Annotated in this window: 53 protein-coding genes and 2 tRNA genes (1 of these 55 running past the window's edge); 30 read left to right on the top strand and 25 right to left on the bottom strand. The window is 41.1% G+C overall.

Annotated elements, in window-relative coordinates:
* Window positions 1–7 precede the first annotated feature (7 nt).
* Genes CAP51_RS05920 through CAP51_RS05910 form a run of 3 tightly spaced genes read right to left on the bottom strand, consistent with a single transcriptional unit; the run spans window position 8 to window position 2,549 of the window.
* Window positions 8–652 carry a hypothetical protein gene (locus tag CAP51_RS05920; protein WP_087619785.1) on the bottom strand — a complete coding sequence of 215 codons (645 nt, stop codon included), beginning with the start codon at window positions 650–652 and terminating at the stop codon, window positions 8–10.
* Between the two features lie 31 nt (window positions 653–683).
* Entirely contained in the window at window positions 684–1,097 is a 414-nt protein-coding gene (locus CAP51_RS05915; RefSeq protein ID WP_087619784.1) for a DNA polymerase III subunit chi, read from the bottom strand.
* 9 nt (window positions 1,098–1,106) lie between these two features.
* Window positions 1,107–2,549: a leucyl aminopeptidase gene (locus CAP51_RS05910; protein WP_087619783.1), complete on the bottom strand. Its 1,443-nt coding sequence runs from the start codon at window positions 2,547–2,549 to the stop codon at window positions 1,107–1,109.
* 262 nt (window positions 2,550–2,811) lie between these two features.
* Between CAP51_RS05910 and lptF the strand changes: the two genes are divergently transcribed.
* The 4 genes from lptF (at window position 2,812) to CAP51_RS05890 (ending at window position 7,980) form a co-directional block, all read left to right on the top strand.
* On the top strand, window positions 2,812–3,921 hold the full coding sequence (gene lptF / locus CAP51_RS05905; RefSeq protein ID WP_087619782.1) for an LPS export ABC transporter permease LptF: 1,110 nt from the start codon (window positions 2,812–2,814) through the stop codon (window positions 3,919–3,921).
* A complete protein-coding gene (gene lptG / locus CAP51_RS05900; protein ID WP_087619781.1) occupies window positions 3,918–4,988 on the top strand; it encodes an LPS export ABC transporter permease LptG in 1,071 nt (356 codons plus the stop codon). Before lptF ends, lptG begins: the two co-directional genes overlap by 4 nt.
* Before the next feature lie 83 nt (window positions 4,989–5,071).
* Entirely contained in the window at window positions 5,072–6,625 is a 1,554-nt protein-coding gene (gpmI, locus tag CAP51_RS05895) for a 2,3-bisphosphoglycerate-independent phosphoglycerate mutase (protein WP_087619780.1), read from the top strand.
* Between the two features lie 8 nt (window positions 6,626–6,633).
* Complete coding sequence (locus CAP51_RS05890) at window positions 6,634–7,980, top strand: S41 family peptidase (protein WP_087619779.1); 1,347 nt, start codon at window positions 6,634–6,636, stop codon at window positions 7,978–7,980.
* 5 nt (window positions 7,981–7,985) lie between these two features.
* Here the strand turns inward: CAP51_RS05890 and CAP51_RS05885 are convergent, their stop codons facing one another.
* From CAP51_RS05885 to gacA, 3 genes are read right to left on the bottom strand one after another with little or no spacing between them, the layout of a single operon-like run.
* Window positions 7,986–9,443: a sigma-54-dependent transcriptional regulator gene (locus CAP51_RS05885; protein WP_087619778.1), complete on the bottom strand. Its 1,458-nt coding sequence runs from the start codon at window positions 9,441–9,443 to the stop codon at window positions 7,986–7,988.
* Between the two features lie 20 nt (window positions 9,444–9,463).
* The gene (locus tag CAP51_RS05880; RefSeq protein WP_087619777.1) at window positions 9,464–11,041 is read right to left on the bottom strand and encodes a sensor histidine kinase; all 1,578 of its coding nucleotides are present in this window, start codon (window positions 11,039–11,041) and stop codon (window positions 9,464–9,466) included.
* Between the two features lie 19 nt (window positions 11,042–11,060).
* A complete protein-coding gene (gene gacA / locus CAP51_RS05875) occupies window positions 11,061–11,696 on the bottom strand; it encodes a response regulator transcription factor GacA (protein WP_087619776.1) in 636 nt (211 codons plus the stop codon).
* Window positions 11,697–11,877: 181 nt separating this feature from the next.
* On the opposite strand from gacA, the gene CAP51_RS05870 reads away from it, so the two are divergent.
* A complete protein-coding gene (locus CAP51_RS05870; RefSeq protein WP_425426740.1) occupies window positions 11,878–12,954 on the top strand; it encodes a D-alanyl-D-alanine carboxypeptidase family protein in 1,077 nt (358 codons plus the stop codon).
* Window positions 12,955–13,119: 165 nt separating this feature from the next.
* On the opposite strand, the gene CAP51_RS05865 is transcribed toward CAP51_RS05870, so the two are convergent.
* On the bottom strand, window positions 13,120–13,977 hold the full coding sequence (locus CAP51_RS05865) for a LysR family transcriptional regulator (RefSeq protein WP_087619775.1): 858 nt from the start codon (window positions 13,975–13,977) through the stop codon (window positions 13,120–13,122).
* Window positions 13,978–14,105: 128 nt separating this feature from the next.
* Here CAP51_RS05865 and CAP51_RS05860 point away from each other — a divergent pair, with 128 nt between their 5' ends.
* The 3 genes from CAP51_RS05860 (at window position 14,106) to vapC (ending at window position 15,842) form a co-directional block, all read left to right on the top strand.
* Window positions 14,106–14,999 carry a DMT family transporter gene (locus CAP51_RS05860; RefSeq protein WP_087619774.1) on the top strand — a complete coding sequence of 298 codons (894 nt, stop codon included), beginning with the start codon at window positions 14,106–14,108 and terminating at the stop codon, window positions 14,997–14,999.
* Window positions 15,000–15,201: 202 nt separating this feature from the next.
* The gene (locus CAP51_RS05855) at window positions 15,202–15,435 is read left to right on the top strand and encodes an antitoxin (protein WP_087619773.1); all 234 of its coding nucleotides are present in this window, start codon (window positions 15,202–15,204) and stop codon (window positions 15,433–15,435) included.
* Window positions 15,435–15,842: a type II toxin-antitoxin system tRNA(fMet)-specific endonuclease VapC gene (gene vapC / locus CAP51_RS05850; RefSeq protein WP_087619772.1), complete on the top strand. Its 408-nt coding sequence runs from the start codon at window positions 15,435–15,437 to the stop codon at window positions 15,840–15,842. Before CAP51_RS05855 ends, vapC begins: the two co-directional genes overlap by 1 nt.
* Before the next feature lie 158 nt (window positions 15,843–16,000).
* On the opposite strand, the gene CAP51_RS05845 is transcribed toward vapC, so the two are convergent.
* A complete protein-coding gene (locus CAP51_RS05845) occupies window positions 16,001–17,716 on the bottom strand; it encodes an electron transfer flavoprotein-ubiquinone oxidoreductase (RefSeq protein ID WP_087619771.1) in 1,716 nt (571 codons plus the stop codon).
* Window positions 17,717–17,950: 234 nt separating this feature from the next.
* On the opposite strand from CAP51_RS05845, the gene CAP51_RS05840 reads away from it, so the two are divergent.
* From CAP51_RS05840 to CAP51_RS05820, 5 genes are all read left to right on the top strand, one after another.
* The gene (locus CAP51_RS05840) at window positions 17,951–18,526 is read left to right on the top strand and encodes a DUF1285 domain-containing protein (protein WP_087619770.1); all 576 of its coding nucleotides are present in this window, start codon (window positions 17,951–17,953) and stop codon (window positions 18,524–18,526) included.
* Window positions 18,527–18,581: 55 nt separating this feature from the next.
* Window positions 18,582–19,457 carry a glutamate racemase gene (murI, locus tag CAP51_RS05835; protein ID WP_087619769.1) on the top strand — a complete coding sequence of 292 codons (876 nt, stop codon included), beginning with the start codon at window positions 18,582–18,584 and terminating at the stop codon, window positions 19,455–19,457.
* A gap of 410 nt (window positions 19,458–19,867) precedes the next feature.
* On the top strand, window positions 19,868–20,878 hold the full coding sequence (locus CAP51_RS05830) for a DUF4062 domain-containing protein (RefSeq protein WP_087619768.1): 1,011 nt from the start codon (window positions 19,868–19,870) through the stop codon (window positions 20,876–20,878).
* 89 nt (window positions 20,879–20,967) lie between these two features.
* Window positions 20,968–21,975, top strand: coding sequence for a ferrochelatase (gene hemH, locus CAP51_RS05825; protein ID WP_087619767.1), 1,008 nt, complete (start codon window positions 20,968–20,970; stop codon window positions 21,973–21,975).
* A gap of 9 nt (window positions 21,976–21,984) precedes the next feature.
* The gene (locus CAP51_RS05820; protein WP_087619766.1) at window positions 21,985–22,629 is read left to right on the top strand and encodes an MBL fold metallo-hydrolase; all 645 of its coding nucleotides are present in this window, start codon (window positions 21,985–21,987) and stop codon (window positions 22,627–22,629) included.
* On the opposite strand, the gene CAP51_RS05815 is transcribed toward CAP51_RS05820, so the two are convergent.
* Together CAP51_RS05815 and CAP51_RS05810 are read right to left on the bottom strand one after the other, a co-directional pair.
* The gene (locus CAP51_RS05815; RefSeq protein ID WP_087619765.1) at window positions 22,626–23,090 is read right to left on the bottom strand and encodes a hypothetical protein; all 465 of its coding nucleotides are present in this window, start codon (window positions 23,088–23,090) and stop codon (window positions 22,626–22,628) included. The two genes, CAP51_RS05820 and CAP51_RS05815, sit on opposite strands and share 4 nt — an antisense overlap.
* Before the next feature lie 206 nt (window positions 23,091–23,296).
* Entirely contained in the window at window positions 23,297–23,491 is a 195-nt protein-coding gene (locus tag CAP51_RS05810; protein WP_087619764.1) for a DNA gyrase inhibitor YacG, read from the bottom strand.
* A gap of 89 nt (window positions 23,492–23,580) precedes the next feature.
* Here CAP51_RS05810 and CAP51_RS05805 point away from each other — a divergent pair, with 89 nt between their 5' ends.
* The 3 genes from CAP51_RS05805 (at window position 23,581) to CAP51_RS05795 (ending at window position 26,501) form a co-directional block, all read left to right on the top strand.
* Window positions 23,581–24,216 carry a DUF938 domain-containing protein gene (locus tag CAP51_RS05805; RefSeq protein WP_087619763.1) on the top strand — a complete coding sequence of 212 codons (636 nt, stop codon included), beginning with the start codon at window positions 23,581–23,583 and terminating at the stop codon, window positions 24,214–24,216.
* Window positions 24,213–25,415 carry a TIGR03862 family flavoprotein gene (locus CAP51_RS05800; RefSeq protein WP_087619762.1) on the top strand — a complete coding sequence of 401 codons (1,203 nt, stop codon included), beginning with the start codon at window positions 24,213–24,215 and terminating at the stop codon, window positions 25,413–25,415. The genes CAP51_RS05805 and CAP51_RS05800 overlap by 4 nt, the downstream gene beginning before the upstream one ends.
* A gap of 150 nt (window positions 25,416–25,565) precedes the next feature.
* Entirely contained in the window at window positions 25,566–26,501 is a 936-nt protein-coding gene (locus tag CAP51_RS05795) for an aldo/keto reductase (protein ID WP_087619761.1), read from the top strand.
* Between the two features lie 51 nt (window positions 26,502–26,552).
* Here the strand turns inward: CAP51_RS05795 and CAP51_RS05790 are convergent, their stop codons facing one another.
* Window positions 26,553–26,885, bottom strand: a complete 333-nt coding sequence (locus CAP51_RS05790; protein ID WP_087619760.1) for a HopJ type III effector protein — start codon at window positions 26,883–26,885, stop codon at window positions 26,553–26,555.
* A 160-nt stretch (window positions 26,886–27,045) separates the two neighbouring features.
* On the opposite strand from CAP51_RS05790, the gene CAP51_RS05785 reads away from it, so the two are divergent.
* Together CAP51_RS05785 and CAP51_RS05780 are read left to right on the top strand one after the other, a co-directional pair.
* Window positions 27,046–27,804, top strand: coding sequence for an SDR family NAD(P)-dependent oxidoreductase (locus CAP51_RS05785; RefSeq protein WP_171294731.1), 759 nt, complete (start codon window positions 27,046–27,048; stop codon window positions 27,802–27,804).
* A gap of 113 nt (window positions 27,805–27,917) precedes the next feature.
* Complete coding sequence (locus tag CAP51_RS05780) at window positions 27,918–29,384, top strand: tetratricopeptide repeat protein (RefSeq protein WP_087619758.1); 1,467 nt, start codon at window positions 27,918–27,920, stop codon at window positions 29,382–29,384.
* 145 nt (window positions 29,385–29,529) lie between these two features.
* On the opposite strand, the gene CAP51_RS05775 is transcribed toward CAP51_RS05780, so the two are convergent.
* The 3 genes from CAP51_RS05775 to CAP51_RS05765 all read right to left on the bottom strand — a co-directional run bounded on the left by CAP51_RS05775 (window position 29,530) and on the right by CAP51_RS05765 (window position 31,684).
* Complete coding sequence (locus CAP51_RS05775) at window positions 29,530–29,781, bottom strand: type B 50S ribosomal protein L31 (protein WP_087619757.1); 252 nt, start codon at window positions 29,779–29,781, stop codon at window positions 29,530–29,532.
* Window positions 29,782–30,138: 357 nt separating this feature from the next.
* Window positions 30,139–31,137, bottom strand: a complete 999-nt coding sequence (locus tag CAP51_RS05770; RefSeq protein WP_087619756.1) for a HEPN domain-containing protein — start codon at window positions 31,135–31,137, stop codon at window positions 30,139–30,141.
* Window positions 31,130–31,684: a hypothetical protein gene (locus tag CAP51_RS05765; protein ID WP_087619755.1), complete on the bottom strand. Its 555-nt coding sequence runs from the start codon at window positions 31,682–31,684 to the stop codon at window positions 31,130–31,132. Before CAP51_RS05765 ends, CAP51_RS05770 begins: the two co-directional genes overlap by 8 nt.
* A gap of 204 nt (window positions 31,685–31,888) precedes the next feature.
* On the opposite strand from CAP51_RS05765, the gene CAP51_RS05760 reads away from it, so the two are divergent.
* A complete protein-coding gene (locus tag CAP51_RS05760; RefSeq protein WP_087619754.1) occupies window positions 31,889–32,551 on the top strand; it encodes a hypothetical protein in 663 nt (220 codons plus the stop codon).
* A 49-nt stretch (window positions 32,552–32,600) separates the two neighbouring features.
* The gene (locus CAP51_RS05755; RefSeq protein ID WP_087619753.1) at window positions 32,601–33,416 is read left to right on the top strand and encodes a S1 family peptidase; all 816 of its coding nucleotides are present in this window, start codon (window positions 32,601–32,603) and stop codon (window positions 33,414–33,416) included.
* 85 nt (window positions 33,417–33,501) lie between these two features.
* On the opposite strand, the gene CAP51_RS05750 is transcribed toward CAP51_RS05755, so the two are convergent.
* The 3 genes from CAP51_RS05750 to CAP51_RS05740 all read right to left on the bottom strand — a co-directional run bounded on the left by CAP51_RS05750 (window position 33,502) and on the right by CAP51_RS05740 (window position 36,860).
* Window positions 33,502–34,797: an ABC1 kinase family protein gene (locus CAP51_RS05750; protein ID WP_087619752.1), complete on the bottom strand. Its 1,296-nt coding sequence runs from the start codon at window positions 34,795–34,797 to the stop codon at window positions 33,502–33,504.
* Between the two features lie 238 nt (window positions 34,798–35,035).
* Window positions 35,036–36,388, bottom strand: coding sequence for an MATE family efflux transporter (locus CAP51_RS05745; RefSeq protein ID WP_087619751.1), 1,353 nt, complete (start codon window positions 36,386–36,388; stop codon window positions 35,036–35,038).
* A gap of 16 nt (window positions 36,389–36,404) precedes the next feature.
* A complete protein-coding gene (locus CAP51_RS05740) occupies window positions 36,405–36,860 on the bottom strand; it encodes a DMT family transporter (RefSeq protein WP_087619750.1) in 456 nt (151 codons plus the stop codon).
* A 172-nt stretch (window positions 36,861–37,032) separates the two neighbouring features.
* On the opposite strand from CAP51_RS05740, the gene CAP51_RS05735 reads away from it, so the two are divergent.
* The 3 genes from CAP51_RS05735 to CAP51_RS05725 all read left to right on the top strand — a co-directional run bounded on the left by CAP51_RS05735 (window position 37,033) and on the right by CAP51_RS05725 (window position 41,373).
* Window positions 37,033–37,563 (top strand): RNA polymerase sigma factor, encoded by a 531-nt coding sequence (locus CAP51_RS05735; RefSeq protein WP_245809076.1) that lies wholly within the window; start codon window positions 37,033–37,035, stop codon window positions 37,561–37,563.
* A 42-nt stretch (window positions 37,564–37,605) separates the two neighbouring features.
* Complete coding sequence (locus CAP51_RS05730; protein ID WP_087619749.1) at window positions 37,606–38,628, top strand: FecR family protein; 1,023 nt, start codon at window positions 37,606–37,608, stop codon at window positions 38,626–38,628.
* Window positions 38,629–38,838: 210 nt separating this feature from the next.
* A complete protein-coding gene (locus tag CAP51_RS05725) occupies window positions 38,839–41,373 on the top strand; it encodes a TonB-dependent siderophore receptor (RefSeq protein ID WP_087619748.1) in 2,535 nt (844 codons plus the stop codon).
* Window positions 41,374–41,430: 57 nt separating this feature from the next.
* Here the strand turns inward: CAP51_RS05725 and CAP51_RS05720 are convergent, their stop codons facing one another.
* Entirely contained in the window at window positions 41,431–41,961 is a 531-nt protein-coding gene (locus CAP51_RS05720) for a Dps family protein (protein ID WP_087619747.1), read from the bottom strand.
* Window positions 41,962–42,338: 377 nt separating this feature from the next.
* Here CAP51_RS05720 and hemW point away from each other — a divergent pair, with 377 nt between their 5' ends.
* On the top strand, window positions 42,339–43,490 hold the full coding sequence (gene hemW / locus CAP51_RS05715; RefSeq protein ID WP_087619746.1) for a radical SAM family heme chaperone HemW: 1,152 nt from the start codon (window positions 42,339–42,341) through the stop codon (window positions 43,488–43,490).
* Window positions 43,491–43,557: 67 nt separating this feature from the next.
* On the opposite strand, the gene CAP51_RS05710 is transcribed toward hemW, so the two are convergent.
* The 4 genes from CAP51_RS05710 to CAP51_RS05695 all read right to left on the bottom strand — a co-directional run bounded on the left by CAP51_RS05710 (window position 43,558) and on the right by CAP51_RS05695 (window position 49,427).
* A tRNA-Lys gene (locus CAP51_RS05710) sits at window positions 43,558–43,633 on the bottom strand.
* A 20-nt stretch (window positions 43,634–43,653) separates the two neighbouring features.
* A tRNA-Lys gene (locus CAP51_RS05705) sits at window positions 43,654–43,729 on the bottom strand.
* Window positions 43,730–43,931: 202 nt separating this feature from the next.
* Window positions 43,932–45,773, bottom strand: a complete 1,842-nt coding sequence (locus CAP51_RS05700) for a long-chain-acyl-CoA synthetase (protein ID WP_087619745.1) — start codon at window positions 45,771–45,773, stop codon at window positions 43,932–43,934.
* A 186-nt stretch (window positions 45,774–45,959) separates the two neighbouring features.
* Window positions 45,960–49,427: an Rne/Rng family ribonuclease gene (locus tag CAP51_RS05695; RefSeq protein ID WP_087619744.1), complete on the bottom strand. Its 3,468-nt coding sequence runs from the start codon at window positions 49,425–49,427 to the stop codon at window positions 45,960–45,962.
* Window positions 49,428–50,117: 690 nt separating this feature from the next.
* On the opposite strand from CAP51_RS05695, the gene CAP51_RS05690 reads away from it, so the two are divergent.
* The 5 genes from CAP51_RS05690 (at window position 50,118) to CAP51_RS05670 (ending at window position 55,276) form a co-directional block, all read left to right on the top strand.
* On the top strand, window positions 50,118–51,068 hold the full coding sequence (locus tag CAP51_RS05690) for an RluA family pseudouridine synthase (protein ID WP_087619743.1): 951 nt from the start codon (window positions 50,118–50,120) through the stop codon (window positions 51,066–51,068).
* A 49-nt stretch (window positions 51,069–51,117) separates the two neighbouring features.
* Window positions 51,118–51,762, top strand: a complete 645-nt coding sequence (locus tag CAP51_RS05685; protein WP_087619900.1) for an HAD-IA family hydrolase — start codon at window positions 51,118–51,120, stop codon at window positions 51,760–51,762.
* Between the two features lie 170 nt (window positions 51,763–51,932).
* Complete coding sequence (locus CAP51_RS05680; protein ID WP_171294729.1) at window positions 51,933–53,111, top strand: benzoate/H(+) symporter BenE family transporter; 1,179 nt, start codon at window positions 51,933–51,935, stop codon at window positions 53,109–53,111.
* A 102-nt stretch (window positions 53,112–53,213) separates the two neighbouring features.
* The gene (locus tag CAP51_RS05675) at window positions 53,214–54,182 is read left to right on the top strand and encodes a cation diffusion facilitator family transporter (RefSeq protein ID WP_087619741.1); all 969 of its coding nucleotides are present in this window, start codon (window positions 53,214–53,216) and stop codon (window positions 54,180–54,182) included.
* Window positions 54,183–54,214: 32 nt separating this feature from the next.
* Window positions 54,215–55,276, top strand: a complete 1,062-nt coding sequence (locus CAP51_RS05670) for an MBL fold metallo-hydrolase (RefSeq protein WP_087619740.1) — start codon at window positions 54,215–54,217, stop codon at window positions 55,274–55,276.
* Window positions 55,277–55,326: 50 nt separating this feature from the next.
* Here the strand turns inward: CAP51_RS05670 and CAP51_RS05665 are convergent, their stop codons facing one another.
* The 3 genes from CAP51_RS05665 to CAP51_RS05655 are packed head-to-tail and all read right to left on the bottom strand — an operon-like array spanning window position 55,327 to window position 57,338.
* The gene (locus tag CAP51_RS05665) at window positions 55,327–55,707 is read right to left on the bottom strand and encodes a DUF4870 family protein (RefSeq protein ID WP_087619899.1); all 381 of its coding nucleotides are present in this window, start codon (window positions 55,705–55,707) and stop codon (window positions 55,327–55,329) included.
* 48 nt (window positions 55,708–55,755) lie between these two features.
* Window positions 55,756–56,385 carry a DUF1294 domain-containing protein gene (locus CAP51_RS05660; protein ID WP_087619739.1) on the bottom strand — a complete coding sequence of 210 codons (630 nt, stop codon included), beginning with the start codon at window positions 56,383–56,385 and terminating at the stop codon, window positions 55,756–55,758.
* Complete coding sequence (locus CAP51_RS05655; protein WP_087619738.1) at window positions 56,385–57,338, bottom strand: homoserine kinase; 954 nt, start codon at window positions 57,336–57,338, stop codon at window positions 56,385–56,387. The genes CAP51_RS05660 and CAP51_RS05655 overlap by 1 nt, the downstream gene beginning before the upstream one ends.
* Window positions 57,339–57,453: 115 nt before the next feature.
* On the opposite strand from CAP51_RS05655, the gene hisF reads away from it, so the two are divergent.
* Window positions 57,454–57,671, top strand: the start of a protein-coding gene (gene hisF / locus CAP51_RS05650; protein WP_087619737.1) for an imidazole glycerol phosphate synthase subunit HisF. Its footprint extends 541 nt past the window's final position; only the first 218 of its 759 coding nucleotides appear in the window; its start codon is at window positions 57,454–57,456; the stop codon falls past the right edge of the window.

Here is a 57,671-nt window from a genome sequence, read left to right as displayed (position 1 = left end):
ATAAAGATCAGTGCTGTTGTTGAAGAATGATTTCAATTTCTTCCTGTGCAGCGGCTTTGAGCTTTTCCCGCAATTGTTGCAAGGTCTGTTCGATATAATATTCGGCTTCAAGTTCCAGTCGGGTTTTTAAATCGTCCACTTGCGGGGAACTTGCAAGCTGCTCTACAGTGGCACTGCTATTTTGCTTATCCTGATTAAATTGCTTGACTTGTGTGACATCAAATTTAGCAATTTGTACGGTGGTTTGATGCGCGACCTGTTGCTGTAAATCTTTGGCAAATTGCTGCAAATATTCATTCTGCTGCTGTTCTTTGACACGATCCTGTGCCTCAATGGCCGCAATCTCTGCTTGTTGTTGCGCGCGCTTATCCGCCAAAGCCTGTTCTAGAGCGGCCTGACGTTGCCGTTTGCGTTCTTCAGCAAGACGGGCCTGTTCGGCCAGAATCTCCTGTTTAAGCTGGCTGTAGGCCTGATCAATCATATGACGATTGCGCTGTTGCAACAAAACTTCCTGATGTTGCCATTTGTTGATCTGTGTATCAGGTTCTAATAGCGCACAAATAAATTTTAATTCGTCGCAATACGTCTGGCGCACAGTTTCGGGCGTCGCTAACCAACGTTGTTTGAAGTTGTCCCCCACATTTAACGCCACGACTTTGCTCCTTTTCGCCTAAATGAAAAAATTAAATTTTATGTACGTTGGGTTCAATTCCAAGTTTGCGATAGAATTTAAACGCTTCCCGTGCAAGTTGTTTATCTTGCTCATTATTACCGACGATTTCAATCAAATGAAGCGCCGAATGTGGTAATTCGGTAATATTCATGGGCTGACCTGACAAATTGATACAGACCTCAAAAGTTGGATTGGGTGGTGTTAAAGACAGACAAATTTGTGCATCCTGTTGATCGATGCCATGACCAATAAAGCTGCTTTGATCGAATTGCCAGAGTTGCAAATCAAATTCTTCACATGCCTGTTGATCGGCAAAATACAGCCAGATGCGATGTTTTTTATAAATTTGCTGACACAAACGGCAAGCCAGATCGACTTGCCGCTGCGGTTTTTTCTCGATCAGATAAAAACTGATTTTATGCATAAAACCGGCTTATCCTTGTGCACGATTGGCGAGGAATTGCATTAACAAAGGGACAGGGCGACCAGTTGCACCTTTTTGTGCGCCAGACAGCCATGCAGTGCCGGCAATATCAAGATGTGCCCAGCGATAGTCTTTGGTATAGCGTTGCAGGAAACATGCCGCTGTAATAGCACCACCAGTTGGTCCACCAATATTGCCCATATCGGCAAAAGGCGAATCCAGAAGTTCCTGATAATCCTCCAGCACAGGCATACGCCATACCCGGTCAAAGCTTTGTTCACCAGCACTGATCAGTTCCTGCGCCAGTGCATTATCTGGGCTGAATAATCCGCTTAATACTTTGCCGAGTGCGACTACACAGGCTCCGGTCAGGGTTGCAATATCGATCACCAGCTCTGGGTCATAGCGTTTGATATAGGTTAAGGTATCGCACAGCACCAAACGACCTTCGGCATCAGTATTTAGGATTTCCACGGTTTGACCACTCAGCGTGGTGACAATATCCCCAGGACGTGTTGCATGTGCAGACGGCATATTTTCTGCACAGGCCAAAGCACCCACCACATGGATTGGTAAACGGCTTTCACATAGTGCACGAATCACCCCTAATACCGTGGCAGCACCACACATATCAAATTTCATTTCATCCATGGTTGCAGCAGGTTTAAGCGAAATACCACCTGTATCAAAGGTTACCCCTTTACCGACCAGTACCACAGGTTTTTCTTCACGCTGTGCCGCATATTCCAGTATTACAATGCGACCCGGGCGATCTGAACCCTTGCTGACTGCGAGGAATGCATTCATGCCCAGATCGGTCATGTCCTGTTCGGTAAGTACCGTCACTTTAAGCAGGTCTGGAAATTCATTGGCCAATTCAAGTGCCTGCTCGGCCAGATATTCGGGAAAACAGACATTGCCGGGTGTATTACCCAAATTACGGGTATAACTTTGTCCTGTGCTGATGGCTTCAATCAGCGCAAGTTTTTCGCTATTCAGGCTGCTAGCTGCCTGATAAAAACTGATTTGAGCGAGTTTATTATCAACTTTTTTGGATTTGAACTGGTCAAAACTATAATTGGCTTGCGCCAGTGCCAGTGCAAATGTTGCTTGGTAGTCCTCTGCCAGAGCAGACAGATCAATTACGATGCTTTCGGCTTTCTTTTGTACTGTCTTGATAATGGTCTGTGCCAGTTTTGTCACTTTGCTCGCACTGAGTTCTGCGGTATCGCCTAACCCTGCCAGATAAAGAACGGCATTACGTGGACTTTGTTGTAATGCGGGTTGTAAATCGTTGAATTTTGCCTGAAATTGGCTCGCTTCTAGCCATTTATCTAGTTGATTAAATTGATATTGCTCAAGTTGTTGTGGAATATTTTCTGGATGTAGCAGGGTGATAAGTAGAGGAGAGCTGCTTAAATCTGAGCTTTCTGTTAACAGTGAAAATTTCATATCAATCTCTATATTTCGATCGCAGGGAATTGCGTGTTTTAACATAAATATACCGCTTTATTGTGCTTCTGCAAAATAACAATAGTTCTATATTTTGTGCAATCAGGTAAACTAGGCAACATTTGCAAAATATGTTGCGTCCAAAATCATTCGCAACTTAACTGTTTTATCCGGATCTGTAAGCAATTCATCAGTATATAGCCGATGAACGATCGACAAGTTCCATTTTTTATATTTAGATCACTCTTGTGAGGACCACTCCTTGATCATCACACGTTATTTAGTCAAACAAGTTGTCATAACCTCATCCGTTGTGGTGGCACTGCTTACCCTAGTGATGATGGGAGGGCGTTTAATTAAATATTTTGGTGTGGCTGCACAAGGACGTCTAGATGTCAGTGTACTGTTTAGCATCATTGGATTTCGTCTACCCGAATTTTTAACCCTGATTGTGCCCTTGGGCTTTTTTGTGGGATTGATGTTGGTATTTGGGCGTTTATATGTCGATCATGAAATGGCTGTACTTAACAGTAGCGGCATCAGTCGTGGTCAGCTTGGGCGTAAGTTATTACCGCTGGCTGTGGTGATTCTGGTGATACAGATGTTGTTGATGATGGTCATTTCGCCATGGGGAAATCGCCAGTTTGATCAATTGACCATGACTCAGGCAGTACGTAGCGGTTTTGATCTGGTTCGTCCCAAAGAGTTTATTTCCAGTGGACCCTATACCATTTATGCCGGTGATTTGTCGGAAGATCGACGCAGTTTAAAAGATATTTTCTTCTATCAAAAAGCCAAAGAAGCAGGTAAGCCTGATGTGATTATCCTTGCCAAGGAAGCACAACGTGTGGTGTCCGATGTAGGGCATGCCAGCGTGGTCGATTTACATCAGGGACGACGTTATAGTTTTATCCCTGGGCAGGCTAAATATTTACAGGCTGAGTTTGAAACCTATCGTTTGCGACTCGAAGCAGAAGATGATCAAGAAATCGAGGCGCAACGTTTAGAGTCTATGACCATGTCACAGCTTTGGGATAAACGTCAGGGTAATCCGGTGATTATGAGTGAGCTTGGCTGGCGTGTGTTTGGTGGATTTGTCATCATTCTGGCATTAATGCTGGCTGTGCCTTTATCCGAAGTCAGTCCAAGGCAGGGGCGTTATTATCGTTTATTTCCTGCCATTATGATTTTTGCCAGTTTGATTGTTGCCATGATGGCGGTTAAAACTCGAATGACCAAAGGTGAGCTGGGAGTTTGGGCATATCCTGTAGTACTGCTTATTTATACCGCAGTGGCATGGTTTTTTGCGCGTAAACAGGAGCTTGCACCCAAGATTAAACAACGTCTGGCAAGAGGGAAAGGTTCAGTATGAGTTCTAATCGAATTTTATCCCGGCATGTGGTGAAAAACACTGGTCTTGCCATGCTTGGTGCAGTCAGTATCTTGTTATTACTGCAAATGCTGTTTGGTTATCTGGCCGAGCTGGGCGATTTAAATGAACATTATAATGCATGGAATGCCTTGCAATATGTGTTCTGGGATGCGCCAAGTAAGCTATTGGAGTTGTTACCAATTGCGGCCCTGATCGGTGCGGTGATAGGTCTGGGTAGCATGGCCTCCAATAGTGAACTGGTGGTGATGCGTTCGGTTGGGGTGAGTTTGTGGCGTATTGTCGGCTGGACCTTAAGACCGGCATTACTGCTGATCATCTTGTCCTTTGTGCTGAGTCAATGGGTTCTTCCTTATACCAATGAACATGCCAAACTGACAAAAAAAGAAAATTATGCCGCCTCTTTGGGTACGGTAAGGGGCTATTGGACCCGGGAAGATCAGCGGTTTATTTATATTGATTATGCCAATGCACAGGGTCATCTGAATAATATTCAGGTCATGGACTTTGATCAGAATTATCGGCTGGTTTCTACCATCAATGCCGAGCAGGGACAATTTGAACAAGGTCAGCAATGGCGTTTAAAAAATGTTAAACAGGTGGATATTTTTCCACAGGGCAATGCACAGCAGTCGATTCGTAGCGAAGAACCTCTACCTTTGGCATTACAACCGAAATATGTGCATATGGTGACGGTTGATCCAGAAGATCTGGCACCTAGTCACTTATTAAGTCTGATGAGCTATATGCATGAATATAGTCAGGTGCCGAAAAAATATGAACTGGCTTTTTGGAAAAAAGTTGCTTCCCCGCTGAGTTTGATTGCTTTGGTGGTGGTGGCATGTTCATTTATTTTTGGCCCCTTGCGTCAACAATCGATGGGATTTCGTCTGGTGATCGCACTGTTTACAGGGCTTGGATTTTATTACATACAGGATTTTCTGGGCTATGCCAGTCTAGTATATAGCCCTTCTGCGGCATGGTTTGTATTTGTGCCGATTGTATTTTTACTGGGTGTAGGGGCGTATTTGCTGCACCGGGTACGTTAGCGTGTTGAGAATTATTTAATGACTTTAACCCGTAAAATTGGGTAAAATTGCATAACTTTTAAACCGATGATGGACGATTAAGAATGACCGATGTAGCGATGCATAAAATTCCACATGTTTTGGTAATTATGGATGGTGTTGGACATCGTGAGGATGTAAAAGATAATGCTTTCCTTGCGGCAAAAACACCAAACCTGATAGCAATGCAAAGCAATCATCCGCATAGCTTAATCTCTGGTTCCGGTGAAGATGTCGGTTTACCTGATGGTCAGATGGGCAACTCGGAAGTTGGTCATATGAATTTGGGTGCTGGTCGAGTGCTGTATCAGGATTTTACCCGGATCACCAAAGATATTCGTGATGGTGCATTCTTTGAACATGAAGTGTTGATCGATGCGGTTGAAAAAGCGAAAAGTGCAGGTGGTGCAGTCCATATTATTGGTTTGTTGTCACATGGTGGTGTGCATTCGCATGAAGACCATATCGCAGCAATGTGTGAACTGGCATTAAAACGTGGTGCCAAAGTCTATTTGCATGCATTCCTTGATGGCCGCGATACACCACCAAAAAGTGCAGAACCGACCTTAAAACGGTTTGATGCCTTATTTGCACAATATCCAGGACAGGGACGTATTGCGACTTTAATTGGGCGTTATTTTGCCATGGATCGTGATAATCGCTGGGATCGTGTGGAACAGGCTTATCGCTTATTGACCGAAGGTGAAGCGGTGCGTGTGGTAGACAGCGCGCTAGAAGGTCTGCAACAGGCTTATACCGCAGAAGAAACGGATGAGTTTGTTAAAGCTACACGTATTGGTGATATTGCCAAAGTTCAAGATGGCGATAGCGTGGTGTTTATGAACTTCCGTGCCGATCGTGCGCGTGAGTTAACCCGTGCTTTTGTCGAAAAAGACTTTGACGGTTTTGCGCGTAAAGTCGTGCCACAGTTATCCAAATTTGTCATGCTAACGCGTTATCAGGCTACTATTGATGCGCCTGTTGCCTATATGCCGGAACCCTTGGTAAATTCTCTGGGAGAATATCTGTCAAATCTGGGTAAAACCCAATTACGTATTGCAGAAACAGAAAAATATGCGCATGTCACATTTTTCTTTAGTGGCGGACGAGAAGACGAATATCCGGGTGAAACTCGTATTCTGATTCCTTCCCCGAATGTTGCGACCTATGATCTAAAACCGGAAATGAGTGCTTATGAAGTCACTGATAAACTGGTGGAGGCTATTAATTCTGGTAAATATGACTTATTGGTTGTCAATTATGCCAATGGTGATATGGTTGGTCATACAGGTGTGTTCGATGCCGCGGTAAAAGCCGTTGAAGCTGTCGATACTAGTCTTGGACGGGTATATGATGCGGTGATGGCAAATCATGGTCATATGATTGTGACTGCCGATCATGGTAATGTCGAGCAGATGCAGGATTATGACAGTGGTCAAGTACATACTCAGCACACGACCGAGTTGGTACCTTTTATTTATGTAGGACCTACGACGGCGACCATTCTGGAAGGTGGTGTTTTGGCAGATGTTGCACCAACTTTATTGAATTTAATGAATATTCCTGCACCTGCGGAAATGCAAGGGCGTAATTTGATTCAATTGCCAAATCAATCATAGGAAAAATTATGTCGAACAAGCTGTATCTTAGTGGTGGTTTACTGGTTCTAAGCGTCAGCTTGTGTTTCGGCATCGTATATGCAGCACCGACCGTCATGCAAAAAAGAGCGGCGACTGAAACAAAGTCTACAGACATTGAGCAAATAGCAACTGGACAGACAGGATTAGGGCAAAACCTTGCGCAGCCCGCACCTAAGCAAATTGTATCTACAATATCCGAACAAGATGATGAATTAAGTCTGAATGAGGCGGAAACGGATCAGGAGGATATGGATCAGGTCGAAGATGTACCGATTGAGCAGATTCGAAACTTTATCGAAACATTCCAGATCATTAAAGACAATTATGTTGATCCATTAACCAACACCGAACTTTTTGAAAATGCCATGCATGGTTTGGCAGAACGTTTGGATCCTTATTCTCGTTATCTGGATGCCGAACATTATAAGCAATTACTGGATTTTACCGAGGGACAGATTGCCGAACCGCAATTGAGCTTGCAGTTCAATGCAGATCAACAAAACTGGCAATTGAACAAAATCGTCCGAAATTCTGATAATTATCGTCAAGGGCTTCGGGATGGTCAGATTGTTGAACGAATTAATGGGGTAAATATTCAGGCTTTGGATGGACGTAGTCTGAGAAGTATGTTGACAGGTACTTTCGGTAGCACTCTGAGTTTAAGAGTGAAAACCGATGAAAAAGTACAAACGGTTGAGGTGGTACGTGATCAGCAATTAAATTATGATGTCGAACCATTTTTGACAGATGATCGTATTCTGGTAATCCGCATTAAGGCATTTCAACAGGATACTACGGCACAGGTTCAGGAGATTATTAAGATCTATCAGCAACGTACTACGATTCGTGGCTTGTTGATTGACATTCGTGATAATCCGGGGGGTTTGCTCTCTGCTGCGGTTGATCTGGCAGATTTATTTCTGGAACAGGGTTTGATTGTTACCACCAAAGGCCGCATTGATCCACCACAAAAATTTCAGGCACTCCCCAGTCAGAATCCGATTAATTACCCAATTGCCATTTTACAAAACCGTTTCTCTGCTTCGGCTGCCGAAGTATTTTCAGCTGCATTAAAAGAACAAAATCGTGCCTTAGTACTGGGTGAGACCAGTTATGGCAAAGGGGCAATCCAGAAATTATTTCCCTTAAAACAGGGTGCATTGCAGTTAACGGTGGCGCTTTATTATACCCCGCAAGGACATTTGATTGAGGGTAAGGGTATTGAGCCAAATGAAACGCTTAATATCAGCCGATCCTTAACGGATCAGCAGATTTTAAATCAGGCGGTCATTTCTTTTGAGCGTAGTTTGGTGAACCGTAGCAGTAATCCTTAAAGGATTTATTCTTCGTCACTGTCGAGTTCAAACTTTTTTAGGCGATAACGCAGTGAACGAAAACTCATGCCCAGTTTTTTGGCTGCCAGTGTTCTATTCCAGTGAGTTGAATCCAGTGCCTGAATCAGTAAGCGTTTTTCGATATTGGCGAGATATTCTTCCAGACCTTCTTTAGGTAAGGCTGTTTTACTCGACTGTGCCAGAATATCCAGTTCATCATGTTGTGGTGCTTGCGGTATATTTTCTGCATGTGATGAAGCTGGCTGTGTTGGGCATGGTGCAGGATTTTGACAGCGTAAGCCTTGAATATGCTCGATTTGTATTGTATTCGATTCACACAAAGTGACTGCACGTTCCATGACATTGCGTAATTCACGCACATTACCGTCATAGTAGCCTTGCAATAAATATTCCTTGGCTTTGCTGGAAAGCTGCATGGTATCCAATTGCCAATCCTGACAAATTTGTTGCAGAAAATGCTCGGCCAGTAGAATGATGTCATCACCGCGTTCACGTAATGGCGGGATTTTTACATCAATTACATGAATGCGAAAGAACAGATCCTGACGGAACTTACCTTCTTGCACCATTTGTTCAATATCTTTATGGGTTGCGCTCAGGATACGAATATCAACACTTATTTCCTGATCACTGCCAATCGGACGAATTTTCTTTTCCTGTATTGCCCGTAACAGTTTGACTTGCATGGCCAAAGGTAGATCGGCAATTTCATCCAGAAATAATGTTCCGCCATTGGCTGCTTGAAACAAGCCGATTTTGTCCTGTTGCGCCCCGGTAAAGCTACCTTTTTTATGTCCGAAAAATTCACTTTCCATCAATTCTTGTGGAATCGCACCGCAGTTTACCGGAATAAACGGCCCTTCATTACGATTACTCAGTTGATGAATCAAACGCGCTACCACTTCTTTACCTGTGCCGGATTCACCAGAAATATAGACGGGTGCCTGCGAGCGGGAAAGTTTGTGCAAAGTGCGTTTAAGATTCTGAATAGTCTCAGAATTCCCTAGCAACATCTGATTTTCAATTTGCAGATCTAGATCGCTGATAGGGTTAATGCTGCTTTTTAGAGCCTGTTCCAGCAGATTTTTTAATTGTAACTGTTGAATAGGTTTACTGACAAAATCGAAGGCACCTGCTTTTAAGGCAGAAATTGCCACATCCATATTGCCATAGGCACTAATCACCGCGACCGGCAACTGACTATACTGTTGATTAATGTATTGTACCAACTCGATACCATTGCCATCTGGCAGGTTAAGATCGGTCAGACAAAGTTGAAACTGATGCTGTTTTAATTGTTGCTTGGCATCTTGTACATTTTCAGCAGTAACACAATCTACCCCTAAACGGCTTAAGGTCATTTGCATTAATAAACGTAAATCTTCTTCATCATCTACAATTAAGGCGAGTGGTCGACCATTAGGCTGATTTGTCTGTGTCATAAATTACAGTCCATAAAACACTAATTGTTGTTACTGGCTAGGCATTCTATACGAAAACATGCCCCTTGTGTTTGTGCAACATACTTCAAACGTGCATGATTTGCTTCACAAAATGTTTTGGATAGATATAAACCCAGACCTGTCCCATCCGTGGCAGTACTGTGAAAAGGTTCAAACAGATTATGTTGTTGCTGTGCCGGAACACCACTGCCTTGATCGATCACATTAATAAACACATTATCACCTGCATGATGTGCCTGAATCTGTATCTTACTGTCAGGTTGCTGCTCATGGCCATGTCGAATGGCGTTGCGAATTAAATTAATCAATACCAGACGTAATTGATGTGGATCGAAATAGACAGATAAATATTCTTCGATGTTGAGCTGTAAAAATTGCTGGATATCCGATAAATCTTCCTGAATAAAACTTTGTAGCCAACTTGATAATGCAATGTCTTCCGGCAAAGTATGATTCTGCCGTGACATATTGAGGGTATCTTCAATAATGCGGTTGATACGCAGGCATTGTTTATGAATCATATTGGTCAGTAATTTTTGTTGTTCTATCTGATCTTCAGCAATCAATTCATTGGCTTGTGAAATTGCTGCCAGCGGATTACGGATCTCATGGGCGATACTGGCAGAAAGTTGACCTAAGGACGCCAGTTTAAGCTGTTGCACATGCTGATTAATACGTTGCAGGCTCTCAAAAATCAGCAGAGTAAACTGTTGTTGCTGTGTGGCGATGGGACGATATTGTACCGAAATGCCTGCCGCATCGGGTTCGGAGAAATAATGAAAAATACCACGAATACTTTGCTGTGATTGCTGTTTCAGTTCCTGATAGAGTTTTTTTTGAATGTTGTTTAAATTTTTATGTTGTTGCAGGGATTGAATGGTTAGACCCAGTAACAGACGTGCAGCTTCATTTAAGGTAATAATATCGCCATTGTCATCAATGACCATAAAACCAGTATCAAGCTGCTCGATAATACTTTGATTAATATTTTGCAGCTGGATAATTTCCTTGCGCTGATCGACTGCCAGCGTTTCTACAAATTGCAGACGTTTTACCGCAATTTGTCCTAGTGCATAGGTACTGAGAAATACCAGTGTTACCAGAGCAGAACTGCCAATAAAAGAAATTTGCGTGCCGTCAAAGATACTGAAAAAGAATTGCTGGTATACCACCGCAATCACACTTAATAAGGTCAGTGTCAATGCTTTACGCGGCGTAACCAGCATGGTCGCTGCCAAGACCACCACCATATATAACAATACGATGGCAATATTTGGACCGGAACTTAAAAAGAGAATCAATGTGATATGAATGACATCGATAATTAGATAAGCAAAAATTTGTTCCTGTAGTTTTTTTTGATAAAACTTAAACGTAAAAAAATTGATGATACACAGGGACAGGTAAATACTGCTAATGGCGATATACAGTAGAGGATTACGTGCGCCAATAATCAGATTGTCCATGGTCAGCAACAAGATACTGAACAAACCAATGGACAGTAACAAACGATAACTGGTATAGGATGAACCTAAACGATAGAGAGTATCCAGTCGTGTGTATTGCCTGAGTGCCATAGTCTTCTAGTGATGAAAATTATGGTTTGATTAAACCATAACGAATCGCAAGATGGGTGAGTTTTACATCACTGTCGACATTAAGCTTTTCAAAGATTCGGTAGCGGTAAGTATTGACAGTTTTAACGCTGACAAAAAGTTTATCTGCAATTTCCTGCGCACTAATGCAATTGACCACCATTAATGCCACCTGCATTTCACGTTCCGATAAGGCATTGAATGGCGACTGCTGGGTATCGGAAAGATAAGAACTTGCCAGTTGTTCTGCAATATCTGCACTAAAGTATTTGCCGCCCTGCATGACTTTTTTGATTGCCCGAACCATCTCGGTTAATGGCGCACCTTTGGTAATATAACCTTTTGCACCGGCTTTTAATAATAAAGAAGGGTAGGGTTCTTCGGCCAAACCACTGACAGCCAATACATGGGTATTGGGAACACTTTGCAATAAACGGCGTGTTGTTTCGACACCACCGATACCCGGCATATTGACATCAAGGAGAACGACATCGGGTTCTAGCTGTCTGGCCAGTTGAATGGCTTCTTCTCCAGATTCGGCCTGACCAATCACTTGAATTTCATCATGGTCTTCAAGCATTCGACAAATACCTGTACGAACCAGCTCATGATCATCAACAACTAAGACTGAGATCACACTTTTCTCCCATTCAAACTATTTTTTTGTTACATTAAGCAAAATTCGCTTGCAATTTCACCACAAATCTAGCAATCCTTATACAGTAGTCTCAAACCCAACAAATTTCTGCCGATGTTTTAATGCAATTTGCATCCTTCAAAACATCTTCGCAGCTCGTGATGACGCAGGAAGCAGAGATATGATGAAAAGTAGTGAGAGTGTAATGCATAAAGACAAACAGCAGTCCAAAAAAATTGTTAGCGCTATCAGCTTGCTTGTGGCAAGTGCGTTGACATGTAGTATGAGTTTTGCCGAAGTTATTGTTCAACAAAAGACTTCGCCATCTGTTGCCTGGTCGGATGCTCAGGTGGGTCAGTTCCTGTCCAATGATCAACCCAGTGCGCAATTGACAACTGAGATCAAACGTACAGACACACAGCAATCAAACACCACCATTAACAATAACACGCTTACCAGCAAATATCCAACTACGGCGACCAGCGGCTATAGCAGTGCTTATTTACAGCCAAATGTGAATGCACGAGCAGCGATTGTGATGGATGCTCAGACAGGTGAAGTACTTTTTGGTAAAAATGCCAATACTGCGCTACCCATTGCTTCCATTACCAAAGTCATGACGGCTGTTGTTACAGCTGATGCACGTCTGGATATGTCTGAACGCATTACCTTGCAACCGATCGATTTTGCTGGTGCAGGCGGGAAAAATTCAAGCTCTACCTTGCGTTCAGGCGATGTCATGAATCGTGCAGAATTGCTTTTGGCAGCATTGATGAAGTCTGAAAATCCAGCCGCAGCAGCTCTGGCACGGACTTATCCGGGCGGTCGTAGCGCTTTTATTGCGGCAATGAATACTAAAGCCCGTCAACTGGGTATGAATTCTACCCGTTATGTAGAATCGACAGGTCTAGACCCTAACAATGTTGCATCAGCACGAGACTTGGCGATTTTAGTGAGTGCGGCATCACAATATGGTCTGATTCGCCAGTTCTCTACAACGCCAAATTATGATTTTAACCTGGGCTATCGTGTATTGAAATCAAACAATACCAATGCACTCGTACGTAATGGGGGATGGAACATTAACCTGTCCAAAACAGGTTACATTAACGAAGCGGGACGCTGTGTAGTGATGGAAACGACGGTTAATCAACGTCCGGCTGTGATCGTCTTACTGGGTGCGAGTACCACCGAAGCACGTAATAATGATGCTACCAGTTTATTAACTTGGTTAAGTAGCGGAATTAAATCACTTTAACAGACAATTTGTATTACTCAACTCTCTAGCTGAACTGGTCTAGAGCGATTGTAAAATCAGGTTTGTGTGATGATTGAATTTGCAATGAATTAATTCTATTGCAAATTTTAGGGTTTGTTGAGATTCCATCAATAAATTACTGACGAAATATCAACGGGCCCTTAATTATAACAACGATTTTGCTCGGCTGGCTTCAATAAATTGTTGTTCTAGCGGACTAAACTGATGTTGTTTTCTTGAAATAATATAGCCTTTCATACTGCGATATTGTTCAGGAATTTCAACATATTGCTTTACTTCGTACTTGGTTGTTAAGCGACGCGCAATTAAAGCAATACCCAGACCAAGTTGTGATAATGCAATGAGATCTTCTAGTTCGGAAATATATATTTTTTCTGGTGGAGGTAGCATAAATTGTTGATAAAGATGATCTAAAATGGTCATATAACAACAATCTTTCGACAAACACAAAATTTTATGAGAAGCCAGATTTTTAGCCAGATCATGCTGTAAATTTTGTCCGATCAGAACCAGCTCTTCTTCTCCATGTGCCAAATAATTAAGACTTTTATTATTTTTCTCCCCATAAATATAAGCAAAATCTAGTACTCCCTCAATAACCTCTTGTTCTAATGTTTTGGTATTTCCGATTTTAAAGGTAAATGACAGATTATCATATTGTTGATGAATTTCCTGAACCAGATAAGCAAACTGATTACCGCGCATGGTTGAATTAATACCGAAACGTAAAACATTATTTTGATTGATGATGGCTCGTTCCGTTTCGTCCCAGATCGCCAGTAATTTTTTATAGTGTTGGTAAATGATTTTACCTTTAGGTGTGAGTTCGACCCCTCTGGCTTTACGTAGAAATAGGGCATGTTTATAGTGATTTTCAATTTTTTTGATTTTTACTGTCATATTGGATTGCAGATGCCCCAAATGTTGGGCTGCTGCCGAGATACTGCCTAAATCGGCAGTGACGATAAATGCCTGAATATCGCTTAAATCAATATTAATCATGAATACGTACTAGCAGACTTAAATTAATATGCTATCAAAAAAATAGATGGTTGTATAAATTAATAACATTTTTTTTCATATTAAGAGAACGATAAACTTCTTGATAAGATCAGACATGATGATATGAAATGAACCTAAAAGTATTTGCCGCAATCGTTTTGCTTTGTCTAACCTGGGGATATTTGTGGGTACCAATAAAAATCAGCCTGCACACCTTCCCACCATTTTTCTTTACCTCTTTAAGGCTGTTATTGGGTGCGATTTGTTTGTTTATCTTACAGCTTGTATTGAGGAAAAATGTTGTTCCAGAGAAAAGTGAATGGCTGAAAATTTTTTGGGCCAGCCTTTTGATTTGTATTGGTTATTATGGTTTGTCGACTTTTGGAATGCAGTATGTAGGTTCTGGTCTCTCTGCAATTTTAGTCTATACCATGCCGATCATGACAACTGTATTGGCACACTTTATCTTGGCAGAAAAACTTAATCGACAAAAAGTGCTGGGTTTAGGCTTTGGTCTGTTGGGAATTATTGCCATCTTATGGCCACAATTGCGTCATTTGCAGTTTAATTCGGTTTTGCTTGGAGAATTATTGATTATTCTTGCTGCTTTTTTCTGGGCTTGTGCAACTGTATATACAAAAAAGGAATTTGCCAGCTATGACAAGTTAAAATTAACCATGTGGCAATTATTAATCGGTGGTTTGATCTTATTGGGATTATCTTTTTTTACAGAAGATCTCGGCGCTATTCAATGGAATACGCCTATGACGATGATTTATGTCATGTATAGCTCAGTACTTGGAACAGCGCTGGCATTTTTTATGTGGAACTGGATTGTAAGTCAGATAGATGCATCTATTGCTTCGATCTCAATTATGAGTGTTCCGCTATTGGGAATATTTTTTGGTCATATTCAATTACATGAACCGTTGAGTTTAAATATCTTGATCGGTGCAATATTGATCTGTCTGGGAATTTTAAGTTGTTCGATTAAACGTAAAAAGCTTCTGAAAATTAATTAAATCATGCATATAAAAAACCGGGCTTAAACCCGGATTTTTTATGTGCAAAACTTATATGTTTGGCTATGAGGTACGCTTAGCAAAGCTGTGCTTTTTCAGAGAAAGTAGCAACAAGTAAAAAAACATCAATAAAAATGTATTGTCAAAAATTTTTTTGCGTGCATACTCTATGTATATACATATTGATTTGGAGGGATATACTATGAATCATCGTGTACGTGTTTTTAAATCAGGAAATAGTCAGGCCGTACGGTTACCCAAAGCCTTCCGTGTAGATGTAGATGAACTGGAAATTTTTCAGCGAGGAGATGAGCTGGTTCTTAGAAAACCAGTTAATGATTTAAGTCGTGCCTTTGAAATTCTGACACAGCTCCCTAATGATTTTTTTGCAGAAGGTCGGGAAGATTTACCTGTTCAGGAAAGAGAAGATTTTTAATGGCAAAATATTTATTAGATACGAATATTTGTATTTATATTCAAAAACATAAACCATTAGAAGTGTTGAATAAGTTTAAAGCTTTATCAGTCGGTGATGCAGTTATTTCACAAATAACTTGGGGTGAACTGGTATATGGTGCATATAAAAGCCAATATACAGAAAAAGTTTTAAAGGAATTGGAGCAACTGGTACGATTGATTCCGGTTTTAGCTTTAACAGATTTAGCAGCAGAGCATTATGGACAAATTCGAGCGCAGCTTACACAACAGGGTCAACTCATTGGTGCAAATGATTTATGGATTGCTGCACATGCTCGTGCCAGTCAATTAGTACTCGTGAGTAACAATATCAAAGTATTTACTCGTGTTGAAGGATTAAAATTAGAAAATTGGGTGAATAATTAAGACTTATTGTATTTTTATACCAGTATTAAAAAACCGGGCCTAAACCCGGATTTTTTATGTGCAAAACATTACATGTTTGGATATGAGGAGTATACTCCGCAAGGATTATCCTACATGTTAGGGTATGAGAGACACTGTCTCGCAAGACTATCTAAACATTACATGTTTGGATAGTTAGGACCACCACCACCTTCTGGCGTTACCCAAGTGATATTTTGGGATGGGTCCTTGATGTCACAGGTTTTACAATGCACACAGTTGGCTGCATTGATCTGGAAGCGTTTGGAACCGTCATCATTTTCCATGACTTCATAGACACCGGCAGGGCAATAACGCTGCGCTGGTTCATCCCATTTCGGTAAATTGACCTGAATCGGAATATCTGGATTGGTCAATTTTAAATGTGCAGGCTGATTTTCTTCATGCACAGTATTGGAAACAAATACTGAAGACAAGCGGTCAAAAGTGAGCTTACCATCCGGTTTTGGATAGTTTGGTTTAAAGTGTTCGGCATCTACTGTTTTAATGACAGCAAAGTCTTGTTTCAGGTCATGTAGCGTAAATGGCACTTTAAAGATATTTTGATCAATAAAGTTAAATGCGCCACCAACCCACTGTCCAAACTTATGCATTGCAGGGCCAAAGTTACGTGCGTTATAAAGCTCTTCTTTTAGCCATGAGTTGTTATATTTCTCGGTATACGCAGTGACTTCCTTGACAAAATAATCATCACCTTCGGTCACACGGGCCACCATCAAATCGCCACCTTTTTCGGTACCGGCCTGAATGGCTTCAAATACGGCCTCGGCACAGAGCATGCCCGACTTCATGGCAGTATGGGATCCCTTGATTTTGGAGAAGTTAAGGAAACCTGCGTCATCACCGATTAGACAGCCGCCCGGGAAGCTCAGTTTTGGTAAGGCATTAAAGCCACCTTTGACCACGGCACGCGCGCCATAGGAAATACGTTTACCACCTTCAAGGTATTGTTTGATCAGTGGATGGGTTTTCCAACGCTGCATTTCCATAAATGGATACATATGCGGATTTTCATAAGATAAATCCACGATCATGCCTAGCGTGACCTGATTGTTCTCGGCATGGTATAACCACCAACCACCAGATGAACCTGTTTCAGATAATGGCCAGCCAGCACCGTGCATCACCAGACCCGGTTTATGCTTGGCAGGATCGATTTCCCAAAGCTCTTTGATACCAATACCGTAATGTTGCGGGTCGGCATCCTGATCCAGATTGTATTTGGCAATCAGGCGTTTACCCAAGTGTCCACGGCAACCTTCGGCAAACAGGGTATATTTGGCATGTAATTCATAGCCGGGTGTAAAGTGTGCAGTGGGTTGACCATCTTTACCGATGCCCATATCACCTGTTTGAATACCTTTTACCGTGCTTCCATCTTCATGATACAGAATTTCGGCAGCGGCAAAACCCGGGAAAATAGATACTTCTAGTTCTTCGGCTTTCTGTCCTAGCCAGCGTACGACATTGCCCAGCGAAATGACATAGTTGCCTTCATTGTGCATGGATTTTGGGACCATCCAGTAAGGCATTTTCTGTGATTTTTCATCGGAAAGAAGGAAGTAGGTTTCATCTTCGGTTACTTCAACCGTAACGGGTGCACCTTCTTCTTTCCAGTTTGGAAATAATTCGTTAAGTGCACGTGGTTCCAGTACTGCACCGGAAAGGATGTGTGCACCAACTTCAGAGCCTTTTTCCACGACACATACGGAAAGATCTGGTAAATTATTTTCAATCGCTAGCTGACGCAAACGGATCGCAGCCGATAGACCGGATGGTCCTGCGCCTACGATCACAACGTCAAACTCCATCGCTTCACGTTCGATGTGTTCCATGTAGGACTCCTCAAATCATTGCCGGTGGCAACCGTAATCTTTACATTCGGTGCTGCCATGAGTATTAGATAGACACAAAGCCAACATCGTGTCACATTTGTTTTGGGATAGTATAGATTCAAAGGGCGATTAAGCCAATTGGCTGAGGCGTTTAATTTTGTCGTCAATAGGGCATAAAGCTTGATTTAGTAAGGATTTACCTCAAAAAGGTGACGCTGCGGTCAGGGGAAGATTATGGTATCTGATGCAAATTTGCAAAGTTTGAGTAGTTATTTAAAGCAATTGGAAAAGGATCATACGATCCCGCCTTTAGAGAAATGGAATCCAGAATATTGTGGTGAGATGGATTTGGTCATTAAGGCAAATGGCGAATGGTGGCATGAAGGTAGCCCGATTCGCAGACAAAATATGATTGATTTGTTTTCCAGAGTATTGTGGAAAGAAGAAGGGAGTTATTATTTAAAAACGCCTGTCGAGAAAATCAAGATACAGGTTGAAGATGCACCTTTACTGGTTACACAAGTGGATCAAATCGAGATTGATGGTCAGACTTATCTGCAATTTACCACGCAGACGCAAGATGTCATTGTTGCAGATCAGCAGCATCCTGTATTTATCCGGAGTTATATGGATGAAACTGGAGAGAGTGAGGAACGTCCTTATATCAAGGTACGGTTTGGTCTGGATGCATTGATTCAACGGCAGGTATTTTATCATCTGGTAAATTATGGCAAGCTTTTCGATGAGCCGCATGGCACCTGTCTAAAGTTACATAGTGGAACAACGCAATTTACTTTATATATGGAATAAAAAAATTATCGGTGTATGATTTCCCTAGCCTAAAATAGCGTCGATTATTTGTTTTATGCAAGCGATACAGCCTTTACAATCCAGTTTACCTTCTATGTCACAGCCAAAACCCGATGCCCCGATTGGGATCTTTGACTCGGGCATTGGCGGCCTATCGGTTGCTTTGGAGGTCTTAAAATATTTGCCGAACGAGCGTATTGTTTATTATGCCGATACCGCAAATGTACCCTATGGCAGCAGAAGTGATCAGAATATCCGTGAATTAACCGCACAGGCGATTGAATGGTTGTATCGACAGGGATGCAAGATTGCAATTGTGGCTTGTAATACCGCATCTGCGTTTAGTCTGGATTATTTACGTGAACATTATGGCGAGCAGTTTCCGATTATTGGACTTGTTCCTGCGGTAAAGCCAGCGGTGATTCAGTCACAAACCAAAACGGTTGCTGTATTGGCAACACCGGCAACTTTCCGGGGAAAGCTGATTCAGGACGTTATTCAGAATTTTGCAGTTCCTTCGGGGGTAAAGGTCATTCCCGTGACCTGTCTGGAACTGGTGCCATTGGTTGAACAGGGACGTGCTTTAAGTGCGGAATGTTTATTGGCATTACAGCAGCATTTACAGCCTGTAGTTGATCTAAGTGCAGATTATCTGGTGTTAGGTTGTACCCACTATCCTTTCTTAAAGTCGGCGATTCAGCAACTTTATGGCGAACGTTTGATTATGGTGGATTCAGGACTGGCTGTTGCAAGACAATGTGGGCGGATTCTGGCCAAATTTAATTTACTTTCTGACCATCCTGCATTTAACCAGGCTAGATTAATTTGTGTTTTTAGTGCCAATAATAGTCAGACCATGCAGCCTGTAGTGCACAATCTGGTTGGGACACCAGAAGCATGGCAATTTGTCGATCTTAAAAATTTCACTTAAATGTCAACGAATTAACATTTTTTGCGGACAGCGATAAAAATTTGTATATAATTACCTCTTATACAGTGATTGTTTTGATGCCTGGTTTTAATACATTGTTTTATTTAGGTGTCGGCAATGATGTGTTGCATGCAGATAATGTATTCATAGCGAGGTAATCTCAGCACGATTTCGTTGCAGTGATGAAATACAAGTATATCTTAGTGATATGCGTCAATTTCATTCTCTGTCGTATCGGACCTTAAGATATCTCAGTCCTTACATGATCTATGCATGCAACTCATCCTATGGGGAGTGCATAAAATATTTTTTTCAATATGATGTGAATCATGTTTTTAGGGGTAATGAGTGGGTGTTTTACATTCATTTTTTTGATGTAGGTACATAAGGTTTTAGGCAAAGGTTTTTTGATGACTGAAAAACGGTATCACGTTTATATTTCTACCTCCTTTTATGGTGATGTGAAAGCAGAACGCTTAAAAATGGAATATGCGTTATTAAACATAGGTGTATTTCCATGGGAATTTAATGAACGTCGTACCTCATTAAATACTGCACAAGCCCGTCGACAAATTGATGACTGTGATTATGTGATCTTCCTGCTGGGCGGTAAGTATGGCGATGTATCGGCATCTGGTATCAGCTATATGCATCTGGATTTTTTATATGCGCTGAATAAACAGAAAACCATCCTCAGTTTTATTGATGCCGTTCCGGAGCAACGCACAGCATTGGAACAGGAAACTACGCCGGACATGGTAAAAAAATTTACCAGTTTTCGTGAACAGATGAAAAATGAAAGCCAGTATTGTATTGAATATAATGGTTTACTAGATTTGGAGCGTGCTGTTCGCAATACTTTTGTGAAAGCAATGCGGGAAACACCTGCGCTGGGTTGGGTCAGACCCAAAGATAATGATGTACTACAACAAGAAATCCAGCGCCTGCGCAAGAAAGTTGCCAAACTAGAACAATCGCTTATCCAAACAGCGTATGAGATCAATACGCCTGCAACTGAGGTGTCTTCGGGGACCAAGGATGAAAAAATTTCGGTAGGTTATCGTACGCATGCCTATCAGGATGGCAATTTAAAAGACATACATCCACAACGACAAATGACTTGGATGCAGTTGCTGAATATTCTGGCACCGCATTTTAAACAACCGACACTGGAAAATAGTTTTCTTCGTATCCTCAATCATTATCTGGAAAGTACTGCATTGGATGATGCGCGTGAAGTATTACCGCGTGCGCATGCTGTTGCACGTACCCAGATTGATGCCCGTAGTTTGCAACAAATTAAGCTGCAAATGAAATGGAATAACTGGATCGTACCACAACATGATTCGGATTCTGGCAGTCGTATTTATTGGGAACTGACTGCGGAAGGACAGCGTTTAATTGCCCAGAAACAAGCCTGAGTGATGCAGTCATGATGTCTGGAAATTGTATTTTTGCTTGTCAGTAAAACCTGTTAAGGTAGAGATAAATATCTTTTAGAGATCGTGGTATGCCTAAACCTAGAGTTGCTATTATTATGGCAAATTTGGGAACGCCTGATGCACCGACACCAGATGCAGTTCGTCGTTTTTTAAAGCAATTTTTATCTGATCAACGGGTGATTGAAATTCCTCGTCTGATTTGGCAAATTATTCTGCATTTATTTGTTTTGCCTTTTCGCCCAAAGCGTGTTGCTCATGCCTATGCCAGTATTTGGCAAGAGGATTCGCCCATGCGCTCGATTTTGCTGACCAAGGTCAAGGTTGTACAGCAACAGTTAAGTCAGGAATATCCGGATTTGGACATCGAAGTTTTTCCGGCTATGACCTATGGCAATCCCGGTATTCAGCAGGTGCTTGATCGCCTAGCTGCACAACCTGTCGATCAGATTATTCTGCTGCCACTTTTCCCGCAATATTCTGCGACTTCAACTGCCCCATTATATGATGTATTGGCAAAATGGATTCCGACACAACGTAATTTACCGGGACTAAGTATTATTCGGGATTATTATGCACATCCGGAATATATTGATGCATTGGCAAAGAGTGTACGTGATTATCAGCAGCAATATGGTGTGGCTGAAAAATTATTGATGTCATTTCATGGTATTCCACAGCCTTATGCCGATAAAGGCGATCCTTATCCGCAGCGTTGTCGTCAGACGGCTGAACGTGTGGCGAGCGCATTAAATTTAAGTGATGAACAGTGGGCGATAAGTTTTCAGTCCCGTTTTGGTAAACAGGAATGGGTTAAACCTTATACCAGTGAGTTATTGGCCGAATGGGCCGCACAAGGGGTAAAATCTGTACAAGTGATGAGTCCGGCATTTTCTGCCGATTGTCTGGAAACCTTGGAAGAACTGGCAATCGAAAATAAACAGATTTTTTTAAATCAAGGCGGAGAAAATTACGCCTATATTGCGGCATTAAATGAGCAGCCGGAACATATTGCATTATTTATGAGTTTATTACGGGCACAATTAAATACAGTGTCACATCATTTTGCCCAGTCTTAAGGAGATCCAATGTTACGTTGCCAGATTGTTCCTGTCACTGCGTTTGCACAGAATTGCAGCATTGTGTGGGATGATGACAGTATGGATGCTGTATTAATTGATGCAGGCGGTGAACCGGAAAAACTGCAACAGGCTGTACGAGATTTAGGCGTAAACGTAAAGGCCTTATGGATTACCCACGGTCATCTGGATCATATCGGGGCTGTAGGTACTTTGGCAAAAGCCTATGCTGTGCCAGTGATTGGGCCACAAAAAGAAGATCAATTCTGGGTAGACAGCTTGCAGGATGTTTGTCGGAATTACGGTTTTCCAGTGCCTGAACCCGTTCATATTGATCAATGGTTAGAAGGCGGTGAAATTTTAAAGCTGGGGAATTATGCGTTTGAAGTGCGTTATACACCAGGTCATACGCCGGGACATGTGGTGTTTTACTGCAAGCAGATGAATATTCTATGGACTGGTGATGTGTTATTTAAGGGATCGATTGGACGTACAGATTTTCCACGCGGTGATTTTGATACCTTGATTGATTCGATTAAAACCCAGTTATTTACGCTGCCAGATGATACCCAGTTTATTTCAGGTCATGGGGCAATTAGCAGTATTGGTCAGGAAAAACAATTCAATCCTTTTGTATCGGGGAAAGCGGGTTAATACAATAATGATTGGGCAATTTGCTGCATTTGTTGATAGAGTTGGTCAGTCTGACTATTAAGACGGCTGAGCATATTTTGCTGGGTTGTGTTTTGTGTATCAATGGCGGCCAGTTTATAAACACTTTGATATTTGGTGGCATGCTCAATCATTTTTTGCCGAAGTTGTAAGGCATTGGGTTGGGTCAGAATCATTTTATTCAAAATATTTTTGGTTTGTTCCAGTTTACGGTTGTATTGTGAGATTAAGGCATTTTTTTTGTCTTGGTCTTTTTCCTGTTTTAAAGCTGGTAATGCTTTATTCATCATACCCAGATTGTCCTGATAACTTTGCCATAAGGTCTTGAGTAACTGGGTATCTTTTTGCTGTTGTTTGATGACATTGGCTTTGGTCAATGGTTCCGCCGCCATGGTTCCAGTAGCCAGACAACAACAAATAAGGATCAAAAGACATTTTTGCATGATCAGTATTCCAAGATAACGCTGTGATCAGGATCACGGATAAATAACAGAGCGTTATCTTATGCAAAATGTCGTAAATTGACAATCTTTGTCATGTAACTAAAATGTTTGGTCAAATCATGTCATCAAATAAGATCTAAAAAAATAAAATGTCTAACTTTAAATTATCATGATATTTCAATGTGTTGAATGTCAATCTGGAAGGATTAGTCCTGATCATATTCGGGCGTGTCGTTGGACTGTGCATCCTGTGTCGGAACACGATATTCTTCATTTGCCCAGGCACCAAGATCAATCATTTTGCAGCGTTCCGAACAAAATGGGCGAAATGGGTTGTCTGTCCACTGGCTTGGCTTGCCACAGCGAGGGCATGGAAAGGTTTTAATTGCAGCTGTTACCATGGTCAAATCATTCTTTCTTGGATAAACACAGACAAATTGTAACGTAATTGTTAGACTTATAGGTGAGATTCTTGTGTCTGCCTGTGTGTATGTCTTATCCAAATATTCGTCCTTTTCAATATCAATACTTAAAAGCCCCTCGTGATTTTCAGATCATCGAACATCGTCCTATGTGTCTGGAAATTGGTGCCGGTAAAGGCAAACATGCCTGTTTATTTGCCGCTGCAAATCCTGATCGCCAACTCATTGCGATTGAACGCACCCGTGATAAATTTCAGGCCATGCAGAAACTGCATCAATCACTGGCGGTACAAAATATATTACCGATTCATGCAGATGCCATTCCCTGGGTCGTGCATGCGCTCTATCCACAGCAGATTGAACAATTATTGATTCTTTATCCGAATCCAGAACCGCATAATCCGACACAGCGCTGGCTGAATATGCCTTTTTTTGAATATCTACTTTCCCGAGTAAAATCGGGTGCGACCATAACCTTGGCGAGTAATATTGAGGATTATATTCATGAGGCAGAGCAGCAGCTAAAGCAAGTCTGGCATTTGCCCTATCAAAAAGAAACGATTGCTGCGGATTCGGCACGTACTCATTTTGAAGTGAAATATTTGCAACGCGGTGAATTATGTCAACAATTAATTATCACCAAACCTGAAGGATATCAGACCCGATTTGATCAGGTCTTGCCATGTTGCGGGCAGGATCAATGAAAGCAAGCGTGGCCATCATTGGCGCAGGTCCGGCGGGTCTGGCCTGTGCAGAAATTTTATCGGAATATGGTCTGTATGATATTGCTATATATGAACAGAAATCGTCCGCAGCACGTAAATTCTTGATGGCAGGAAAAACGGGTTTAAATATTAGCCATCATGAGCCCTTTGAGGATTTTATCACGCGTTATGATCATGCCGATTGGCTATATCCGATCATTGAAAAGTTTGATGCAAAAGCGATTCAGGCATGGATGCAGGATTTGGGAATTTCTTCATATGTGGGTAGTTCTGGGCGTATCTTCCCCAATGAAATGAAAGCAGCACCTTTGTTGCGCGCATGGCTAAAACGCTTGCAACAACGCGGTGTCAGTTTTTTCTACCGTCATCAATGTCTTGCCATTGAACAGCACAAACTGACTTTGCTTGATCTTAAACATGATCAAACGGTGCAAACGCATGCTGATGCCATCGTACTGGCATGTGGTGCGGTATCCTGGCCGCAACTGGGCAGTGATGGTAAATGGCAAGGCTGGTTGGAATCTTCTTTAATTATGCCATTTCAGGCCAGTAATGTTGGGGTGCTGGTCGATTGGTCATCTTATATGGCCGATTATTTTGGACAGCCGTTAAAACGGATTCGCGCGTGGATAGATGGAGAAAATCCACAGTTCGGTGAAATGGTGATTAGTCATTATGGACTGGAAGGCGGGTTGGTTTATCGTTGTAATCGTGCCTTAAGAGCGCAGTTACAGCGGCAGGGTGAGGTGGCAGAATTATGTCTGGATTTATTACCAGATTTGAGCTTAGACCAGATTGTATATAAATTACAACAAGGCAAAAAACAGTCCTTAAATACTTTATGGCAAAAGATCGGTCTGGATAAAACCAAAATTGCCTTGATTCGTGATGTGGTGCCTAAACAGGACTGGATTGATCATAAAAAAATGGCACAGCATATTAAACAGCTGGTGATATCCGTGCGGGGCTTTCGCCCGATTGAAGAAGCGATTAGCTGTGCTGGTGGGATTAAGCTTGATGCATTGGATGAAAATTTAATGATCATTGGTCGGCAAAGCATTTTTGCCTGTGGTGAGATGCTGGATTGGGATGCGCCAACTGGTGGTTATTTATTGAATGCATGTCTGGCAACGGGGCGGCGGGCAGGTGATGGTGTACATCGGTTTTTAACGCGTTGATCCTGAAATTTTGCTTTGTTGAAGTTTATTTAAAATTCATGTTTTTGTCGGAAATTTATGTTTAAGTGAAGAATAGATAATTCATATGAGACATGACACTACAGTCATAATATATATGAGATTATTTCTAAATCATTAGGACGATTAATCATGACAAAAGCACTGCAATTCTCTAAATTAATTTTTGGCGCCAATGTATTTGGCTGGACTGTTGATCAGGCAGAATCCTTTAATCTGCTGGATTATGCGCTTGAGCACGGGATCAGTAGCATTGATACAGCGGATATGTATTCGGTTTGGGTACCCGGGCATCAGGGCGGAGAATCCGAACGCATTATTGGACAGTGGCTTAAACAAACCCCGTCAAATCGGGATAAAATCACCTTAATCACCAAAGTCGGCATGAAAATGTCGGATACGCAACAGGGTCTATCTAAAAAGTATATTAAACAGGCTATCGAAGATTCGTTAAAGCGGTTGAATACCGATTATGTCGATGTATATTTAAGTCATTGTGCGGATGAACATACCCCGATTGAAGAAACATTATCAGCTTATGCCGATCTTTTACAGGAAGGCAAAGTCTTAAATATTGGTGCATCCAATTATTCAGGTGCGCAACTTTTGCAAGCATTACACACCAGTACCGAAAAAGGATTACCACAATATAGCGTATTTGAACCTGAATATAGTTTGGTCGATCGTGAGCAATATGAAACTGAATATCAGCCGGTCTGTGAAAGCCATGATTTGAAAGTCATTACCTATTTTAGTCTGGCATCGGGCTTTTTAACCGGTAAATATCGCACGCTGGCAGATGTGGAAAAATCTTCCCGTAAGGACATGGTGCTTAAATATTTTAATGAACGTGGCTTAAATATATTGACGACTTTGGATCAACTGGCTGCTAAGTATCACGCAGAAGTATCAGAAGTTGCTTTAGCCTGGACCATGGCCCACCCAAGCATTACTGCTCCTATTGCTTCGGCAACGTCTATCCAGCAATTGGCATCTTTGGTCAATGCTACACAGTTGACTCTGGAAGCTGAAGATATTGCTTTATTGACACAGGTTAGTCAGTACTAAATGATAGAATTTTGGGACTTGGCAATCATGATTGCCAAGTCTGCTTGATTTTTATTTAGCAGTTAATGCTTCACCTTCAAAATGCACACCTTCCCAGCCATTTTTAATAAATTGACGAATATTTTGGTGATCTGTACCATTCGGTGTATCCAGAACTGCCTGATAATGCTCGGCAAATAAACTTAAGGTTTGTGCCGGATCTAAGCCATTCAATTTTGCAAAGCTGAATACTTTGGCACTGCCTTGATTCTGGTCTGCTGCGTTATGTTGTGCGCCATTTGTAAAAGCGGTTGGGGTATGTGTATAACGTGCATCAATATAAGCAATAACATCACCAAACTTGGCTGTACCTGATTGAAGTTGCTGTAATAAATCTTGAGCCATTGTGCTATTCCATGTAAAAAATTGACAAAAGAGTAGCAAGTAACCATCAAAAGAACAATCTGCTATCAACCAGCCTAACATTTAAAACACGATTTTAGTTTGCAAGATGGATTTGGCCTGCCGTATAGTGAGTGAAAACAAAATAATATATGGATGTGAAATGAAGAATAAAACGGTGTTGATTACAGGTGCTTCAAGTGGATTAGGTGAAGCATTTGCAAAATATTGTGCCAAACAGGGATGTCATTTGGCCTTGGTGGCGCGTCGTCTGGAACGTCTGGAGCAACTGGCAGAGCAGTTACGTGAACAATATGCGGTTCAGGTCGAAGTCGCACAACTTGATGTTACCGAGCATGACAAAATTCTGCCTATTTTTATTGGTCTAAGTGATTTATTGGGACAGATCGATATTGTCGTGATCAATGCCGGCATTAGTAAGGTTCGTCATCTTGGTGATAATCGGCTAGATAAGGACATTGAGGTGTTGAATACCAATCTGATTTCGGCTATTGCTTGTTCAGATGCTGCACAGAAAATGTTTAGGATTCAGGGACAGTCGGGTCATATTGTGGCCATTTCCTCTTATAGTGCGTTTATCGGCTTGCCACAGGCTGCGGCTTATTCGGCCAGTAAGGCAGCATTGGCAACATATTTTAATGCCATTCGGGCGGGATTGAGCAAACGGGGGATTGCGGTAACGGTTGTCTATCCGGGCTTTGTTCAGACCGAACTATTACATGGTTTTAATCCGCAATTACCTATTGTTGCGCAGCCAGATGCTGTTGCGCAGCAGATTTATACGGCCATCATCAAGCAAAAAGCCGAGGTCATTGTGCCACCGTTGCCCTGGAAAGTTTTATACGGATTGCAGCAAGTGACGCCAAAACCTGTATTGCGCTGGATCACACAATTATTATAAGAATTTGTGATTTAAAGTCGGATTTTAAAATGCCATGGTTGAGCAAAGGTGCGTGGCAAAGTAGAATAAATCTCAATTTCATCAATTATTTTTAAGTATTGGAACACATTGTTATGGCTGCACAACAACATACTCAACAACAAGCACAATCCATGGCCGAATTTGAACAACAATTACGAGACAAAGCGCAAAAAGGTGATCCTGTTGCCTGTTTTCAAATCGTTGAACATTTTGAGCGTAAAGCACTTGCAGCCAATAAGCTTGAAGCACAAAACCGGATTAATCTTTTACTTGAAGCATCCAATAAAGGTGTCGGGGCGGCCAGTTTATTGTTGGGACGTTGGTACTTAAATGGTCATTATGTCAATAAAGATCCAGCCAAAGCGATTTTGTTTTTTGAGCATGCCGGAAATGTATGTAAAGATTCCTATGGCTATTATCAACTGGCAGAGATGTTTCAAACCGGTGTGGGCGTAAAAGCCCACCCTGAAAAAGGTCTGGAATATCTGAAAAAAGCGGTTGATCTGCATAATCCTGATGCAATTTTTACCTATGCCAGTCAGGTATTAAAAAACGATGCAGATAAAGCCTTACAACTGTTAAAAGACAATTATAAAAAGCATCAACATGTACGCAGCTTACTGTTTTTAAATGATTCACCAGAAATTAATCAAAGCAAAGTACAGACTTTTCTGGAAAATCAGCATCAGAATGATCCACTCATTAGCGCATTACTGGCATTTCGTTATTTAAATCAAGGCAAAATTGAACAGGCCAAACAACTTGCCGATTATGCGGCCGAGCAAAATAATGCAGTGGGTTGCCATGTTCGTGCCCTGATTGAATTACAGGATGAACATGGCTCACAGGAATTAGCACAGCAATGGATGTTAAAAGCTGCACAATTGGGTCATGTGGATGCATCTTATCGTGTGGGTATCAGTTTATTGGCTCAAGCCGAGCAACAAAACGATCCGGCCCTTGAAGAAAAAATTGTACAGCAAGCCTTACAATATATTGCACAAGCCGCACAGGCCGGTTTTGCACCTGCACAATTTTCTTTAGGGCAATGCTGGTTACAGGGGATTGGCGTTGAAAAAAATCAGCAAGAAGGTTTGGGCTGGATTGAACGCGCGGCACAGCAGGGTCATGTTGATGCCATGTTTACGTTGGCCTTGAATCTCCCGGTTGATCATGCACAACATTTGCCATTATTGCAGGCTGCGGCGCAAGCAGGTCATCCAAAAGCGATGCTGTGTATGGGACTGTATTTACAGAACCATGCGCAACCTGAACAAGCTGTTGAATGGTTTAAGCATGCCAAAGAACGTGGTGATCTTCGTGCCGACTTTATGCTGGGTATGGCGTATTTAACCGGTAATGGTGTAGAAGCCGATGCTAAACATGCGGTTGAATTATTGAATCAGGCTGGCGAAGCCGGTGATGTTGATGCCTATTTTGCTTTATATCAAGCATATCGGGATGGCAACGGCGTACGTAAAAACAAGAAATCCCAAGCCAAATATTTAAAACTTGCACAGCAGGGCAATCATCCTGAGGCATTAAAAATAGAAGAATAAATAAAAATATAATTGCTGATCAAATGCTGTCATGTTTTTGATCAGTCTATTTTAAAGCGCCGTAAGGGGCTTTTTTTTGTATAAAAAAGCGAAGTCACGCAAGGAGAAGTGACTTCGCCGGAGGAGGAGAACGAGAATAAAGTGTTTAGCTACGTTTAAAGCGGGCAAAGCGTTTGTTAAAGGAAGCAACACGACCTTCATTGCTGGCTTGACGTTGTTCACCAGTATAGAAAGGGTGTGAAGCACTGGAAATATCCAATGTAACATATGGATAGGTTTGACCTTCGTATTCACGAGTTTGTGTTGGTTTCAGTGTTGAACCAATGATGAAATATACATCGGCATTGGTATCGTGAAACAGGACCTCCTGATAATCAGGATGAATATCTTTTCGCATGGTGATAACCTCAATTTCTATAATTTTATTGCTTGTTGTAATGTTATAGTATTACATATTGGTTATTCAAGTCTAAATTGTAATTATTTTTTGTTTTGGATGGTTGATGTTGTTAAGTTAATGGAAATTTGGATTTAGGGGTAGTCTAAAAATTATGTTCTATATCAAAAGCACTCTAATTTTTCTAAATCTTGGTCAATGAATCAAAAAATAGTAAAAAGTATCAGGATTGATTGGAAAGTAGCCGAAATATTTCAATCGGCTACGGTATGAAGTTAGATGTACTACAACTTATTGAAATAATTAAACTAATTTAAGTATTTCGCATAAGGCCTATTATATTAATTTTAGGAAATCTTACAAATAACTATCGTTTCCATTCAATAGTACTTGATCTAATGAATAAATAATATTCCCATGTATATCATTAGCTCTAGCTGTATTTTCAAAGATATTAGCTATATTTTCCTTGAACTCTACTAGCGTCTTAACATTGTTTAATAATGCAAACCGAACAGCCCCCAAACTCCTAGAGGTTCCATAAATCATAATCTGACTATATAACGCCAGAACTGGCTTTGAAAAATCAACTATCCTAAATCCAGAATGAGCTGAGTTATTTCGAAAAATTCGAATCTTATCTACATCTTCAATTAATTGTTTCTTCCAAAAATCATATCTAGGATGATCAGATATACTGGCTAGAAAGGGTTCAGATATTTCTAACCTTTTTTTATTATTAGGAAATCCCATTAAAAAACATATGTTTGAAGAAATATTATCAGACTCTCCCTCTTTTAATAATGCTTCTAACGTAAACCAATTAAACAATATCTTTAACTGACTATTATTTTCATGTCTACCATGTCTAGCCCAATGTAAAGCTCTTAAATATCTTTGACTTAGCTCACAATCTAAACCAAGAATATAGTTAATATCATCCATCCTCTGAATATTTCCATGGGACATAACAAAAGATGTTGATGGGTTAAATCCCCACCTTTTAACAGGATGTAGTTCACCTGAAGCTAAATTTTTAGCAAATCCGATCTCTGAAACATCAACATTAGAAATATGAAATTTACTGGCGCTCAAATCCAGAATTGTAGAAAACCGATCAGCAGCTATGCTTAGAGCCTCTAGCACTGTTTCAGAGGAAACAATCGTACAAATCCTTGCCGCATAAGTGTATTTATCAAACTGCAATCTATGATCATCAGCTGATTCTTTTAATGCAGTAAGTTCTTTATCTGAATCAACTGAAGCAGGTCTCAATTCTACATCACCATAAATGATGGTATTCGGTAAAGTAAAACTATTAGACTCTAAAACCCTAACTATAAGAAAATTAAACATTTTTACACATCACTAATAAATCTCTTAAATTCTCTAAGACTATATTTCTAATCAATTTATCCATTTGATCAGTAAGGCGAATCTTATTTTTTATGGCATATTTATGAAACATTACGGTAAGTTCATAATCATGAGTATTCCAAACAACTTCCGAAATAGTTTCTATATGATTGCGTTCTAAGCAACTGTTTGATAATAAAAACTTAGAACTTTCTCTAATTCTCGGAATATTATTGACTGAATAATAATATTGCAATCTATACCACTCCAATTCGAAATCATTTTTTCTATTTAAATACAATAATTTATCATATTTAATTACGCTCTGATTATCAAAAAGAGTTATCGCTAATTTATAGCCCAAACAAATAGAAATTATATTTCCATTATGAGTTTTTTCTAACTGGTCTAAATAAAATCTTGCTTCTAGAAAACGCCCTTTAGATATGAAGAACGTAATTAATTTTGTTAAATTTTTTGCATAATTTTTACTATTTAAGTCAGTAATTAAGTATTTGTGAAAAATATTTTCTACACAGGGTTCCAAAGTAAATCCTTAAAATAATTTCTGCTATATATGTATTACATGAAAAGTAAGAGTTTTTATAATTCAATCGGTTACTTGCCTATATTTTAGGCAATAAAAAAACCGCATGGGTGGGTTTTTTAAGATATCGTATGTCTACAGGGGGGGAGGCAAGCCAACAAAATCCCATAGCTAGTGCATTCAATATAAGGTTTATATGCATATATGTCAAATCAGAAAATAATAGACGCTGTAACCATTGTTATTTCACCTGCAAGAATTTCAACCTATGAAAATGCTACTGGTGGAAAGAAACCTAACAATTTAGAAGCCTTAAATTTATATGCTTGGAATGCAGATATTTCAGGTGCCTTACTTATTCCTTTGCATGTATGTGAAGTTACTATTCGGTATGCTGTATCCAGAGCAATTGAAAATATTTATGGAGATAGATGGCCCTGGTCTTCAGGTTTTGAACGAAGCTTACCTAATCCTACTCGCGGTTTTAGCTCTAAAAAAGATCTCATAAATGCTCGATTAAATCAGCGAACAACAGGAAAAGTTATTCCTGAGCTGAAATTCGCATTTTGGCAAAGTATTTTCACAAGCAGACATGATCAGCGTTTCTGGAATCCATATCTTACTGATCTATTTCACAATATGAATACATCGGTAAGTATCCAAGATAGAAGAAAGGTAATTTATGATGAATTAGAGCAAATTAGACGCTTGCGTAACCGTATTGCACATCACGAACCAATTTTTACACGTAATTTATCTGATGATTACCAAAAAATATTATCTTTAGTTAGCTATCACTGTACTACAATTACCACATGGCTTGATGAACATCAAAGAGCTACCGAAATTATTGCGAAAAAACCATAATTATTCAGTTTATATCTGAAAATTGGGTACGGCTAAAAAAGAGAAAAGTATGTTTAAAGATTTATATGAAAAAATCCAAAGTTGTTGTGGATATGTGACAGTTTTTGAAGGTGATGAAGTTATAAGTGAAGGTACTTGTTTTAGCTTTACGGATACAGGTGAAGTTATTACTGCTGCACATGTAGTGACTGGTAGGATGCCTATAAAAAAAGAAGATTACACTCATCCACAGCAAAGAATTTTGATAAAGTTTCCCGAGTTACCTTTAGTTGAATATACAGTATCTTTTTGCTCATTTGAAATTAACGTCCCATCTTTTAAAGAAATAATACAGCTAGATATAGCTGTATTACGACCAAAAGAAGAACAACCTTTCAAATTCCCCTTTCTACCTGCAAGTATTAATTCAGTAAATCTAGGACAAAGAGTATTTGTTGCAGGCTACTCAGATGAACTTAATATCCCATTTTCTATTGAGGAAATTATTGATCCAGAATCATTTGGTGCAGATAAGTTTATTAAAGCAATTAGAGAGGAGGGATACTTAGCAGATATGACAGGTCCAATAATTAAACAAGGTTATATTGGAAATATTCGTCGTATTTTTGCTGATGATAACTCCCAAAATATAAGAATAGAAACTGACGTTTTTTACATAGACAATGGGATGCATAGTGGTGCAAGTGGAGGACCTATTGTCAATGAAGAAGGTGTTGCTTTAGGAGTATTAACACAACGTGCAATAACGCCAGCACATCAATCAAAGGACTCTACATTAAAAGTCCCATCAGGTTCATCAATAGGAATCTCATTACAAATTCTAAAAACTGTTCATGAAATTATTCAAAGAAATAATGCAACTTAAAATATATAAACTATAAAAAATGCCTGTAATTTAGGCATTTTTTAGCTCTCATTTAACATAAAATCTCTTATTCGAACCATTTAACCTAACCCGACGGCACCAGATCTTCAAATAAATCATTCAGATTGTCATGCACTTTAAGATGAATCAGATTCCAATAATGCCCAGATACAGTACGGTTAATCATCAGGGTATCGGGTGAAGGCTGGAAACAATCCCAATATTTAAACGATTGCTTTGCCAGTTTTACCCCATCATGATGTGCAGAGTTCGCAGCAAAATCGTAATCTGTCATCAACGTGCGCATCAGAATTTCAAGCCAAGCCAGATACCAGTCCTGCGGAATTTGTCCTTTTTCCGTACGTACATTTAATTTGCGTAAATCCTCTTCAATCGCCGGAATATTCTGTTGTCTTGCGGCATTAATTAAATGTTTATAGGTGCTAACGATTTCATTGCTTAAGGTTTTGACACCGCCATAATCATAAATAATCACGCTGCCATCTTCTCTAAAGGCAAAATTACCGGGATGTGGATCGCAGTGGAAACGCTTGAGATAAAATATTTCCTGTCCAATCGCCTGAAACAAACGTCGTCCCAGTTCATTGCGTTTTTGCTGTGACCAAGTGCTGGCTGTTTCAATACTTTCGCCGGTTTCTTGGCTTAATGTCAGGATACGGCGTGAGGAATAGTCTGGATAGACCTGCGGAATAATGATCTTTTCATCAAGTTGTTGGTGAAAAGTACGAAATACCTGTAAGTTTTGCGCTTCGATTTCGTAATTTAGCTCGGTGTACAGACTTTCCTGAATTTCATGGAATATTTCATCTTGTAGTTTTCGGTCAATTTTGAGGACACCCATCAGGCGTAATGCCAAACGCACCTGTTTTAAGTCGCTTTCGCAGGCTTCATCCACGCCCGGATATTGCACTTTTACTACGACGGGCTGTCCATTGTTTAAGATGGCTTTATGCACTTGACCGATGGATGCTGCGGCAAAGGGTTCACTGTCAAAGTGTTGGAAAAGTTGCTCGAGTGGTTTACCCAGTTCTTTTTCAACTTGCCGTTTGATTTGATCAAAGGGCATGGACGGGGCTTGACGCTGTAATTTTGCAATTGCAGTCTGAACTTCGGGTGGGAAAATATCTTTATATTGTGAGGCAATTTGCCCCACTTTCATCACTGCGCCTTTCATTTCACCCAGTGTTTCGGCCACTTTTATGCCAATTTCTTGATAAAGTTGTGTGCGTGATTCGAGTTTTTTTTCTTCATCGGCGTTGATATTTTTAATCGAGTTGGAGACCGCCTTGCTTGCAATGCTGGCGGTCATTCCTGCAAGTTTCATAAAACGGCGACCTGCCGATGAATTCGAGTTTGCCATCGTAATCTCTGTAGAACCTCTAAATTTTAATTAAGTATGTCGAGATTTAATCCGTTCATCATGTTGCTGGCAAGGAATCCCTATGCAAAACACCGTGATGACGTGTTTTGAATGTACTTTGCTTCACCGCTCTTGGCAAGGCATGTTATGTGAGGAATGGTTACATGATGGTGAATAGCGTATTTAAATGGCTAGCAGTTGCTATGCTAACCAAACATGAGTGATGATAAAAGTGTAGTTAGCGTTTACCTGTCGCAAGTCTATGATTGGTCATGATTAACCGACCAATCAAAAGGGTACATGCAATCACCAAACCTACAATTAAACCAATCCAGACGCCCGCTGCCGAAAAATCGGCATAGCGTGTTAGATAAACACCGACTGGGAAGGCAACGATCCAGTAAGCCACCAGTGTAATCCACATTGGACCTCTGGTATCTTGCATACCACGTAAACAACCGGCAGCAGCGACTTGCCAAGCATCCATTAATTGATAAACAATTGCATACAATACCAGACCATAGGCAATATTAAACACCTCAGGATTATCATTATAGGCATGAATAATCCAGCTGCGGGAAAACCATAGAAAGATCATGGTAATGAGTGCAAACAGTGTGGCGACCACAAAGCCTAACTTTTGTACCTGACGCATAGCATCCCAGTTTTTGGCCCCGTAATATTGTCCAACTCGAATGGTCAGTGCGAGTGCCAGAGAAAACGGAATCATAAACAATTGTGAAGTAATTGAAATGGCTATTTGATGTGCGGCAATCACAATATCGCCAAGTGGACTAATCACCAGTGCAGCGGTACTAAAAATACTCACTTCAAAGAAAATTGCCAGACCGATAGGAAAGCCCAGCATAAAGATACGCTTGATCCAGAAGGTATCGAGTTTTTCAAATTTCTGGAATAATCTGACATCTTGAAATGCCTTGGCTTTCTTTAAATAAATGATCAGAACAAATAGCATGGACCATTGCAAAATCGCATTTGCAACACCACAACCGGCACCACCCATGGCTGGAATAACGGCAAAACCATGCATAAATAAGTAATTCAGTGGAATTAAAATGGGTAATGCCAACAGACTGATTGCAGTGACGATCCGTGGATGTCCCAAAGCCTCACTATAACAACGCAATGCAGTGTACAAAGTGATGGCTGGAATCCCAAAAGCGATGGCATGTAGAAATAATGCTGCTTTTGCATGCAGATTTTCAGGAATTTTTAACAGATCAAAAAATTGCGGCATCAGATGTAGAACCATCATGCCTGCAATACCTAGAACAATTGCAATCCATAAAGCTTGATGGGTGATAGTGACAATATTCTGTTTTTGCTTTGCACCCAGTGCGGCAGCAATCAAGGGTGAAGTTGCCATTATAATACCACTGCATAACAACATTACCGGCATCCATATCCCGACTGCAACCGCAATTGCTGCCAGATCGGCTGCCGATAACTGTCCTGCCATGACAGTATCAATCAGCCCAAAACCCGCTTGTGCAAACTGGGTAATCAGAATAGGAATCATCAGTTTTAATAATTGTTTAATTTCAAAACCTAGATTGGTTGTTATTGACATAAAAATCTCAAAAAAATTAGCGTTGTAGTGTAAAAATAATACCAACAGCGATCAGGGTTGCACCAAAGGCACGTTGCCAGTTAATGGGATTCTTTTCCACACCCAATAAGGCAAATTGATCAAGCAACATGGATGTAATAATTTGCCCAAATAACACCAATCCTGTAAATGTCAGAAACCCAAGTTTAGGCGCACTATAAATGCTCATACTAATGCAATACACACCCAATGCGCCACCCATCCATAACCAAAGGGGAACGTGTGTAAGTTGTTGTAGCGTTAAGCGTTCACTCGGTTCAAATAAAACCAGGAGGGCAAGACATATTGTACCGATTAAAAAAGAAAAAAATGCAGCTTGAAGTGGACTATTTAAATAATGTTTTAATTGGCTGTTTATCGCAGTCTGGCTTGCCAAGGCAACACCAATGGCAATGCTCAGTATCAAGAGTAAAATCATATGAGATCGGCGCATATATAAAATATGTCAAATAATGGTTTAGCTTCATTGTAATGGAACTGTGCAATATAAGCGAAAGAGAAAAAAGTATTGCTTTTAAGTAGAATAGTAATCATTATTATCTATGTATATAATATCGACACTTCCTATGGATATTAATACGATGACTGGCCAATGAACAGATCGAATGATGATGAATCAATCCACACAACAAAGCCAAAATAAGCAAGCTTTTATCCAGTTTTATACGGAAAACTATAGCTGGCTGTTTAACTGGTTACGTAAAAAACTACAAAATGGCAGCAAGGCTGAAGATATTTTACAAGATACTTTTACCAAAATTCTTAGTCTGGAGCGTTTGCCCTATATTCAGGAAGCAAAAGCTTATTTGACGGTTACAGCCAGTCGCATCATCATTGATCAAGCCAGAAAAGAGAAAATTGAACAGCTTTATTTACAGTATTTAATTGAAAATCAGCATGAAGAAGATGAATGCTCACCCGAGCAGATGCTGGTTTCGGTTGATTTACTCAATAGAATTGCCAATGTATTGTGTGGGTTGGATGAGCGATCAAGAAAGGTTTTATTGTTGTATCATATTGAAGGAAAAACTCAGGCTGAAATTGCACTCATTTTAAACATTACTCGGAAAACCGTAAAAGCGGATTTGGTCAAAGCTTTGATGTATTGCAATAGACGGTTAAAAAGCGAAATATGATAAGTTACTTTTTTATATTCCATCTCTATTATTGATCTATCCATGCCTGATTTGTCAAACCAGCAAGATCCTCAGAATGAGGCTCAACTTCCGGAAGAAATATTAGAGCAGGCAGCACTGTGGCTGGTGACATTGGCTGATGAAGAAGCGACTGATGAGGATATTCAGACGTTTAAACAATGGCAACAGCAGGATATACGGCATGTAGAGGCCGTGACAGAGATGCAGCAGACCATGGGACTTTTTCATGGGGCACAACAAACGTCACATACACATATCGCCAGCCAGATTATTGAACAGGTTCTAACAGATGCGCAATTAGAAGAGCAGAACAACAGTTGGTCACAACCCCGTAATTTATTGCTTTTGGCAGGTATGGCAATTTTGCTGGCGTTATTGTCTTGGCAAATATTGCCTACCGATTATTGGTTGGCTGATTCACGTAATGATTCACAGGATTGGTCGGAACAGGTGTTATCGGATCAGAGTCAGATCCATATGAGTGGTAAAACTGCATATAATGTCAAATATAATGCGGATCAACGCATCATCGAATTATTACAGGGCAATATTCTGGTTGATGTGGCAAAAGATGCGCACCGTCCATTTATTGTACAGACTAGATTTGCAAAAATTAAAGCATTGGGTACACGGTTTATTATCCATCATAGCGACCAACGCACCACATTGATCATGTTGCATTCTGCAACTGAAGTGGCACCAGTTGAAATTAATCAACACGCAGTTATCGTCAAAGCAGGGCAGCAAGTCAGTATTGATGAACATGGGGTGGGTTCTGCATTACCGATTCAGCCAAGTTTGCTTGATGAAGCATGGCAACAACATGCTTTGGTCGTAGATAAAATGCCGCTTGGTCAGGTTCTGGATATTTTACAAAGTTATCAATCTAGGACTTTACATTATCGTACTGAAGATTTGCAGCATATTCAGGTCAGTGCGATTTTGCCTTTGAATGATTCTGCACTTACTTTATTACAGCAAAGTCTCGATATTCGGATCGATAAGACTTTACTTGGACAAATTAAAATTGAGGCTAAAAAATAAAATCTTAAGATAGAATATGTTGTGATGGAACTTAAATGATAATTCATTCTAGGTGTGCTTTATAAGATATAAGAAATATTTTAAATAAATAACTTTAAAAATCATTAAATTATAATATTAATAGGAAAATTCTAAAAAAAGATTACCCATTTTTTTGCAATGCATAGTCTTAGTTAGTGAAAGCATTTAATTACAAATGATGGGGATAATATGAATCAATCGCAAAAAACTTTAATGAAGCAGGGCTTAAAGCCTATATTGCTTTCAATCCATATGGTTCTGGCAGCAGGCTTTATGACTACTGCACAAAGTGCGATAGCAAATACAGCGCCTGCCATTGAATATAATGTAGCGGCTGGAACATTAACGCAAGCACTGAATCAGTTTGCTTTGCAGTCTGGGGTAAAGGTATCGGTAGATAGCCAAAAACTGGCAGGATTATATAGTCCGGGTCTACAAGGAAAATATTCGGTTTTGGACGGTTTTGCAAAGTTATTAAAAAATACGCCTTATCAGATCCAGAAAATTGATCAAGGCTATACCATTATTGAAAAAATAAAAATACCATCTACTCAAGCCCGGGATATGGGGCAGTTAAAAACCATTGATGTGAATACGAATGGGCAACTAAATAGTGATGCCAATGCGGTGCAGTTGCCTGTGATAGAGGTAACTGCCGAGAACGATAGTTATACAGCAAAGCCGGTTTCGATTGGCGGCAAAACTGCCAGAGATTTTAAAGAAGTACAGCAATCTGTTTCTGTAATTACTGCAAAACGCATCAAGGATCAGAATTTAAATAACTTAACTGATGTGCTGGAACAAACAACAGGTATTAATATAAATAAAATGGGGAATTCTGAGAGAAGCATATATTCACGTGGTCTGACTATTACTTCTGTACAATTTGATGGTGGTGCACCAAGTTATTTGGATCATAATCTGGTTGGTAATACACTTCCGGATATGGCGGCTTATGATCAAGTCGAAGTATTGCGTGGTTCTGATGGTTTATTCTCTGGTTCAGGTGAAGCAGGTGGTACAATTAATCTGGTTCGTAAACGTCCACTTGATCATTTTCAGTTTAAAACCGATACCAGTGTTGGTAGTTGGGATCATTATCGACAACAATTTGATGTTACCGATGCTTTAAATCAAGCTGGTACTGTACGTGGACGTTTTGTTGCTGCACAGGAAAATCAACATTATTATTATGATGTAGCCAAAGATAAAACTTCAAATCTATATGGGATTATTGAAGCAGATTTAGGTGATCAAACTAAATTTGCCGTTGGTGTAAATTATTTAAAACGTGATTCTGTGCCTAATTATTTTGGTATGCCACGTTATAGTACAGGTCAGGAACTTGGAGTTTCCAAAAAGACCAACTACACAACGCCATGGTCTTATTATGATACTGAGCGTACCCAAATTTTTACTGAGATAACCCAAAAAATAGCGGATAACTGGCAATTAAAAATAAATGGCTCATGGGAAAAAAATAAAGTTGATAAAAATTATACTTGGTTTATTGGTTCTGTCGGATTAAATGGTATTGGTAATGGCTATTATTATACCCAAGAAAGAGGGGACTCCATACAAAAATTACTGGATGTTACTTTAACAGGCAGTTTTGATATTTGGGGGCATAAACAGGAGCTTGCGATTGGAGCAAACTGGCAGGATTTAAATCAGAAATCTACGAGTATTGACCATGGATCAATTAGCTTGGATGTAATTAATTTTGATCCAGATGATTATCCAGCATCAGCATGGTCGTCAGATGGATATAGTATATCCAATCCGTATGGACAAAAACAATGGGGCGGCTATTTATCTCTTCGTTCTGAATTAACATCTAAATTACATAGCATTATTGGTGGGCGTTATAGTAATTACCATAATGTTTATTATAATTATAGTTATGATAATGATGGGACATATACGGGACTATATTCTTGGGATTATAAAAAGAATAATATCTGGACTCCTTATTTTGGCTTGACCTATGATTTATTGCCCAATACATCACTTTATACCAGTTATGCAAGTGTATTTAAACCACAAAACTCGATAGGTATAGATGGCAAGTTTATTGATCCGATTGAAGGAAATAGCATAGAAATTGGTACTAAAAATACATGGTTAGATGGTCGTTTAAACAGCAGTCTGGCACTCTATCAGACCAATCGTGAAAATGAAGCAGTTGCGGTAGGAAAAATAGATAATATTCAACGCTATGCTCCTTCTGCTAAGATTCAAGTGCGCGGTGTGGAAGCAGAGCTTACTGGAAATATTAACACGAATTGGGACTTTACCGCCGGTTATACATGGAGTTTAGCCAAATATAAAGAAGGATATGCCAGAGATGGGCAACGTTATAATGCTGCAAATTATCCACGACATTTATTTAAACTTTGGACCATGTATCGTCCGGAAAGCATGGAAAAATTACGTTTTGGCGGTGGAGTAAATTTACGTAGCGCACAGGAAGTTTCAGGTACAGTTAAGGTTTATGATAGCTCGGGTACTCAAACAGGAACAGCTGATTATACCTATAACTCACCATTTTTAGCAGTGTTTGGACTGCGTGCCGAATATGATATTAACAAAAACTGGAATGTCGGTTTAAATATCAATAATGTATTTGATCGGACTTATTTTAGTCGTTTATCAGGTACAAATTATGGCAATATTTACGGAGATCCACGTAACTTTATGTTGACGATTAGCGGAAAATATTAAAAACTCAAAAAGCCTAATGATTTTCACCATTAGGCTTTTTGTTTTCGTTTTGAAAAATTAAACGTGAGTACGACCCGCTTCAAACAGGAACCATGTACGGCGTTCTGTTTCATCAATCCAGTTTTCAATCAGACTTGATGAGGCGATGTCGCGATATTCATCGGTAACATTATGTGCTTCGCGTAATCTTGCAGTGAGATTTTTATTATCTTCACGTAATTCGGCCAGCATATCTTGCGGATCGACAAAATCTGCATCATTATCCACGACACGTTGGGTACGGCTGATATGACCAATCGAACGTAAGGTGGTGCCCCCGACTTTACGAATACGTTCTGCAATTGGATCGCTCATGGCAAATATTTGTGTGGCTTGTTCATCAAATAATAAATGATAATCACGAAAGTGGGGACCACTGACATGCCAATGAAAGTTTTTAGTTTTTAAATAGAGGGCAAATACATCTGCCAATAAGCCATTTAAGGCAGCAGAAATATCCCGGGTGGCTTCTGCTGATAAATCACTTGGAGTACCTAAAGCGGTACGATGTTTTGCGATTTCATGTTCAAGTTTACTATTGTTTGTCATTGTATTGCCTCTTTTATCTTTTTACATGTTGTCTGAATATAGACATTTTTTTATTTCAGGGAGAAAGAAACTTATTGATCATCATAAATTTTTTTAATCCATGAAATATCTGTTATTTATATTAAACCCAGTCTTGTCATACGAGCGTTTGTTTTGGTAAGCATATGTAGGCTATGTTGGGCTTTGGTATAGAAAATGTGAGTTGAGCTGGACTTTCCATTTGGATTAGGAAAATTTTCTCGATGAGAAAGTCCTTAAGTTATGATCAGCATTAGGTCGGTAAAGTTGAATCATTTACCTCATAGCATAAGGTTATCGCAGTATCATAAAGTGGACATGCTACACTATGTGATAAATTTTTGAGTCAAGCTGTATCCATGTCCTATCAGCCGCAAGCCATTCCATTATCGTTATATATTCATATGCCGTGGTGCGTCCGAAAATGCCCCTATTGTGACTTTAATTCGCATGAGCTGGCAGATGGGCAACTGACACTGGATTTGGAGCAGCAATATTTACAGGCACTGGTTGAGGACTTTCGTTCACAACTGCAATTTGTGCAGCAACGTTCTATTCAGAGTGTATTTATTGGTGGTGGTACACCATCATTAATTTCTGCAACAGGTTATCAATGGCTGTTTGATCAACTCCGCCAGCTTACAGACTTTTCCTCTGATTGTGAAATTACCATGGAAGCCAATCCAGGTACGCTGGAACATGCTCCATTTGAGCAATATCTAAAAGCAGGGATCAACCGACTTTCGATTGGTGTCCAAAGTTTTAATGGCGAGCATCTGGAAAAATTGGGACGCATCCATAATGCAGAAAATGCCCAGTCTGCGATTGCCAATGCTGCCTTGGCAGGTTTTAAACGTATCAATGTCGATTTGATGCATGGTCTACCGCAGCAAACCTTGCAACAGGCGTTATTTGATTTACAGACGGCAATTGATTTGGGCGCAACGCATATTTCATGGTATCAACTCACCATTGAACCCAACACGGTCTTTTATCGTTCACAACCAACTTTACCAGATGAAGAGGTATTGGAGCAGATTCAGCAACAGGGCGAGCAAGTATTAATCCAGCATGGCTTTTACAATTATGAAGTATCCGCTTGGGCCAAGGAATTACCAAGTCGGCATAATCTGAATTATTGGCAATTTGGCGATTATCTGGCAATTGGTGCAGGGGCACATGGCAAAGTTTCTCTGCAAGATGGTATTTACCGCTTTCAGAAAACCCGCTTACCAAAAGATTATCTGGCAAAAAGACCAGCTGATCATTTGCAATTCAAGAAAATTGCGCAGGAAGAAATGCCATTTGAATTTATGATGAATGCCTTGCGTTTAACTTCTGGTGTAGCAAGGGCGTATTATGCGCAAAGGACAGGTCAGGATTTGCAACGTTTACAACCGATATTGAATCAGCTGCGAGAAAAGCAATTATTATTGCCTGATGCCGAACAACTGGTGTGTACCGCATTGGGTAGAATGTATTTAAATTCGGTACTGGAAGATTTTTTATGAATGTACGCCATTGATCAGCGACAATAAAAAACCTCCCATCAAAAATGATGGGAGGTTTTTAGAATTCTGGTGGGTCGTCCGCGGCTCGAACGCGGGACCAACAAATTAAAAGTCTGCTGCTCTACCAACTGAGCTAACGACCCCACAAGATCAAAACTTAAGATGGTGGGTCGTCCGCGGCTCGAACGCGGGACCAACAAATTAAAAGTCTGCTGCTCTACCAACTGAGCTAACGACCCATCTCGTTTTGATGCTGCGTATTGTAGCAATTTATTTCGTGAACACAAGGAAAAATTAAAGTTTTGGGGTATATTTGGCTATAAATAAGCCATCTAAAGCTGGATTTTGGCGCTTAAACTTCCTATCCGACTGTTGAGCGCAAATCTGAAGTAAAAATCGTACCCGGAATGTTTTGATACATGCCGGGTTTCGTATGGACATTTAAAAGCGATATTTAGATGCTTGAATATCTTTAAAAATTTCAGGCGTTATTTCGCAATATTGATTTTCTCCCGGTAATAAAACATATAACGTTTCATTACAGGCTTCTGGATCAAAGGCTTCCTCTTTTAGCTTGTTTTTGGAATATTTAAAAGTGGCGGTGGTTTCAACTTGTTGTTGGATGCGTAAGAACACAGGAACAGCATAGGCCGGCAATTCAGCTTTAAACTGGTTTGCCATCTGTATCAAGTCCTGTTCATCCAACGATTGCTGAGCTTTTAGGGTGATGGCTGCCATGCCTGCACGTCCGTTGGTATTCGGAATTTCTACACCATATACCACGGCTTCTGAAATTTTAGCGTAGTCAGCAACGATATTTTCGACTTCCGTGGTGGAGACGTTTTCACCTTTCCAGCGGAACGTATCACCGAGACGGTCAACGAATTGTGCATGACGAAAACCAATATCCCGTACCAAATCACCCGTATTGAAGTAACTGTCTCCTTTTTTAAAGACGTCTTTAAAAATAACAGCTTTATTTTTTTCGGAATCGGTATAACCGTCGAATGGGCTACGAGAGGTGATTTTTCCGAGCAATAAGCCAGTTTCACCTGTTTTGACTTTTTGACAGAAACCATTTTTGTCACGGATCGGCGCATTCGTTTCTTTATCAAATTTGATGATGGCATAAGGTAGGGGAGAGAAACCCACGGTATTGTCAAAATTAAACAGGTTGCTGAATCCAATATTACCTTCACTTGAAGCATAGAGTTCCAGTACTTCTTCAATGCCAAAGCGTTGTTTAAAGTCATTCCAGATATTGGGACGCATGCCATTGCCAATCATTTTGGTAACGCGATGCTGACGTTCTTTTTCCGAAGGTTCTACATCCATCAGATAACGGCAGAGTTCACCGACATAACCAATGGCAGAGGCATTATGCTTTTGCACATCATTCCAGAAGTTGGATCTGGAAAATTTACGCCGAATGGCGAAAGCCGCCTGACCTGCAATGACACCACACCAGCACACGACCACACCAGTTGCATGATAAAGCGGTAATGTCGAATACATGACATCATCTGCGTTTAGGTTGAGAATATGACCATAAGTGCCATAAGCCAATGTCCAGCGACCATTACTAAATATGACTGCTTTGGGTAGACCGGTTGTTCCTGAGGTATAGATATAGAACAATCCATCATTAGCATAGACATGTTTTGTGGTGGGTGGATTGAACTTTGCATAAGCGGAGATTTTCTCGGCAAGGTTGCTAAAGAAGGTCGGTGCCTTGCCTGCATCTTGTTGGGTATCCTGATCGGCAAACCAGTAAAAACGATCGGCTTTGAGATCCAGTTGTTCACGAATATTTAAGATCGCATCTTGGGTTTCCTGTCCCGCAACCAAGGCAATCGGTTTGACCAGATTAATGCTATGGGTCAGTACTTTATTAGTTTGAGAGGTATTAACCAGTGCACTAATGACGCCGATTTTTGCCAGCCCCAGAATGGTTGCAATCAGTTCTGGACGGTTTTCCAGCATGACGGCAACGACATCACCTTTTTTGGCACCGATAGAGAGGAAATAGTATGAAATCTGGTTCGCCCATTGGTTTAAGGCATCGTAGGAAAATTTTTGGTCTTCATATAAAAGTGCTGTGCCGGAAGGATTTTTTTGTACTGCTTTTTCAAAAGCCCATGCCAAGCCCGTGGGGGTGGTTGCTTTGCGTAAATAGACCTGACGTAAACCATCTAAAATATGTGGCAGCTTTTTTGCAACGCCTGGAACACGCTTGACAACGTCCGTAATACCAATAACTTCATGCTTAGCACTTGGGTTCATACTGAGAGTTCCTATCTATTCTTCTATGTACCAATACTTGAATTTTACAAACCTGACCATTTTATACAGAAAAGTAATCCTTAAAATGACTGAAAGTGACGAAAGCGTTACTCATTGGTCAGGTTTTGTAGATTATAAAAAAACCTAGTCAAGGTCATTGACTAGGTTGTTTTGCATCAGAGGCAATTATGCATCAGTTGCAGGTGTCGTTTTTTTCGGTGGACGCCCACGTGGACGACGTGGACGTGTTTTGTCGTCTTCGACTTTTGCCTTACGACTACGGGTCGTTTTGGCTTTACTTTCTTCAGGCGCTGCTTCAGCTGTAGTCTCTGGTTGAGTTTCATCCAAAGCAATTTCAACTTGGGCTGTTTGGTCCTCAGTATCAGTTGAAGTCGCAGCAGTTGGTTCTGCTTCTACAGGGGCTTCCGTCACTTCTGTTGCCTGCTGTGTTGCAACATCAGGTGAAGTTAATGCGAAGTCCTGTTCGGTAGGGGCATTGACCACGTCGGCTTCTGCAACCACTGCTGTTTCTGCAATGTTTGATTCAACAGGTGTTGTCGTTGCAGGTTCAGCAGTCGCTTTTGCCTGAGCCTGTGCATCTGCCAACAGTGCCTGTTTGGCCTGACGACGACGTTCACGTGGGTCATTGGCAACACGCGTACTTGGTGTTGGTGGTGTTAAAGGCAAGGCTTCAACCGGTTCCGGATTCACCTGAGTCACCAGCTTGACATCACGCGTTACAGGCTGTTGAGGTTGCGGATCTTCTTCACTTTCCTCAATGGTCGCAACCACAAAACTTTCAAGGTGCTTTTGCAAGGCACGATTAAAGGTTGGGATCAGACCAAATTGATCAATGAAGATTTTACTGTCTTCATTGAAAACAAGCTGGATTAAGCTGCCCACATTATGCTGGGCAAGGCTTGCCAGTGCCTGTGGTGTCAATAATGCAGCCTGTGCTTTTTTGTTGGCTTGTGCAGCACGTTTTTCCGCTTTGAGACGACGACGTTCACGCGGATCATTAATGGCACGTTTCGGTTCAGCGTTAACTACTTCCGCCTGTTTCGCTGTTTTTACCGGTGCGACAGCAGTTTCTTTTTGTGCTGCCGATGGCTGTACAGATTTTTCAGTTACAGGTGCGGTTGACGCTGCAATGACAGCAGATTGGGCTTTTGCAACAGGACGCTTATTTTCCCGAGCAGTTGATTCAGATGCAGCAATTGTTGCAGATGCATCTGATTGACCCAGTGCCAGGATTTCTGTTTGTGCCGTATCAAGATTGACCAACAATGCCGTAGGTAAAATTTCCGGCTTGGTCTGTTCGATAATATGCACCTGAACGCCATGATCCTGCGATGGATCCTGTAAATGGCCTTCGGATACTGGCGTTGCCTGATTTGCCTGTGCTAAAACAGATTGATCACGGTTACGCTGTGGACGAGGCGGGCGGCTTTGATTGCGTTCGCGACGTGGCACACCTTGATCCTGTTGCTCTGCAACCTGATTCTGCTCATTTTGGCGTTTGTTGTTGTTACGACGCTGGTCTTTATTGCCATTGCCATTTTGTTGACGAGGTTGCTCCTCTGTTGGCTGTGTCGCTATCGAAACTTGTTCATAACGCTGTTCATTGCGAGGTTCACGTTGCTCATTACGTTGTTCGTTGCGAGGATCGCGTTGATCGTTACGTACCTCTTTACGATTATTACGTTTATCCTTGCGACGAGGTTGACGTTCTTCCTTATCATGTTGCTCTGTTTCTACGGTACCTTGTGGTGCAGTCGTCTGATGCAGATAAGCATTAGCATAATCAGCCGTTGGCGTGGCAGGTGTTGTAGGTGCAGCAACCGGTGTGGCGATTTGACCATATTGTCCACGGCTTACAGCACCATTATTGACCAGTTGTTCAATGGCTGCCGCTGCATGTTGCGCAGTACGACTTTGATCAACAGTTTGAGCCTGTTTTTGTACAAATAGGTTTTCTAGCCATGCACATGGACTCGCAGACGGTGTTTGGCTTTTTACCGCTGCTGCTGGCTGTGCTGTGGCGACAGTTTTTGGTGCAGCAGGCTGTTCTATCGCTGCTGGTGCAGCTTCATGATGCTGTTCTTCAATGTGCCAGCCGGTAGATTCATAACCCAGATCTTTTTCGCTGGAACGTGTAGCGGCTGTACGTTCATAACTGGTTGGAGCAAAACCTTCCGGATTGTACTGGATTTCGTAATGCGGTGTTTCCAGATGCGGATGTGGCAATACGGTGACACGTACACCCGAGGTTTGTTCCAGATACACGATGCTGTGACGCTTCTCATTTAACAAGAAGGCAGCAATTTCAACTGGAACTTCAACTTGAACTTCACCATGACGCTCGCGCAATGCGATTTCTTCCACTTTACGCATAATGGACAGTGAGAGCGAACGCAGATCACGTACCATACCGGTACCATGACAGCGTGGGCAAACGTAACCAGTGGCTTCTTCCAGTGATGGACGTAAGCGTTGACGGCTCATTTCCATCAAACCAAAACGGGACAATTGTCCGAATTGAATACGGGCACGATCGCTTTGGGTTGCTTCACGCAGTTTGGCTTCAACCATGCGTTGATTACGTTCTTTACCCATGTCGATAAAGTCGATCACAATCAGACCACCCATATCACGCAAACGCAATTGACGGGCAATTTCTTCGGCAGCTTCAAGATTGGTATTGAGTGCAGTATCTTCTACATCCTGACCGCGAGTTGCTTTGGCAGAGTTAATGTCAATTGCTACTAGTGCTTCGGTTTGGTCAATGACAATCGAACCACCGGACGGTAATTTTACTTCACGTTCATAAGCAGTCTGGATTTGACTTTCAATAGCAAAATGGGCGAACAAAGGCTCATTTAAGGTATAGGTTTTAAGTTTATCCAGTTGACGTGGCATGACTGCCTTAACAAAGTTATAGGCTTCGTTATAGGCATTTTCACTGTCTATCAAGATTTCTGAGACATCATCACGTAGATAATCACGAATTGCACGTGTTACGACACCCGCTTCCTGATGAACCAGCATTGGTGATGTACCCGCTTTTGCGGTGCTTTGAATTTGTGCCCACAGATCTAGCAGATGCTGTAAGTCAAGTTGTAATTCTTCTTTACTACGGCCAATCCCGGCGGTACGTACAATTACGCTCATGCCTTTGGGAATATCCAGCGCAGCCAGAATTTCTTTTAACTCTTCACGAATTGATCCGGAGATCTGACGGCTGATGCCACCCCCTTTGGGGTTGTTTGGCATTAATACCAGATAGCGACCAGCAAGTGAGATAAATGTAGAGAGTGCAGCACCTTTATTGCCACGTTCTTCTTTTTCCACTTGAACCAGTAATTCTGTACCTTCGGTAATCAGTTCACGGATATTGTGGTTGTGGCGAGGATCACCATTTAAATAAGAATTGGCGATTTCTCTTAAAGACAAAAAGCCCTGACGTTGTGCGCCATATTCGACAAAAACGGCTTCTAAAGAGGGTTCAACACGGGTGACATGCCCCTTGTAGATGTTGGCTTTTTTCTGTTCTCTTGTACGGTTTTCCAAGTCAAAATCGTATAAGCGATTGTCAGTGACAAGTGCAACACGAACCTCTTCGGCATGCGTTGCATTAATCAACATACGTTTCATGGGTGTAATACCTTCTAGTGATATACACCAACAAATTGGCAAGGTGGAGCAAATGCCTAGCAGACTCAATTATCGATAATTTGGGTAATTGAGCTTAGGGTGGATTTTGAACATATCATGATGTCAAAGCCACAATAATCATTGAACCTCAAGCTACCTGAATATTCACTGGTAAACATGCTGTATATAAGGTGATCTAAATGGTGATCTTTCGCAATGCTATATCTTATTTGTCATCTATTCATGGCATTCTCATCATGAAATAGGCGTATGGCAGCAGACCTTAATATATCGTTTCGAGTTACCTGAATATCTCTCTAGGGCGCAATTTGTGTGATGCAATCAGTTTACATATAAACTAACAAGATTGTTGTTAGCGACAATTTGTACGGAGCAATATGATTTGTGCGATTAATTTGCAAAAAACACAAACACATCACCAATTTGCCGATATAATTTGCCCTCGGCAAAGGCATATTCTTTGAGGACCGACACGCAATCTTATGTGCATCATTTAATCGCTTGAAAGTCGATTAAGTCACGAGATGGACTGTTACGTTGGTATCCGTGCGCTGAATATAGCAAATGCTTCATCATCTGCCTATGGGGTAGATCCTTTTTTTTAAACATAAATGCTGTTTATTTGTTTAGAAAATATCCAAAAATGAATTTTTTAGAGCAATAGACCATATGACTGAATCCAAACCTTCCCATTCTGATCAACCTTGGCAGAATGTCACCTGGTTTGATGTGACAGAACATCAAGATGGGCAGAGAATTGATAATTTTTTATTTAGTCGCCTCAAAGGTGTACCGAAAAGCAGGATTTATCGATTGATTCGGGAAGGCGAAGTGCGTGTTAATAAAAAGCGCATTAAGGCTGATACCAAGTTAAATATTGGTGACCAGATTCGGGTTGCACCGATTCGCTATCAACAGGCCAGTACCGAGCAACAGCCGCCGATTGGCGACAAAATCGCAAAGGGCTTACTTGATCGTATTGTTTTTGAAGATGAAGGTCTGATTGTGGTGAACAAGCCTTCCGGTATTGCCGTACATGGCGGAAGCGGTGTTGCTTATGGTTTGATCGAAGCATTGCGTCATGCAACAGGGAAAAAATATTTGGAATTGATTCACCGCATAGACCGGGATACTTCTGGTCTAGTGATGATTTCTAAAAAACGCAGTGTGCTAAAAGCCTTGCAGGACGATTTGCGTGCGCATCGCATCAAGAAAACCTATGCTGCAATAGTGAAAGGTGTGGTGACTATGGATGCGCAATTGATTGATGCCCCCTTGTTGCGTTATGAACTTGCCAATGGTGAGCGTCGTGTTCGAGTCGCCAAAGACGGCAAACCCAGTCAAACTGAATGGCGTGTGGCGGAGCGGTTTAAACAGGCAACCTTGATCCATGCATCACCTTTATCCGGACGTACTCATCAGATTCGTGTACATGGTTTAAGCATTGGTCATCCATTGCTGGGTGATGATAAATATGGACATCAGACGCCGTTTAATGCAGTAGAACCACGGCGGTTATGCTTACATGCCATGCGCTTACAGATCCCAGGTTATCCGCTGATCGAAGCGGCTTTACCCGAAGATATGCAAAATGTGCTTGCGCAATTACGAAAACTTTAGACAGGAACAACAGGTGAACGCAGAGTCTCATTTGGAAAATTTCAGTGCGATGGATTTTGATTTAATCGTATTTGACTGGGATGGTACGCTTTATAACTCGGTCGGTCAGATTGTCAATAGCCTGCAATTTGCAGCACAACAATATCAGCAACCTTTAACGGATGATGCCGCAAAAAGTGTGATTGGTTTGGGGCTGCCAGAGGTGATGCAGACTTTATTTCCAGATGTCCCACATTTACAACAGGATATTTTGGAAGCGTATTCTGCCCATTATGTGGAAAATTCCGGACAGGATGCATGGTTTGATGGCGTAGCAGAGTTACTGCATGACTTAAAAAAACAGCATAAAAAACTGGCAGTGGCGACAGGAAAAAGCCGTAGAGGTCTGGATCGGGTTTTACATCACACTGCTAGTCAGGATTTATTTGATGTGACCCGCGCCGCCAGTGAAACACGCTCTAAACCTGATCCATTAATGTTACAACAGATTCTGGCAGCAACAGGTGTTACAGCTGATCGGGCGATCATGATTGGCGATACCAGTTACGATCTGCATATGGCACAAAATATTGAGATGCCAAGAATTGGCGTGAGTTATGGTGTACATTCGATTGATGTGTTAACACAGTTTAAGCCGCTTGCGATTGCCGACAATGTTCAGCAATTACATCAACTGTTATTGTCTGGGTCATGATTGGATTTACCGTGATGACAATTTCGTGTATTGATAGGTATTGTTATGCTGCTGATCCACGCTGTTCATGATCAAAAAAATCTGCCTGAGTTCTGCATCAAGATCAGTTTTTATTTGAAATTCGCTATCATTTGGGCGGATAATTCCACAAATTTTTGATGTTCCTGACTATGTTCATTTCTAAAGATATTTCGCTTTCTGCTATTGTTGCAGGCTTTATTGCTGTTGTGATCGCTTATGCTAGTTCTGCGGTTATTATTTTTCATGCTGCACAAATGGGGCAACTGTCGACATTGCAAACCGCGTCATGGCTGGCTTCTGCCTCACTGGGCTGTGGTGTGGTAACGCTGATTTTAAGTCTGAAATTAAAAATGCCGATTATTACCGCATGGTCTACACCGGGTGCTGCATTACTGGTGACAGCATTACCGTTATATTCCTTGAGTGAAGCGGTAATGGCCTATATCGTTTCGGCGATTCTGGTGATTATTTTTGGGGTGACCGGACTATTTCAAAAAGTGATGCAGAAAATTCCAATGAGTATTATTGCTGCCATGCTGGCTGGGATTTTATTGCAGTTCTGCTTGCAGGCATTTATGCAAATTCAATTGCAGCCCGTTCTGGTCTTGTTGATGTGCATCACATATTTTATTGCAAAATTACTTTTACCCAAATATTCCATTGTATTGACGTTATTGGTCGGGATTGCAATTGTTTTACTACAAAATGATCTGGTATGGTCCAGTATTTCATGGGCAGTTGCACAGCCAGTCTGGACCACACCGACTTGGTCATTGTCTGCGATGTTTGGTATTGCATTGCCTTTATTTATTGTGGCGATGACCTCGCAAAATGCCAGTGGATTAGCGGTCATGCAAACTTCTGGCTATCAGGCACCAGAATCCAAACTGATTACCTATACCGGCGTTGCTTCCTTATTGACTGCACCATTTGGTTCGCATGGTGTGACCTTATCCTCGATTACTGCTGCTATTTGTACCAGTCAGGATTGCCATCCTGATGCATCGAAACGCTATATTGCAGGCTTAAGTTGCGCATTTTTTTATTTTCTGTTTGCGGTTTTTGCACAAAGTATGGTGCAGCTCTTTGCATTGGTGCCAAAAGCATTTGTGGTTGCCATTGCAGGATTGGCATTATTTTCTGCCTGTAGTCATGCCTTAAAAACAGCATTGTCCGAGATGCAGCATCTTGATGCGGCGATGTTGACATTTATGGTGACGGCTTCCGGCTTAACACTGTGGGGGGTTGGGTCTGCATTCTGGGGATTATGTGCCGGCATTGCGTTATATCTATTAAAGCAGGTGATTGATTTACGCAGCCATACATAGACGATCACAGACAAAAGATCACACATAACATTTGCTGCTCTATACAAAAAAATGGATTAAAATAGAGATAAATCTCACACTTTGAATCCCTATAAAACAGATATGACCACAACACCCACGAAAATAGAAAAAACACAGTCCAGTCATATCGTTGTATATGCAGCTTTGGCTGGAAATTTTGCCATTGCCATTGTGAAATTTATTGCTGCTTGGTGGACCAACAGTTCCGCCATGCTCAGTGAAGCCATTCACTCTTTGGTGGATACTTTAAATGAAGTATTGTTATTGCATGGCTTAAAAAAATCCGAGCGTGCACCTGATGCCACGCATCCTTTTGGATATGGGCGTGAACTATATTTCTGGGCATTTATTGTGTCCTTGATGGTATTTGCTTTGGGATCAATTGTGTCCATTTATCAAGGTGTACACCATATTTTAAATCCAGAAGAAATCAAGGACCCTCTGGTGAATTACATTGTGCTGGGTATCGCCATGCTGTGTGAAGGCACATCATGGGGTGTGGCACTCAAAAATTTCCGTAAGGAAAAAGGCAAGCTTGGTTATTTTGAAGCTTTTCGGCGTAGTAAAGATCCTACTACTTTTACCGTATTATTCGAAGATTCCGCAGCATTGATTGGTTTAACGATTGCCTTGGTCGGTATCGCAGCCAGTCAGATTTTCAATCTACCGATGTTAGATGGTGTGGCATCTATTTTGATTGGTGTAGTGTTGGCAATTGCTGCAACCTTGCTGGCTCGGGAAACCAAGGGTTTATTACTTGGCGAAAGTGCCGATCCAAAATTACGCAATCATTTAATGTTAATTGCTGCCGAAGATGAAGCGGTGTTAAATGCAAATGGCGTATTGACCGAACAAATCGGTGCGCATCAGGTACTGGCATTGTTAAGTCTGGAATTTAAAGATAGTCTGACCAGTGACGATATCGAAAACTGTATTAATCGTATCGAAACTGCTGCCAAAACAGCACATCCGGAAATTGTCACCTTGTTTATCAAGCCGCAAACCCAGAAAGTCTGGTTGCAGCGTATGCAGGGACGACTGGAGCAATAGCATCATCATTCCCGTATTGGTTGGTTTAGTCTATGACAAAAAATAAGAATTCCGTGGATCAGCAGTTACAGTATCGTTTGCCAACCCAAAGCTGTATTCGGCATAGCTATATTCGCTTAAGCAATGATTATGAGAAATCCGATCATTGTCACGGTTCGGGATTTCATAATCTTGCGCCGCGTCCGGAATATCAAACGGCAAGCAATATTTTAAAATGGATTGCGACACGACATAAAAGCAAATCGACATGGCTGGCGCAGGAAAATTCTCTACAACCTGATCTGCCTCAGCAACGTGAATGTGCTGAAATTGACGATTGGCAAGTCTATTTTATTGGTCATGCCACGGTATTGTTACAAATTGGCCGTTATAATTTTTTAACCGATCCGGTGTGGTGCGATTATGTCAGCCCACAACAGGGGAGTGGTCCCAAGCGCTATCGTCCAATGGGACTGGCATTGGAACAATTGCCAAAGATTGATGCAGTATTGCTCAGTCATAACCATTATGATCATATGGATCTGGCGACATTAAGCTGGCTGGTAGACCATTTTGATATGCCGATTTATACAGGTCTTGCGAATGGACAGTATTTGCCCAAACATTTCCAAGTGATCGAAATGGATTGGTGGCAGCAGCAATATTTTGGTGAGCATGGCGAGTTAAATATTGTGTATGTACCTGCACAGCATGGGTCTGGTCGGGGCTTAAGAGATCAGAATCAGGCCTTGTGGGGTGGTTTTTCGATTTTATCTGATGCCGGACATGCCTATTTTGCCGGAGATGCTGCATATAGCGAGCATTTTAAACAGATTGCTGCGCGATTAACGCCGCCGCGATTGGCATTATTACCCATCGGTGCCTATGAACCGCGTCGTTTGATGCAATACCTGCATATGAATCCAGATGATGCAGTCAAGGCACATCTGGATTTACAGGCCGAGCAGAGTGTGGCAATTCATCATCGTATGTTTCAACTGACCGATGAAGAGATGTTTGCACCTGAACGGGATTTGCATACAGCCTTATCCGCGTATCAGGTGTCTGAGCAGCAATTTGTTTGCCTTGAAGAAGGGCAGATGATTCAAGTTTAGGTAACCGATATCAGTCAATAACTGGTATCTATTATGTCGAAAATCACGCCTTATTGATACATGGGACGGTCTTCACTTAAGGTAATTAGACCACGAATACAGCGATAGACATGCCAAATCCATGCAATGATCACAATTGCCAAGCCGAGTAAAGGTGTAGCACTCCACCAAGGTGAATGATAGACAAACACCACCAGACAAACACAGGCAATGGCAACAACATTCCAGAATAGATACCACCAGAAACTACGGATTTGCCAGATAAAATGGCTTTCCAGCGCAGTACCTTTGACTGAATCAAGCTTGATATAATTGATAATAATGGCAATGATCGACAAAATGCCTGCACTGAAAATCGATGCAATATAAAGTGCATACAGCACATAAGTCAGTGTTTTATTATCTTGAGAACCAAAGTTCTGAGGATTCATCTCTTGTAAATCTTTGTTTTGTATAGTGTCCATGAGGGTTGACCTTGATTATATTAAATACTCTTGTGCAAAAACTGCAAAAGCAATTAAAACAAGATTCAAGACAATCGACAGTGCAAAATAGGTTTTAAATGGTTGTTTTTGTGTCTTATGACGAAAATTTTGCCGTGCAAACCATGCAGCTGTCCAGCCACCCAGCACATTCATTAATAATAAATGCTGTTCGGAAATCCGAAAATCACCATTTAAAGCCGCCTGTTTATCTTTTTGATAGAGCCAATAGGTATAAGCATTGATCAGCATAATGATCATCAAACTTAGCATTGGCAGTTTGCCAAAAGAAGACAATACAAAAAGTGCGACCCAATAGATCAGCATGAGTATATACATTGGATGCCAGGCATTTTTTTTGGCCTGATTTGAAGCCGATATTGTGCCTTGTTTACCTTGTACCTGCTTGGCCTTGACATAACTGACATTAATGGCTTGCGGGCGGGATTGGTTGTCCAACCCAAGATCATATTCCACCACACAGCCCTGAATTGGGCGAGGGCCGGAACGCTGAAAACTTTTAATATGCAAAAATACCCGCTGATGTTTTGGGTCGTTAATGCCCTGAATAAAGCCATAACCCTGTTCATCATGCCACTCTACCAATCGCCCCTGATACCGTGCCATTAGATGTTGTACTCCTGTGTCAGGCGATTGATCAGCATAAAGCGCATTTCTTGTGGATCTTTTTGTAAAATATCACTGCCGGTCCGGCCTTCTGCCTGATTGCGCTCTGCCACTTGTAGTCGAGATAACCAAAAGCGACATGCTGCCATCGCCAGATAAATGTTCAGACAGGCTTTTTCATCTGCGGTAAGTGGGCGGACATGTTGATAGGCAGTAATAAAGGCCTGTGCTTTATCATTATCCAGACTGACATCGGGGAAATTACTACAAAAATCATTGAGCGTGATACTGATATCCAGCAATAATTCATCGCGATTTAATTCGGAAAAATCCAGAATCCCGGTCAGTTGATCTGCAACATATAAGGTATTGTCGCGGAATAAATCGGCATGGATTAATCCTTTGGGGCGATCCGGATACTGCGCTTGAGCTTTTTCAAATTGTCTAAATACCTGATCAAGCAATTGTTGGTCATCTGTGGACATGTTTTGATATAAGGTTGTCGCGGTTTTTTGCCACCAGACTTGCCCATGATTATTTTCACGTTCTAGCGGAAAATCTTGTAGCGCCAGATGCATGTTTGCCAACGCTTGTCCGATTGCTGCGACTTGTGCAACTGTTGATGGAATCGGATGTCCACCTGCTAGACGAGGCGCGATTTGTGCGGGTTTATCTGCAATAAAATGAATGGCTTCCCCATCATATTGTAATGGTACAGCGACAGGTAGATTTTGTTGACCAAGATGTTGTAATGCCGGAATCAATTCGGATGCCGCTGCTTTATCCAGTTCTTCAAAAACAGTCAGTACATATTGCTTATTATCCTGAGCAGTTAAAAAATAATTGGTATTTTCAATACCGCCCTGAATGGGCTGGATTTCAACAATGTCTAATCCAAAGTCTTTGGCAAAGTGCTGCACTTGTTCAAGGCTAAGCTGTGTATAAACCGACATAATGAAGAAAACCTACGGACAAATAAAAGATTTTTGTTAGAATAACGCCTTATTGTCATAAGTTGTAGCTTTCCTGACAATTTATCAAGCATCTCTATAGCGTTTGGACGAAATTATGCTAGCAAAACGAATTATTCCATGTTTAGACGTCGATAATGGTCGAGTGGTCAAAGGCGTACAGTTTGTCGATATTCGTGATGCAGGTGATCCGGTCGAAGTGGCCCGCCGCTATAACGAACAGGGTGCAGATGAGATCACTTTTCTGGATATTACAGCAACCCATCATGGTCGGGATACCACGTACCGTACTGTTGAGCGCATGGCAGAAAGTGT

It is taken from the genome of Acinetobacter populi (assembly GCF_002174125.1).
In the GTDB taxonomy this organism is placed as follows: Bacteria; Pseudomonadota; Gammaproteobacteria; order Pseudomonadales; family Moraxellaceae; genus Acinetobacter; species Acinetobacter populi.
Note: the sequence above shows the minus strand (reverse complement) of the source record. Positions and strands in the feature narration are given on the sequence as shown.

Coding starts and splice junctions, on each gene's coding strand:
- CAP51_RS05915 (WP_087619784.1), bottom strand. CDS start 1,097: ATGCATAAAATCAGTTTTTATCTGATCGAGAAAAAACCGCAGCGGCAA.
- CAP51_RS05910 (WP_087619783.1), bottom strand. CDS start 2,549: ATGAAATTTTCACTGTTAACAGAAAGCTCAGATTTAAGCAGCTCTCCT.
- lptG (WP_087619781.1), top strand. CDS start 3,918: ATGAGTTCTAATCGAATTTTATCCCGGCATGTGGTGAAAAACACTGGT.
- gpmI (WP_087619780.1), top strand. CDS start 5,072: ATGACCGATGTAGCGATGCATAAAATTCCACATGTTTTGGTAATTATG.
- CAP51_RS05890 (WP_087619779.1), top strand. CDS start 6,634: ATGTCGAACAAGCTGTATCTTAGTGGTGGTTTACTGGTTCTAAGCGTC.
- CAP51_RS05885 (WP_087619778.1), bottom strand. CDS start 9,443: ATGACACAGACAAATCAGCCTAATGGTCGACCACTCGCCTTAATTGTA.
- CAP51_RS05880 (WP_087619777.1), bottom strand. CDS start 11,041: ATGGCACTCAGGCAATACACACGACTGGATACTCTCTATCGTTTAGGT.
- CAP51_RS05870 (WP_425426740.1), top strand. CDS start 11,878: ATGATGAAAAGTAGTGAGAGTGTAATGCATAAAGACAAACAGCAGTCC.
- CAP51_RS05865 (WP_087619775.1), bottom strand. CDS start 13,977: ATGATTAATATTGATTTAAGCGATATTCAGGCATTTATCGTCACTGCC.
- CAP51_RS05860 (WP_087619774.1), top strand. CDS start 14,106: ATGAACCTAAAAGTATTTGCCGCAATCGTTTTGCTTTGTCTAACCTGG.
- CAP51_RS05855 (WP_087619773.1), top strand. CDS start 15,202: ATGAATCATCGTGTACGTGTTTTTAAATCAGGAAATAGTCAGGCCGTA.
- vapC (WP_087619772.1), top strand. CDS start 15,435: ATGGCAAAATATTTATTAGATACGAATATTTGTATTTATATTCAAAAA.
- CAP51_RS05845 (WP_087619771.1), bottom strand. CDS start 17,716: ATGGAACACATCGAACGTGAAGCGATGGAGTTTGACGTTGTGATCGTA.
- CAP51_RS05840 (WP_087619770.1), top strand. CDS start 17,951: ATGGTATCTGATGCAAATTTGCAAAGTTTGAGTAGTTATTTAAAGCAA.
- murI (WP_087619769.1), top strand. CDS start 18,582: ATGCAAGCGATACAGCCTTTACAATCCAGTTTACCTTCTATGTCACAG.
- CAP51_RS05830 (WP_087619768.1), top strand. CDS start 19,868: ATGACTGAAAAACGGTATCACGTTTATATTTCTACCTCCTTTTATGGT.
- hemH (WP_087619767.1), top strand. CDS start 20,968: ATGCCTAAACCTAGAGTTGCTATTATTATGGCAAATTTGGGAACGCCT.
- CAP51_RS05820 (WP_087619766.1), top strand. CDS start 21,985: ATGTTACGTTGCCAGATTGTTCCTGTCACTGCGTTTGCACAGAATTGC.
- CAP51_RS05815 (WP_087619765.1), bottom strand. CDS start 23,090: ATGCAAAAATGTCTTTTGATCCTTATTTGTTGTTGTCTGGCTACTGGA.
- CAP51_RS05810 (WP_087619764.1), bottom strand. CDS start 23,491: ATGGTAACAGCTGCAATTAAAACCTTTCCATGCCCTCGCTGTGGCAAG.
- CAP51_RS05805 (WP_087619763.1), top strand. CDS start 23,581: ATGTCTTATCCAAATATTCGTCCTTTTCAATATCAATACTTAAAAGCC.
- CAP51_RS05800 (WP_087619762.1), top strand. CDS start 24,213: ATGAAAGCAAGCGTGGCCATCATTGGCGCAGGTCCGGCGGGTCTGGCC.
- CAP51_RS05795 (WP_087619761.1), top strand. CDS start 25,566: ATGACAAAAGCACTGCAATTCTCTAAATTAATTTTTGGCGCCAATGTA.
- CAP51_RS05790 (WP_087619760.1), bottom strand. CDS start 26,885: ATGGCTCAAGATTTATTACAGCAACTTCAATCAGGTACAGCCAAGTTT.
- CAP51_RS05785 (WP_171294731.1), top strand. CDS start 27,046: ATGAAGAATAAAACGGTGTTGATTACAGGTGCTTCAAGTGGATTAGGT.
- CAP51_RS05780 (WP_087619758.1), top strand. CDS start 27,918: ATGGCTGCACAACAACATACTCAACAACAAGCACAATCCATGGCCGAA.
- CAP51_RS05775 (WP_087619757.1), bottom strand. CDS start 29,781: ATGCGAAAAGATATTCATCCTGATTATCAGGAGGTCCTGTTTCACGAT.
- CAP51_RS05770 (WP_087619756.1), bottom strand. CDS start 31,137: ATGTTTAATTTTCTTATAGTTAGGGTTTTAGAGTCTAATAGTTTTACT.
- CAP51_RS05760 (WP_087619754.1), top strand. CDS start 31,889: ATGTCAAATCAGAAAATAATAGACGCTGTAACCATTGTTATTTCACCT.
- CAP51_RS05755 (WP_087619753.1), top strand. CDS start 32,601: ATGTTTAAAGATTTATATGAAAAAATCCAAAGTTGTTGTGGATATGTG.
- CAP51_RS05750 (WP_087619752.1), bottom strand. CDS start 34,797: ATGGCAAACTCGAATTCATCGGCAGGTCGCCGTTTTATGAAACTTGCA.
- CAP51_RS05745 (WP_087619751.1), bottom strand. CDS start 36,388: ATGTCAATAACAACCAATCTAGGTTTTGAAATTAAACAATTATTAAAA.
- CAP51_RS05740 (WP_087619750.1), bottom strand. CDS start 36,860: ATGCGCCGATCTCATATGATTTTACTCTTGATACTGAGCATTGCCATT.
- CAP51_RS05735 (WP_245809076.1), top strand. CDS start 37,033: ATGATGATGAATCAATCCACACAACAAAGCCAAAATAAGCAAGCTTTT.
- CAP51_RS05730 (WP_087619749.1), top strand. CDS start 37,606: ATGCCTGATTTGTCAAACCAGCAAGATCCTCAGAATGAGGCTCAACTT.
- CAP51_RS05725 (WP_087619748.1), top strand. CDS start 38,839: ATGAATCAATCGCAAAAAACTTTAATGAAGCAGGGCTTAAAGCCTATA.
- CAP51_RS05720 (WP_087619747.1), bottom strand. CDS start 41,961: ATGACAAACAATAGTAAACTTGAACATGAAATCGCAAAACATCGTACC.
- hemW (WP_087619746.1), top strand. CDS start 42,339: ATGTCCTATCAGCCGCAAGCCATTCCATTATCGTTATATATTCATATG.
- CAP51_RS05700 (WP_087619745.1), bottom strand. CDS start 45,773: ATGAACCCAAGTGCTAAGCATGAAGTTATTGGTATTACGGACGTTGTC.
- CAP51_RS05695 (WP_087619744.1), bottom strand. CDS start 49,427: ATGAAACGTATGTTGATTAATGCAACGCATGCCGAAGAGGTTCGTGTT.
- CAP51_RS05690 (WP_087619743.1), top strand. CDS start 50,118: ATGACTGAATCCAAACCTTCCCATTCTGATCAACCTTGGCAGAATGTC.
- CAP51_RS05685 (WP_087619900.1), top strand. CDS start 51,118: ATGGATTTTGATTTAATCGTATTTGACTGGGATGGTACGCTTTATAAC.
- CAP51_RS05680 (WP_171294729.1), top strand. CDS start 51,933: ATGTTCATTTCTAAAGATATTTCGCTTTCTGCTATTGTTGCAGGCTTT.
- CAP51_RS05675 (WP_087619741.1), top strand. CDS start 53,214: ATGACCACAACACCCACGAAAATAGAAAAAACACAGTCCAGTCATATC.
- CAP51_RS05670 (WP_087619740.1), top strand. CDS start 54,215: ATGACAAAAAATAAGAATTCCGTGGATCAGCAGTTACAGTATCGTTTG.
- CAP51_RS05665 (WP_087619899.1), bottom strand. CDS start 55,707: ATGAATCCTCAGAACTTTGGTTCTCAAGATAATAAAACACTGACTTAT.
- CAP51_RS05660 (WP_087619739.1), bottom strand. CDS start 56,385: ATGGCACGGTATCAGGGGCGATTGGTAGAGTGGCATGATGAACAGGGT.
- CAP51_RS05655 (WP_087619738.1), bottom strand. CDS start 57,338: ATGTCGGTTTATACACAGCTTAGCCTTGAACAAGTGCAGCACTTTGCC.